We start from the raw sequence: 55,331 nt of genomic DNA on the forward strand, positions 1-55,331 counted from the left end.
GGCTTACCCGTGTCGATCTGACAGAAATCACACCGACGCGTGCACTGATCCCCACCGATCAAGAACGTCGCCTCACGATCCTCCCAACACTCGTAAATATTGGGACAACCCGCCTCCTCACAGACCGTGTGCAAACCTTCCCGCCGCACCAAGCCCTTCAGCTCAGTGAACTCCGGCCCCATCCGCACCCTCGTCCGGATCCACGACGGCTTCTTCTCGATCGGCGTCTCGCTGTTGCGGACCTCCAGCCGCAGCAACTTCCGCCCTTCAGGCGCAGCAGTCACGACCACCACACTACGCCCGCAGTACCGGGCGAATCGCCTACTGCGGGTCGGGCGTGACGTTCGTCAAGGTGGCCGTCAGCTCCCACAATGCGGACGCCGTGGCGAGGTCGCGGGCGGCCGCGAGCGGACGCACCTTCGTGGGGTATCCGCGGGAGCCGAAGAAACGATCGGGGCCGTAGTAGTCGCCACCCCGGACATCGGGGTGGGTGGCCGCGTAGAGCTGCGGCAGCGCGCCGTGCGCGATGTCCTGGCCCACCAGCAGGTTGCCGAGCCACATGGTCCCTTGGATGACGTTGCGGGCGAGGGCGTTGCTGTACGACTTCGCCATGGCGGACTGCAGCCCGGTCGAGGTGTAACCGGGGTGCGCGACCACGCTGATCACCGTCGAACCGGCCGCACGCAGGCGCCGGTCGAGCTCCAGGCCGAACATCTGGTCCGCGAGCTTCGACTGGCCGTAGGCGGCGCCCGTGTTGAACCGGCCGCGTTCGAAGTTCGGGTCCGCCAGGCGGATGCGCGCGCCGGTGGCGGCCATGCTCGACAGCGTGACCACGCGAGCCGCCGCAGCGCCGCGCAACGCGGGCATGAGGAGCCACGTGAGCGCGGCCGGCCCGAGGTAGTTGGTGCCGAACTGGAGCTCGAAGCCGTCGACGGTGCGACCCGGCGGCGTGCCCATCAGGCCGGCGTTGTTCACCAGCACGTCGAGCACGTCGCCGGTCAGCTCGCGCACGGTCGTGGCGGCCTTGCGCACCGACGCCAGGTCGGCGAGGTCCAGCGCCACCAGCTCGGGTGCGGGCCCGGAGGCCACCGCACGCACGCGTTCGAGCGCCGTGGCACCCCGCTCGGCCGACCGGCACGCGAGCAGCACCCGAGCGCCGTGCGCGGCGAGGACTTCCGCGGTGCGCAGGCCGAGACCCGAGTTGGCGCCGGTGATCAGCGCGGTCCGGCCGGTCTGGTCGGTCAGCTCGGCGTCGGTCCAGCGTGCGTTCATGGCTCCACCTAACTACAGGGCTGTAACTACGCGGTCACGCACTGGGCGCGAGCAGGCGCATCAGGTGCCCCATCGGGCTGCGGCGGCGCGCCGGGGCGGCCGCGCGGTCCTCGCCCTCGCGCACCAGCGAGTCGAACGCGTAGCCGACGCGCGTGAGCTCCCCGACGGGTTCACCCGGCTCGGCCAGCCCGGCCGTGAGCGCCAGCATCCGCAGCTCGCCCTCGTGCTGTGCCAACAGCGCCGGGTACCGCGGCAGCGCGCCGTCGAGCACCGCGCGCAGCGTCTCGTGCTCGGCCCGCGCCCGGCGCCACGCCCGGGCAACGGTGTCGACCTGGTCGCCCACGCCCTCGGCGGCGGCGTCCTCCGGGTCGGCCAGCTCGGCACGCAGGTACCCCCCGAGCACCTGCGTCCACTTGTACTGCAGCGCCAGCAGCAGATTCTCTTCGCAGCCGAAGGCATCTTCGGCCCCGGGGATCTCGGCGAGGGCCAGCGGTTCACCGAGGGTGCGCTTCGCGTGGCGCACGGCCGCTTCGAGGATCTCCCGGCGTCGGTAGAAGTCAGACCAGCTCATGGTGTGGGCTCCCCTTCCGTGGCCCGGGTCGTACCGCGGGTTTGCGGCATACTCCCGGTACGGACCTGACGAAAGCGAACATACCATGGGTATGGAGAACGCAGTCCGGCGTAAGGTTGTGAGGGTGCCGACAATGAGGTCCAGACGACTCGACTATTCGGAGTCCACGCGATCCGCCCTGGTCGACAGCGCCGTCGAGCTGTTCACGAAACGTGGTTACGCGGGTACCTCGCTCGATGAGGTCGCAAAACGCTCCCGCGTGACGAAGGGCGCGCTTTACCACCATTTCAGTGGCAAACAAGCGCTGTTCGAAGCCGCGTTCGACTCGGTCGAAAGCCTGGTCTACGACCGGCTCGAGAAGATCATGACGGGCCCCGGCACGCCGTGGGAGCGGGTTCTGGGTGCGCTCAACGCGTTCATCAAGAGCTGCCTCGACCCGGCGTACCAGCGCATCGCGATCCACGAGGCCCCGGTGGTGATGGGCTGGGAGCGCTGGCGCGAAGCCGAGGAGCAGTGCAGCTTCGGGCTCGTGCGTGCGGGCCTGCAGTCGCTCGTAGACGCCGGTGAGGTCGAACCCGTGCCGGTGGACATCACCGCGCGGCTGCTGTTCGGCGCGCTTTCGTCCGCGGCCACGGAGATCGCGAGCGCGGCCGATCCGAAGAAGATCGGGGAGCAGATCGAGGACGTGATCGTGCGGATGCTGCTGCGCCTGCGCACGCCCGGCGAAGCGACCGGAGAGCGACCTGCGGCGAGCTGAGCCGGGCGGTAATCGCCAATGGTCGGATCGGCAACGATTGGCGCAGCTAGGCTGGCGCCATGGACTTGAGGATCTTCACGGAGCCCCAGCAGGGCGCCACCTACGACGACCTCCTGCGGGTCGCGAAAGCGACCGAGGCCGCCGGTTTCGACGCGTTCTTCCGCAGTGACCACTACCTGAAGATGGGCGACGGCGACGGCCTGCCCGGGCCCACCGACGCGTGGGTCACGCTGGCCGGGCTCGCCCGCGAGACGCAGCGGATCCGGCTCGGCACGCTCGTCACCGCCGCGACGTTCCGCCACCCCGGCCCGCTCGCGATCTCCGTGGCGCAGGTCGACCAGATGTCGGGCGGGCGCGTGGAGTTCGGCCTCGGCGCGGGCTGGTTCGACACCGAGCACACCGCCTACGGCCTCACCCTGCCACCGCTGAAGGAGCGCTTCGACCGCTACGCGGAGCAGTTGGAGATCATCACCGGGTTGTGGAAGACGCCGGTCGGTGAGACGTACTCGTTCTCCGGTGAGCACTACACCGTCGCCGATTCACCGGCGCTGCCGAAGCCCGTGCAGTCGCCCGCGCCGCCGGTGATCATCGGTGGCGGCGGCAAGAAGCGCACGCCCGAGCTGGCCGCGCGCTTCGCCGACGAGTTCAACCTGCCGTTCGCGAGCCCGGAAGCCGCGCTGGCCCAGTTCGAGCGCGTGGCCGCCGCGGCCGAGGCCGTGGGCCGCGACCCGAAGGAGATCCTGCGGTCGGTGGCGCTCACGGTCGCGATCGGCCGGGACGACGCCGAGGTGGCGCGCCGGGCGGAGGCCATCGGCCGCGACCTGGGCGAGCTGCGTGAAAACGGCCTGGCCGGCACCGCGGCCCAGGTCGTGGAGCGCATCGGGCGGTGGCGCGAGAAGACGGGCATCACGCGGCTCTACCTGCAGGTGCTCGACCTGGCCGACCTCGACCACCTCGAGTTCATCGCCTCGGACGTGGCACCGCAGCTGTGACGCGCGCGGGTGGTGGACCGAACCGGTCCACCACCCGGCGGGCTCAGTTCTGCAGGGCGAAGGTGACGCCCGGCGCCGAGGGCGCTTCCGGGCGCGGCAGCCAGCGGTCGTCGCGCACGACCAGCTCGCCTTCGATGGCGGCCAGCACGGCGTCACGCACCAGCGGCAGCACCTCGGCCACGGTGACGTCGCGCTGCAGCTCGTACGACAGCGAGGTGACGCCGGCGTCGCGGATGCCGCAGGGCACGATCGTGTCGAACGCGCCGAGGTCGGCGTTGCAGTTCAGCTCCAGGCCGTGCATGGTCACGCCGCGCTGCACGCGGATGCCGATGGCGGCGATCTTGCGCTCGATCCCGCGGTCGTCGGCCGGGATCCACACGCCGCTGCGGCCTTCGACGCGTCCCGTGCGCACGCCGAGCTGCTCGCACACCACGATCAGCGCCTCTTCGAGCCGGCGCACGTAGTGCATCACGTCGATCGGGTCGGCGAGCTCGATGATCGGGTAGCCGACGAGCTGGCCCGGTCCGTGCCAGGTGATCTTGCCGCCGCGGTCCACGTCGATGACCGGGGTGCCGTCGGCCGGGCGGTCCTCGGGTTCGGTGCGCTTGCCCGCCGTGTACACCGACGGGTGTTCCAGCAGCAACAGGGTGTCCGGTCCGGTCCTGTCGGCGCGCGCGGTGAGGATCTCCCGCTGCAGGTCCCAGGCCTCGGTGTAGTCGATCGTGCCGAGCTCCCGCACTACGACGGGTTCGGTGGCGGCACGGCAGGAATCGGTCGAAGAACTCACTCGTCGAGGCTACGCCCGTCGCCGCGCGGAAAGGGCATGAGCCGCAGTGCCGTCGCCGACACCAGGCCCGCTCCCAGCACCGCGACCACGGCACCGACGGTGTCCGTGACCCAATGCACACCCAGCACGATCCGGCAGGCGGCCGCCAGCACGGTCGAGGCCACCGTGATCCCGGTGGCCCACCGCACGAACCGCGGCGCGACCCACCCGCACAGCAGCACCACGACCAGCCCGGTCGCGGCCACCGACACGACGTGCCCGCTCGGGTAGCTCAGGTCGGGGTACTCGCGGGGGCGCTGCCGTTCGAAGACCGGCTTGAACGCCACGCTCGTCAGCCGGCACACCACCAGCACCACCGCGAGCCGCACGCACAGCGACAGCTTCGAGCGATCCCGCAGGGCCAGCGCGAGCAGCGCCACGCCCAGCACCCACGGCAGCACCGGACCGAGCACGTTCGTCACGACCCCGGCGACCAGCCCGACCGCGTGGGTGTCCTGGCCGCGCAACGCGTCGGCGACCTCCGTGTCGAGCCCCAGCGGCTGCCGGTCGACGAGCAGGCCGAGCACCACGAACGCGGCGGACAGCACCACACCCGTGACCAGCCAGCGCACCCGCGGCACCGTCATGTCGCGGCGGCCAGCGCGCTTTCCAGCGTGCGGTGGCGGAACTCGTACCCGGTGTGCTCGAGGCGCCGGGGGAGCGCTCGCTGGCCGTACAGCGCCATTTCCTCGCCCGCTTCGCCGAGCGCGAGCTTGAGCGCGAAGCCCGGCACCCACCACGGCGCGGGCCGGTGCACGGCGTGGCCGAGCGCCTTCGTGAACTCGGCGTTGGTCACGGGTGCGGGCCCGCAGAGGTTGACCGGGCCGTGGAGCGTTTCGTGTTCGAGCGCGTGAACGATCCCGCCCACCTCGTCGTCCAGCGCGATCCACGGCATGAACTGCCGGCCGTCGCCGAGGCGCCCGCCGAGCGCGAACGTGAACAGCGGCCGCAGCACGTCGAGCAAGCCGCCTTGGCGGGCGAGCACCAGGCCGGTGCGCACCAGGACCACCCGTGCGCCTGCCTTTGCCGCCGGTGCGGTGGCGCCTTCCCATTCGGTGCAGAGCTCCGCGAGGAAGCCCTTGCCGGTGTCGGCGGTCTCGTCGACGACGGCGGAACCGGTGTTGCCGTAGTACCCGACGGCGGATCCGTTCACGAGGGTGGGGATGCCGTGCTCGGCTACGGCTTCGGCCAGGACTTCGGTGGGTTCGACGCGGCTGTCGAGGAGTTGTTGCTTGCGCATGGCGCTCCAGCGGCCGGGTAGTAGCGGCGCGCCGCAGAGGTTGACGACGGCGTCGATTCCGTCGAATGCGCCTTCGTCGATTTTTGCCGACGGGGGGTCCCAGGTGTGTTCGTCGGCTGCTTTTGCTTCGCGGCGGACCAGGCGGTGCACGTCGTGACCGGTGGTGCGCAGCCGAGTTGTCAGTGCGGTGCCGATGAGGCCGCCGGAGCCTGCGATGAGTACCCGCATGAAGGAGATCGTGTCCTATTGGTTGGAGGAGCGCACGTTCGGGCGGGTGGCGTGGGTGGTGGGCGCGAGTGGGGGCTGGGTTCGCAGGGCGAGGGGGCGGCATCCGAGGTGTGTTGGGGGTTTGGTCCTCGCGGGGCGGGTTGCGGGTTTCGGGGGTGTTGGCCTCGCAGGGCGGGTTGCTGTGGGCGTGCACCCCGAAGCTGGAGTGTGCTGACGGCCGCTGAGCCGTTGTCAAGGCGGGAAAGCGTGCCTTGACAACGGCTCGGCGGCCGCAGGGAGGCTTCGGATCGGGGTGCGGGGACGGGCCTGGGTGATACGGCCCTGCGTTGGTGAGGGGCCGTTGCGATGTCGGGGGGCAAAAGACAAAAGACAAAAGACAAAAGACAAAAGACAAAGGCAAAGACGAAAGCCCCGCACTCCGGGCGGGAGTGCGGGGCTTCGACAGACGGTTACGGCGTCAGAGGCCGAGTTCGTCTTCGAACTTGCCCTCTTCCAGGCGCTGCTTGATCGTCGTGAGGAAGCGGCCGGCGTCGGCGCCGTCGACCAGGCGGTGGTCGTAGGTGAGTGGCAGGAAGACCATCGAGCGGACGGCGATGGTGTCGTTGCCCTCGGCGTCGGAGACCACGACGGGGCGCTTCACCACGGCGCCGGTGCCGAGCATGCCCGACTGCGGCTGCACGATGATCGGCGTGTCGAACAGGGCGCCGTTGCTGCCGATGTTCGTGATGGTGAAGGTGCCGCCGGTGAGCTCGTCCGGCTTGATCTGGTTGGCGCGGGCCCGCGCGGCCAGGTCGGCGATGCGGTGCGCGAGGCCGGCCAGGCTCAGCTCGCCCGCGTCGTGGATCACGACCGAGAGCAGGCCGCGCTCGGTGTCCACCGCGATGCCCAGGTGCACGGCGCCGTGGTAGGTGATCTCCTTCGTGTCCTCGTTGTAGGACGCGTTGACGTTCGGGTGCTGCTTGAGCGCCTCGACCGTCGCCTTGGCGAAGAACGGCAGGAACGTGAGGTTCACGCCCTCGCGCTCCTTGAAGGCCGCCTTCGCGCGCTGGCGCAGCTTGGCGATCTTCGTCACGTCCACCTCGTGCACCTGCGTGAGCTGCGCGGAGATCTGCAGCGACTCGCGGGTCTTGGTGGCCGTGATCTGCCGGATCCGGCTGGCCTTCTGCACGGTGCCGCGCAGGGCGGCGACGTCCGGCGAGACGGCCGCGGCGCGCGGAGCCGGAGCAGCCGGAGCCGAGGCGGCCGGGGCCGGAGCGGCCGGAGCAGCTGCGGCGGGCGCCGGGGCGGCCGCCTTCTGCTTGGCCTCGGCCGCGGCGAGCACGTCCTGCTTGCGGATGCGGCCGCCGACACCACTGCCGGTCAGCGTGGTCAGGTCGATGTCGTGCTCGGAGGCGAGCTTGCGCACCAGCGGCGTGACGTACGGGCCGTCGGCGGAACCGTTCTCCTCGGCCTTGGCGGCCGGAGCCGGAGCCGGGGCCGGGGCGGCCTGCGGCGCCGGGGCGGCGGCGGGCGCCGGCTTGCTCTCCTGCGCCGGGGCGGGCGCGGGTGTCGGCTCGGGCTTGGGCTCGGGCTTCGGTTCCGGCTTGCTCTCCTGAGCGGGGGCAGGGGCCGGAGCCGCACTCGCGTCGCCGATCACCGCGAGGACACCGCCGACCTCGACGGTCTCGTCCTCACCGGCGCGGATCTCGAGCACCGTGCCGGCGACCGGCGACGGCACCTCGGTGTCGACCTTGTCGGTGGAGATCTCGAGCAGCGGTTCGTCGACGTCGACCGAGTCGCCGACCTGCTTCAGCCAGCGGGTCACGGTGCCCTCGGTGACGCTCTCGCCCAGCTCGGGCAGCTTCACCTCGGTGCCCTGGCCACCCGAGGCCGGCGCGGTGTCCGGACGCGAGGGGGCCTCGGCCTGAGCGGCGGGCGCCGGCTCGGGCTCGGGCGCCGCCTGCGGCTCCGGAGCGGCTTCCTGCGCGGGCGCGGCTTCCTGGGCCGGCGCGGCGGCGGGAACGCCACCGGTGCCGTCGTCGATCACGGCGAGCTCGCCGCCGACCTCGACGGTCTCGTCCTCACCGGCGCTGATCTTCACGAGCGTGCCGGCCACGGGGGACGGGACCTCGGTGTCGACCTTGTCGGTGGAGATCTCGAGCAACGGCTCGTCGACCGCGACGGTGTCGCCTTCCTGCTTCAACCACCGGGTGACGGTGCCTTCGGTGACGCTCTCCCCGAGCTCCGGCAACGTGACGGAGTAGGCCATCGTTCGCTGACTCCTCTTGATCTGTAAGTCGTGTCTTGGATTCTGCTGGTGAGACGTCAGCTGTGCACGTGCAGCGGCTTGCCCGCGAGGGCGAGGAACGCTTCACCGAGGGCCTCGGTCTGGGTGGGGTGCGCGTGGATGAGCGGGGCGACGTCCTCCGGGAACGCCTCCCAGTTGTAGACCAGCTGGGCTTCGCCGATCAGCTCGCCGACGCGGTCGCCCACCATGTGCACGCCGACGACGGGGCCGTCGGGTGCCTTGACCAGCTTCACGCCACCGGAGGTCTTGAGGATCTGGCTCTTGCCGTTGCCGCCGAGGTCGTAGGTGTAGGTGGTGACGTCGTTGCCGTACTTCTCCTTGGCCTGCGACTCGGTGAGCCCGACCGAGGCGACCTCGGGGTGCGAGTAGGTGACGCGCGGGATGCCCTTCTCGTCGATCACGCGCGGGGCGAGCCCGGCGATCTCCTCGGCGACGAAGATGCCCTGCTGGAAACCGCGGTGGGCCAGCTGCAGACCCGGCACGATGTCGCCGACGGCGTACACGTTCGGCAGGTTCGTGCGCAGGCGCTCGTCGGTGAGGACGAACCCGCGGTCGATCTTGACGCCGGCTTCCTCGTAGCCGTGGCCCGCGGAGTTGGGGCCGCGGCCGACGGCCACCAGCAGGAGGTCGGCGTCGATGGTCTCGCCGGACTCCAGCGACACGCTCACGCCGTTGTCGTCCTGCTTCGCGCCGGTGAACCGCACGCCGGTCTTGAAGGCGATCTTGCGGCGGCGGAACGCGCGCTCGAGCTGCTTGGACGCGAACTCGTCCTCGGCGGGCACCAGGCGCGGCAGGGCCTCGACCACGGTGACGTCGACGCCGAAGGAGGCCCAGACGCTGGCGAACTCCACGCCGATCACGCCGCCGCCGAGCACCACGACCTTCTTGGGCACCCAGTCGAGCGCGAGCGCCTGCTCGCTGGCGATGATGCGGCCGCCCAGCTCGAGGCCGGGCAGGGTGCGCGAGTACGAACCGGTGGCGAGGATGACGTTCTTGCCGGTGTAGCGCGTGCCCTCGACCTCGACGGTCGTGCCGCCCACGAACGTGCCGGTGCCCTCGACGAGGTTCACCTTGTGCGCCTTGGCCAGGCCCTGCAGGCCCTTGTACAGGCGGGAGATGATCCCGTCCTTGTACTTGTTGACCCCGGCGATGTCGATGCCTTCGAAGGTGGCCTTGACCCCGACCGAATCGGCCTCGCGAGTCTCGTCGGCGACTTCGGCTGCGTGCAGCAGGGCCTTGGTCGGGATGCACCCGCGGTGCAGGCAGGTCCCGCCCAGCTTGTCCTTCTCGATCAGCGTGACGGAAAGGCCCAGCTCGGCCGCGCGGAAAGCCGCGGCGTAGCCGCCCGATCCGCCTCCCAGGATCACAAGGTCGGCGGAGGTGTCGCTCACTTCAATAACTCCTCGGCAGCGGTAGGGGTGAAGCTCGGTTGCCGCGCCACCCCGGTATAACCGCGCGCGCGACACCAGCCATCTTGTCACTACGCCGATCCGGCCGACCAACCCGGCCGTGCGACACCGACCACACCTGATCGTGGGAATAATGGAGTTCGTACTCCTGCAGGAAGAGAGGTGGTCGGAGTGGGGATCTTCGACTCGTTGCGCCGGCGCGGCCGAGGCGGCGGACGACCGGGAACGACGCGCAAGGCCACCTCGGAAGACACCCGTCACCTGGAGGAATGGGCCTCGACGCGGCGCGGGGTCGAGGCGTACGTCGAACCCCGCACCACCGTGACGGAAACCACTGTGGTCCTCATCGCCCACGACGGCGAATGGACCCGTCGCCGCATCGGCAGCCTCCAGGCGGCGCTGCACTTCGGGGACAAGCGGTCCATACCCGTGTACGAGGTGTCGCGCGTCGGCTACCCGAAGCGCATGCGTGAGTACACCGAGCGCAAGAAGCGGGGGCAGGTCTAGCGGCTCGCTTCCAGCAGGCCGAGGTGGTGTTCCAGCAGCGCGCGGAACGACGGGTGCGCGGTGCTGCCGAACGCGAGGTCGACCTCCACCGCGTGGCCGGTCGCGGTCAGCAGCACGAACGCGGGGTCGGAGACGATGACGACGCCGCTGTCGGCGCGCAGCTCGTGAGCGGGCAGCAGGCGCGGGAAGGTGACGTCGTCGGGGAGGCCGTTCGCCGTGAGCAGGAACTTGCGGTAGTCCGCGGGCAGTGCGGTGCCGAGCCTTCGTTCGGCTGCTGCGACCTCCGCTTCGGACGCCGCCGGCGGCGCGGTCTGGTCGCGTTCGAGCATGATCGCCGCGATGAGCTCGGGCCAGCTGTCCGCGTGCGTCGGGTAGCGCTCGCGCAGCGCGGCGATCAGCGCGCCGGCGCACTGGTCGGGCCACTCCGGGCCGAGACCCAGCGGATCGGCGCCGGCGACGAGCCGCGGGGCCAGCGCACGCGTCGCGGCCAACGTGGCGACGTCCGGGGCCGGGTGGTTCTCGGTGAGCTCCGCCCACCGTTCGAGGTCGCCTTCGGTCAGCGCCGCGCGGACGCGGTCGGGCCGTCCGGGCGCCAGCGCGGCCACGACGTCCGCGACGGGTGAGCCGTCGAGGACACCGTCCAGATCGGACACCTTCCGGGTCAGGAACGCCTGGTGTGCCGTCTCTTCGGCATCGAGGTCGAGTGGGGCGAGGGCATCCGCCCACTGTGGACGGACGCCGCGGGCCTCGAACAGCATCGCCCACGCACGCGCCCGCACGGCGTCGTCGGCGAGCTGCGTGACCGGCCGGTCCGTGACCGCGCGCCAGTGGGCGACGAGCCGATCCGCGGCCGTTCCCGCCCCGGCCGTGGCGAGCAGCAGCGCGGCGTGCCCGACGCGCCGGTCGAGTGCCGGCTCGTCGGCGGTGAGGACGTCGCGGATCGCGGCTTCGAGGTAGGCGTCACGGTCCATGGCCGCGAGGGTGCCACAAAGGAAGGCCCCTCACCGCGAAAGGTGAGGGGCCCTCGACAGAAGGAAAGCGTCAGCCGCGCTCGGCGATGTCGGCCAGCACGGCGGCGATGGTGCGGACCGGGACACCCGTGCCGCCCTTGCCGGTGTAGCCCCACGGGCCGCCGGTGTTGAACGCCGGGCCCGCGACGTCGATGTGGGCCCACGGCAGGCCCTCGGCCACGAACTCCTTGAGGAACAGGCCGGCCGCGAGCATGCCGCCCCAGCGGTGGCCCGTGACGTTGGCCAGGTCGGCCAGGCGCGAGTCGAGGTCGGCGCGCAGCTCCTCGGGCAGCGGCATGGCCCAGCCGCCCTCGCCGGTGGCCTGCATGATGCCCGCGACGCGGTCGCGGAACTCGTCGGAGCCCATCACGCCGGCGGTGCGGTTGCCGAGCGCCACGACCTGGGCGCCGGTGAGCGTGGCCGTCTCGATGAGGTAGTCGGGGTTCTCCTCGGCGGCGCGCACCATCGCGTCGGCCAGCACCAGGCGGCCCTCGGCGTCGGTGTTGAGGACCTCGACGGTCTTGCCGCCGTACATGGTCAGCACGTCGCCGGGCCGGTACGAGCTGCCCGAGGGCAGGTTCTCCGCCAGCGGGATGTGCGCGGTGACCTCGAGCGGGTACTTCAGCTTCGCGGCCAGCACCACCGACGCGAGCACGGCGGCCGCGCCCGACATGTCCGAGGTCATGTGGTCCATGCCCGCGGCCGGCTTGATCGAGATGCCGCCCGAGTCGAACGTGATGCCCTTGCCGACCAGCGCCACGCGCTTGCTCGCCTTCGCCGGCTTCCAGCCCACGCGCAGCAGGCGCGGCGGCCGGGCCGAACCGCCGCCGACACCCAGGATGCCGCCGAAGCCCTTGCGCTTCAGCTGCTTCTCGTCGAGCACCTCGAAGTCGAGGCCGTTGTCCTCGGCGAGCTTCCTCGCGCGGTCGGCGAACGACGCCGGGAACAGGTCGTTGGGTGGGGTGTTGATCAGGTCGCGGGTGATGATCACCGACTCGGCGATCGCGGTGGCGGCCTTCAGCGTCGCCTTGTGCTCACGCGCGGTGCCGTCCTCCGGGCTGACGAAGTCGGCCTTGGCCAGCGGGGCGTCGCCCTTCGAAGAGCGGTACTCGGTGAAGGTGTACGCGCCGAGCGCGGTGCCCTCGACGGCGGCCTGCAGGTCGAGCGTCGAGAGCGTGACGAACGCACGCTCCGTGCCGGCGAGCGCGCGGGCCGCGGCACCGGCGGCGCGGCGGACCTGCTCGGCCGTGACGGCACCGTCGGTGGCCTTGCCCAGGCCCACGGCCAGCACGACACCGGCGGCGAGCTTGCCCAGTGTCGGCAGCTTCACGACCTGCTCGGCCTTGCCGGTGGCGCCGAGCGTGGCGAGCACCTCGGCGAGCTTGCCGTCGAACGCGGCGTCGGCGACCCCGGCTCCGGCGGCGAGCAGCGGGCCGTCCTCGCCCTGGAGGGTGCCGATCACGACCACGTCGGCGCGGGTTTTGGCGAGCGCCGCCTCGGTGTTCTCGGTGAGGGCAAGCTTCGGCACGGTCACTTCTGGCTCCTCGCGCTGTCGCGGTGGGTACCGGGCCACGTGCCCGGACGGATCGTGAGCCATGCTAATGACACGGGCGGGCGGACGTCGGAAGGGGACCATCGTGCGACTCGGGGGCGGGCTCCTCGTGGTGCTGGCGGTGGGGGCCGCCGGGGCCGGTTACTGGGTGCTGGCCGGGGTCGTGCTGGCCGCGATCGTCGCCGCGGTCACGGCGCGGCTGCCCGCGCTCGGCGGCACCCCGGTGGAGCGGTACTTCGGTGGTATCGCGCGGTTGGCACTGGTCGTGGTGCAGGCGATCGTCTTCGGGGCGTACGTGGTCCCGGCCCAGCCTGTGTACGCGGCGGGTGCGCTCGTGGTGGTGGTCGCCGTGGCCGACTTCGCGGGCCTGAAGCTGCCGGCCGTGGTGACCCGCTGGGTCACCGTGGTGCTGATCGCGGCCGCGGTGGTGCTGATCGTGCTGTGCGCCGCGATCGCCCCGGTCGTGACGGTGGCGCCGATCGGCGCGCCGAGTGTCCTCGGGATTTTCCTGGCGGCCGTGACGACGCTGCCGTTCCTGGTGCCGGTGGCGACCGACCGGGTAACGGTGCGCGCACTGACGCTCGGCGGCCTGGCTGTGCTGGTCGCGCTCGTCGCCCTCGTGCAACTCGGCCCGGTGCGGCTGGGGCTTTCGGCCACCTCGATCCGCGACCTGCTCTACGCCGCCGACGCGGGACAGCTGCAGCCGCTGCTCACCGTGGTCGCCGTGCTGGCGACGGTGCCCGCCGCGCTCACCACGTTCACCGAAGTTCGTGAGCGCTCCGCACCCGACAAGGGCTGGCGCGCCGCCGCGCTTGCAGGTGTCACGCTCGCCGCCGCGCTGTTCGCGAGAGTGGACGTCGTGCTGGCTGTTGCCGGGGCGGCCACGGTGCTGGAACTGGGGCTGCGGGCCCGCCGCTACCGTGAGGCGCGTGCCCGAGAGTGATCAGCGCTGGGCATGGGGGAGCAGACCTGCCCGCGGCCCTGCTTTGAGCTGCGGGGCTGGAAGCTCAGAGCACCATCAGCAGCAGGAGCCCGGTGAGCACGATGTTCACCACGAGCAGGATGACCACCGACCGGGTCGGCAGGTTCCGCGCGAACACCTGGCCGTGGAGGCTGCGCCACCAGTACACGCCGAAGCCGCCGGCAACGAGGCCGAGGAATCCGCCGAAGCCGCTGCTCAGCAGGGCCCAGCCCACCATGCCGAGCAGACCGACGCCGAACGTCAGCAGCACCGCGGTCGCGAAGATCTTCACGTCGAGGCCGACGCCCGGCTGAGCGGGTCGGCGTCCCTGGGAGGTCGCTGGGAAGCTCACCGGTCCATCGTAAGGGCATTCGCGTCTCACGCACCGAACGTGCGGGTGTGCGGCGGGTGAAACAGGAGGTCTTCCGACTAACGCGCTTCCGACCAAGCGCTAAAGTTGGGCCATGACGACAGCGACGCAGTTCTCCCGAGTCCCGCATCCGCACCCCGCGACTCCCGAGCGCGTCGCGGAGGTACTCGACAAGCCCGGGTTCGGTCTGTACTTCACCGACCACATGGTCACGATCCGCTGGAGCGAGGACCGCGGCTGGCACGACGCCAAGGTCGGGCCGTACGAGCCGTTCTCCCTCGACCCGGCCACGTCGGTGCTGCACTACGGCCAGGCCATCTTCGAAGGCCTCAAGGCCTACCGCCAGGCCGACGGCACCGTCGCCGCGTTCCGGCCCGACGCCAACGCCGAGCGGTTCCAGGCCTCGGCCGAGCGCCTGGCCATGCCGCAGCTGCCCGTGGAGACTTTCCTCGAGTCGCTGCGCGAGCTGATCGCGGTCGACGAGCGCTGGGTGCCCACCCGCAAGGGCGACTCGCTGTACCTGCGCCCGTTCATGATCTCGACCTCGACGGGGCTCGGCGTGAACAAGCCGGCCACCGAGTACCTGTACACACTCATCGCCTCGCCCGCCGGCTCGTACTTCGCCGGTGGCGTGAAGCCGGTCAGCGTGTGGCTGTCCACGGAGTACGTGCGCGCGGCCCCCGGTGGCACCGGTGCGGCGAAGTGCGCCGGCAACTACGCGGCGTCGTTCGTGGCGCAGGCGCAGGCCGTGGAGAAGGGCTGCGACCAGGTGGTGTGGCTCGACGCCGTCGAGCGCCGCTGGGTCGAGGAGATGGGCGGGATGAACCTGTTCTTCGTCTTCGGCACGGGTGAGAACGCCCGCGTGGTCACGCCCGAGCTCTCCGGCTCGCTGCTGCCGGGCATCACGCGCAAATCGCTGCTGAAGGTGGCCGAGGCCGCGGGGCACCGCGTGGAGGAGCGCCGGATCTCCACCGACGAGTGGGAGAAGGCCGCCGCCTCCGGTGAGCTGACCGAGGTGTTCGCCTGCGGCACCGCGGCCGTGATCACGCCCGTCGGGTTCGTGAAGCACGCCGGCGGCGAGTTCACGATCGGCGACGGGCAGCCGGGCCCGATCACGATGAAGCTGCGGGAAGAGCTGGTCGGCATGCAGGAAGGCGACCGCGCCTTCCCCGACGGCTGGATGCTCCCGCTCACCTGATCCCGTTGTCCGACCCAAGGCCGCCCGGGTTCGTCCCGGGCGGCCTTTTTCCTGTTCCGTTCACTTACCTTGCGTGACTATCGCGAGGTGGCGGTTGATGCTTGACGTGGGCTGGGTAACCCCAGGTCAGATGCCCGCGTCAGCGTTACCCGGCGAGGGGTTTTCACCCACAAGGGTGGGATGTTGAAGTTTCACGTAGCGTTCCGTGTCCGTCGGCGACGTACCTGCCGAGCGCGACCGCCGTGTGGGCCCGCGCGAACCCGCCGCACCGCGGCCGCGCACCGGAGGACCCACCTGCATGGCAGCACTCACCCTGGCCGAACCGCGCCCCGGTCGGCACCGGGCCGGCAGCGCGCGGGTCGTGGCCCTCATACCCGCGCACGACGAAGAAGCCCAGATCGCCACGACGATCGCCGCCCTGCGTGCGCAGGAACGGCCCGTGGACGAGATCGTCGTCGTCACCGACAACTGCACCGACGGCACCGCCGCCATCGCCCTCGGCGCCGGGGTGCGCGTGCGTGCGTCAGTCGGCAACCAGCACAAGAAGGCCGGTGCGCTCAACCAGGCGCTGGCCTGGTTGTTGCCGCGGCTCGACGAGGACGACGTGATCCTCGTGCAGGACGCCGACTCCACTTTGGACCCGCAGTTCGTGCGCGCGGCGCTGAGCCGCCTCGACCGCGGCTACGGCGGGGTCGGCGGCGTGTTCCGCGGCGGGCCCGGCGGCGGGTTCGTGGGCCACCTGCAGCGCAACGAATACGCGCGCTACGCCCGCGACGTGCGTCGCCTACGCGGCAAGTGCCTGGTGCTGACCGGCACCGCCGCGATGTTCCGCGTCGGTACGCTGCGCCAGGTTTCGGCCGCCCGTCTCGCCGGCACGCTCCCGGCGGGCGACGGCGCCGGCGGGATCTACGACACCACCGTGCTCACCGAGGACAACGAACTCACCTTCGCCCTGCTGCACCTGGGCCACCGCGTGATCTCGCCCGCGGCGTGCACGCTCGAGACCGAGGTCATGACGAGCTGGCGCGACCTGTGGCTGCAGCGCCTGCGCTGGAAGCGCGGCGCGGTCGAGAACTGTGTCCAATACGGACTCACGCGCGTCACTTGGCGCTACTGGGGCCGGCAGCTGCTGACCATGGCCGGCGTGCTCGTGTCCCTGGTCTACCTGGCGACGATCGTGGTCGGACTGTGCCAGGGCGGTCTGCACCTGCAGCCGCTGTGGCTCGCCATTTCGGGGATCTTCGTGGTGGAGCGGGTGGTGACCGTCCGCTACCGCGGCTGGCGCCGGATGCTGCTGGCCGCCTCGATGTACGAGCTGGTCCTCGACTACTTCCTGCAGGCCTGCCACGCCAAGGCCTGCATCGACGCCCTCTTGCGCACCCGCAAGAGCTGGTAACTCACGAGAAGAGAGAACAACATGTACCAGAAGATCGGCGCCGCGAGCGCGGCCGGAGTGACCGGCGGCCTCGCCTACACCGGCGTCAGCGTGCTGTGGCTCGTGCTGGCCGGGTTCGCCCTGCTGGCCGCGGGCGTCGCGCTCACGCGCATCGTCCCGGTCCTGCGGCGGCGGTCGACCGAGGACTGAGGGCCGACCGCCGACCCGGGATCAGGACGCGGGCACCTGCTCGGCGAGCGGGCCGGACACCCCGGACTGCTCGTGCGTGGTCATCTCCGCCAGCACGCGGGCGGCCATCATCAGCAGCGGCAGCGCCGTGACGGCGCCGGTGCCTTCACCGAGGCGCACGTCGAGGTCGAGCAGCCCGCCGAGGTCCAGGTGCTCCAGCGCGAGGGCGTGGGCGGGCTCGCCGGTGAGCTGGCCCGACATCCACCAGCGGCGGGCGCCGGGGGCGAGCTCCTCGGCCACCATCGCGGCCGCGCAGACGACGAGCCCGTCGAGCACTACGGGGGTGCGGCGCACGGCCGCCTGGGCGAGGAAGCCCGCCATGGCCGCGATGTCGGCGCCGCCGGAGGTGCGCAGGAGCGCGAGCGGGTCGGCCAGCACCACGCGGGCGCGGCGCAGCGCGTCGCGCACGGCCGCCGCCTTGCGCATCCACGCGTTGTCGTCGATGCCCGAGCCGCGCCCCACCACGGCCACGGGCTCGGTGCCGGTCAGCGCGGCGACCAGCACCGACGCCGGGGTGCTGTTGCCGATGCCCAGGTCACCCGCGATGAGCAGGTCGGCGCCGCCGTCCACCTCCGCGTCGGCGACCTTCATCCCGGCCTGCACGGCGGCGCGCACCTCGGCGTCGGTCAGAGCGTCTTCGACGTCGATCGAGCCGGAGCCGCGCCGGACCTTGTACTCGCCGATCGAGCGCATGGCCGACTCTTCGGTGTCCACGGCCATGTCGACCACGCGCACGCTCGCGCCGGCCGCCGCGGCGAGCACGTTGATGGCCGCGCCGCCGGTGAGCATGGTCCCCACGAGCTGCGCCGTGACCTCGGCCGGATAAGCGGACACGCCCTTCTTCGCGATGCCGTGGTCGCCGGCGAACACCACGACCCGCGGCCGTGTGAACGGCCGCGGCGGCGCCTGGCCCTGGCACGACGAGATCCACACGCCGAGCTCCTCGAGCCGGCCGAGTGACCCCGCGGGCTTCACGAGCTTGCCGTGCAGGGCGATGGCTGCCGACCGGGCCTGGTCGCTGGGGGGTTCGATCTCGCCGAACTCGATGCTGGTGTCCGCGTCCACGCCGGGCCTTCCTCTCGCGCGAGTCCTCGGTGGTCAACCTACCGGCCGCCCCGGGAAAAACTTCCGCGGCCGTGTCGAATCGCGCAGCCGCCGTACGACGCCGCCACGAGAGCCGCCCAGCGCGAGCGGAACCGGACGAGGGCGGCACCTGATGGGCAGGATCGTGAACTCGACGTACCTGACGCTCGACGGCGACATCACCAACATGGCCGCCTGGCACTGGGATTGCTGTGCCGGCTACTGCCAATCCGGCCACAGCCACGAGGGGGCGCGTGCCCGGCGAGGTGACCTCCGGTTGGGTCCGCGCCGACGCCCTCATCATGGGCCGCCGGACCTACCACGGCTTTTCGGCTTCGTGGCCGGGATCCGCGAGGTCAAGGCGCGCACCGACCGCGACCTCCTGCAGTACGGCTTCGGCGACGTCACGCGGCTGCTGCCGGCCCACGGTCTGCTCGACGAGCTGCGCGTGTGGCTGCACCCGGTGATCTTCGGCGCGGCCAAACCCGACGAGCTGCTCTACCGCGACGTGGCACGGGCGAACTTCGCCTTCAACGGCAAGTAATGTGCACAGCACCGGGCTGGTGATCCTCAGCTACCCGCCGGTGGCCGCGGCCCAGTAGGGTCGCCGACCGTGGAGACGACAGCGGCAGGGGTCGTGCTGGCCAGTGGCGCCGGCACGCGGGTCGGCGCGGCGCTGAACAAGGTGTACCTGCCGATGGCGGGCCGCCGGGTCGTGGCGTGGTCGCTGGCCGCGTTCGCCGCGGTGGCCGAGATCGGCGTGCTGGTGCTCGTGATCCGCGAGCAGGACGCGGCGCTGGCCGAAGAGGTGCTGGCTGCGCACCCGGGTGCGGTGGAGGTCGTGACCGGGGGCGCCACGCGGCAGGGGTCCGAGCTCAACGCCCTGCGCCACCTCGCGCCGCGCATCACCGCCGGGGGCATCGACGCCGTGCTGATCCACGACGCGGCCCGTCCGCTGGCCACCCCGGCCCTGATCGAAGACGTGCTGGCCCAGACCCGCCACCACGGTGGCGCCGTGCCGGGCCTGGCCGCCGACGACGTGGTGGCGATGGCGGCCGACGGTTCGATCGCCGCGCCGGTGCCGGGAGCCATCCGCGTGCAGACCCCGCAGGGTTTCCGCGCCGGGCCGCTGCTGGCCGCCTACGAACAGGCCGAGGCCGAGGGTTTCCTGGGCACGGACACGGCTTCGTGCATGGAACGGTTCTCCGCGCTGCCGGTGCGCTGGGTGCCCGGCAGCGCGGAGAACCTGAAGATCACCTACCCGCACGACCTCGCAGTCGCCGAGCGGTTGCTGTCCCGCTGAGCAGGCCGTCCGTTCGGGCGGCCCGTCCGGCGTCGGACCTCAGAGGGACGGGCTGCGGGTCAGCGAAGCGTCGCGTTCCACAACGGACTCGAGGGCCTCGTCGATCTTGGCCAGCAGGTCCGCGTCGAGTTTCACGCCGGCGGCCTTGACGTTCTCGTGCACCTGCTCCGGGCGCGAGGCGCCGATGATCGCGGAGGCGACGTTCGGGTTCTGCAGGACCCACGCCACGGCCAGCTGCGCCATGCTCAGCCCGGCTGCCTGAGCCAGCGGCTCCAGCTTGGCGACGGCGGTCAGCGTCTCGTCGTCGAGGAAGCGCTTGACCATGTTCGCGCCGCCGTTCTGGTCGGTCGCGCGCGAACCCTCGGGGTGGGGCTGACCCGCCTTGTACTTGCCGGTGAGCACACCCTGCGCGATCGGCGACCAGACGATCTGGCTCAACCCCTCGCGCTCGGACGCCGGCACGACCTGCGATTCGATCACGCGCCACAGCATCGAGTACTGCGGCTGGTTGGAGATGAACGGCACCTTCAGCTCACGGGCGAGCGCGGCGCCCTGCGTGATCTGGTCGGCCGACCACTCCGAGACGCCGATGTAGAGCACCTTGCCCTGGCGGACGAGGTCGGCGAACGCGACCATCGTCTCTTCGAGCGGGGTGTTGTGGTCGAACCGGTGGGCCTGGTAGAGGTCGAGGTAGTCGGTGCCGAGCCGCTGCAGTGACGCGGTGGCCGACTCCATGATGTGCTTGCGCGAGAGGCCCTTGTCGTTCTGGCCCTTGGGGCCGGTGGGCCAGAAGACCTTGGTGAAGATCTCGAGGCTCTCCCGGCGCTGGCCCTTCAGCCCGCGTCCGAGCACCGACTCCGCCGCCGTGTTGGCGTACACGTCGGCCGTGTCGAAGGTCGTGATGCCGGCGTCGAGCGCCGCCTTGATGCAGGCCTGGGCCTGCTCCTCTTCGACCTGGGACCCGTGGGTGAGCCAGTTGCCGTAGGAGATCTCACTGATGTTGAGGCCGCTGCGGCCGAGGCGTCGAAACTCCATGACCGCCAGCCTAGGCGGAGGTTGTTCGCGTTGCTAACGAACCTCCCCGGTCGGGCAGTGGTGGTGCTCACGGGCCGCCGTATCGCGCAGGAAGGGGCTGTCCCGACCACGGGCCGGCCCCTTCCCCGAACCGAGGTCAGGCGGGCAGCACCGGAGCGATCTCGTCCGCCGCCGCCGGGCCGAAGGCCTCGCCCAGGCGGGCCAGGGCGTCGGCGCGGTCGAAGGTCCACTCCTGCGTGCCCACGGTCTCCAGCACGAGCACCGCGATCAGCGAGCCGAGCTGCGCGGCGCGCTCCAGCTCGAGCCCGCCCTCGAGGGCGGCGAGGAAGCCGGCGCGGAAACCGTCGCCGACGCCGGTCGGGTCGGCCTTGCCGCGCTCCGGGACGGCGCCGATCTGCAGGGCGAGGCCGTCGCGGCCGACGATCTCCACGCCCTTCTCGCCGAGGGTGGTGATGCGCATGCCGACGCGCTCCAGCACGTCGGCCTCGGTCCAGCCCGACTTCTGCAGGAGCAGCTCCCACTCGTAGTCGTTGCTGAACAGGTACTTGGCGCCGGCGACGAACTCGCGCACCTGGGCGCCGTCCATGCGGGCCAGCTGCTGCGACGGGTCGACGGCGAAGGTGTAGCCGCGCTGGCGGCACTCCTGGGCGTGGCGGACCATGCCCTCGGGGTCGTCCGGGCTGATCAGCACGAGGCTGAGCGCACCGGCGCGGTCGGCGATGGGCTTGAGCTCGATGTTGCGCGACTCGGCCATGGCGCCGGCGTAGAACGTGGCGATCTGACACAGGTCCTCGTCGGTGGTGCACACGAACCGCGCGGTGTGCGCGACTTCGGACACGAGCACCCCGGTCGTGTCCACGCCGTGGCGCTCCAGCCACGACGCGTAGTCGGCCCAGTCGGAGCCCACGGCCCCCACCAGCACGGGGTTGACCCCCAGCACACCCAGCCCGAAGGCGATGTTGGCGCCGATGCCGCCGCGGCGGACGACGAGGTCGTCGGCCAGGAAGCTCAGGGACACCCGGTGGAGCTGTTCGGCCACCAGTTGCTCGGCGAACCTGCCGGGGAAGTGCATCAGGTGATCGGTTGCGATGCTGCCGGACACGGCGATCCTGGCCTTGTCTGCCACCGGTTCTCCTTTGGGTGTCGTTTCGTGTCGCTCTGGCGCGGTTACCCGCAGGTCATGACCCGTCCGGGTAGTTCCCGCACCGCGGCCGACACTACCGGCTGGTACCGCTTTCCCAGTCGCGAGCGGATCAATAGCGTTACGGAAGTGAACACGGCCACTGAACCGGAAGACCTCGGCGAGCTGATCGCCGACTGCGCCCACATCCCGTCCGCGCTGCGCAGCGAGGGACTCACCACCGACCGCATGCCGCACCCGCGAGCCGCGCGGCCGTGGACCGTCGACGACGCCTGCCACGCGCAGGTCGCCGACCTCGACGCCTACGTCTGATCCCCAGCTCAGGCCCTGGGCAGCCAGGCACGAAGAAGGGCCCCGGCCGCGCTGGCCGGGGCCCTTCTCCGTGCTCAGGGCTCAGTGGAAGCTGTCACCGCACGCGCACGAACCGGTCGCGTTCGGGTTGTCGATCGTGAAGCCCTGCTTCTCGATCGAGTCGACGAAGTCGATCACAGCCTCGGACACGTACGGAGCGCTCATCCGGTCGACCGCCACGCGCAGACCGTCGAAGTCGCGGAAGAGGTCACCGTCGAGCTCGCGCTCGTCGAAGAACAGCTGGTAGCGCAGGCCCGCGCAGCCACCGGGCTGGACGGCGATGCGCAGGTGCATGTCGTCGCGGCCCTCCTGCTCGAGCAGGGCCTTCGCCTTCACGGCCGCGGCGTCGGTCAAGGTCACGCCGTGGGTCTCCTCGGCGGTCTCGGCCTGCGCCGCACCGGTCTGCTCAGCGGTCGTCATGGCACTCCCTCTAGGTCGAACTCGCTGCGGGTACTTCTCGTGCGAAACGGTTCAACACCGCCAGTACCCGATCTGTTCCCCCTCCATGGTTGCACATCCCGCGACCTGCCGAACATCCTCGTGACGCCTGCAATACCCTGGTGAGGTGAGGTTCCTGCGCCGAAGCACCACCGAGACCCCCGCCGACGACGTCACCGCCGACGTCGTCGACACCGCGTCGACCACCGGGAAGGCGTACACGCCGGGCAAGGGCCGGGCGACGCCGACGCGGCGGGAAGCGGAAGGACGCAAGCGCGGCCCGGTCGCCCCGCCGCCCACCAGCATGCGCGAGGCGATGAAGCGCAACAAGCAGCTTCGCAAGGAAAACCCGGTCAGCAAGGAAGACCGCCGCGCGGCCGCCAAGGAGCGCCGCGAACGCATGATGTCGGGTGACGACAAGTACCTGCCGGTGCGCGACCGCGGCCCGGTCAAGGCGTACGTGCGCGACATCGTCGACTCCCGGCGCAACATCCTGGGCCTGTTCATGCCGCTGGCGATCCTCGTGTTCCTCGCGCTGCTGATCCCGGTGCCCGCGGCGCAGCAGTACATCACCCTCATCTGCATGGCGTTGCTGCTGGTCATGGCCATCGAGGGCGTGGTCAACGGCCGCAAGATCTCCCGCCTGGCGCGCGAGCGGTTCCCGAAGGAGCCCACGCGCGGCGTCGGCTGGTACGCCTTCGTGCGGGCGAGCCAGATCCGCAAGCTGCGGGTGCCGAAGCCGCGCCTGCGTCCGGGTGACCCGATCCCGGGCTGAGCTGGATTTTCGTGACGGCCGCCACGCCTGCGAAGGTGGGGCGGCCGTTTTCGTGCGCTCAGCCTGCTCCTGCGTCGTGGGCGGCCGGCTGCGCGCGGTGCGGGCAGTGCCGCCGGGAACTTCGTGAGCTTCGACACCCAGCCGGGCCCAGGCGGCGGGTGTCGAACCCCGGAAACGCGTCACCCGCCGCGGAGTCCGCGGCGGGTGACCGGATGAGACGAGGACCGGTTCAGAGCTTGACCGGGTACACCGGCTCCGGGATCTCCGGCTTGATGCGGTGCTCGACGAAGATCCCGTGCCACAGCATGAACACCAGCAGGGCCCAGATCTGGCGGCTGCGGTCGAGCTGGCCGGCCTTGTGCTCCTCCAACAGGCGCAGCACGGCGGGCTTGTCGAGCAGCTCGTCTGTCTTGGAGTCGTTGATGATGCCGCGCGCCCAGTCGTACATCTCGTTGCGCAGCCACAGGCGGATCGGCACGGGGAAGCCGAGCTTGCGGCGGTTGAGCACGTGGGCGGGGATGATCTTCGCCAGCGCCTGGCGCAGCGCGTACTTCGTGGTGCCGTGCGCGAGTTTCTGGTCCAGGGGAATGGACGCGGCGACCTTGAACACCTCGGCGTCGAGGAAGGGCACGCGCAGCTCGAGCGAGTTGGCCATGGTGACCTTGTCGGCCTTCACCAGGATGTCGCCGCGCAGCCAGGTGAACAGGTCCACGTGCTGCATGCGCGCGACCGGGTCCCAGCCGCGCGAGACGTCGTACCAGGGCGCGGTGACGTCCTTGAAGCCGACGCCTTCGGTGTAGGTCCGCAGCACGTTGCGCAGCTGGTCGTCGCGGAAGTTGCGGGCGTTGCCGTAGTAGCGGTCCTCCAGCGGCAGCGCGCCGCGGCGCAGCAAGTCCTTGCCGCGCGTGCCTTCGGGGATCTTGGTGGACACCTTGCCGATGAGCTTGCGCACACCGCCGGGCACTTTTTCGAACGGTGCCAAGGAAATCGGCTCGTTGTAGATCGTGTAGCCGCCGAACAGCTCGTCGGCGCCCTCGCCCGAGAGCACGGCCTTCACGTGCTTGCGCGCCTCGCGGGCGATGAACCACAGCGGCACGAGCGCCGGGTCGGCCACCGGGTCGTCGAGGTACCAGACGATGAGGGGCAGCGCCTCCATCATCTCGTCGGCGGAGACCGTGCGCACCACGTGCTTCACGCCGATGGCCGCGGCCGACTCGGCCGCGACGTCCACTTCGGAGTAACCCTCGCGTTCGAACCCGGTGGTGAACGCGATCAGGTTCGGGTTGTGCTCCTTGGCCAGCGTCGCCGTGGCCGTGGAGTCGATGCCGCCGCTCAGGAACGCGCCGACGGTCACGTCCGGGTCGGAGATCATGTGCTTGCCCACCGAGTCGCGCATCACATTCGCGATGCGCTCGTAGAGCTCCTCGGCCTCGCGCTCGCCGTTCACGGGCTTCGCGGCGAACTGCGGGTGGAAGTAGCGCGTGAACTCGACCTGTCCACCCGGGACGACGCGGAACGACGTGCCCGACTCGACGCGGCGCACCGCGGTGTGCAGCGACTCCGGCTCCGGCACGTACTGCAGCACCAGGTAGTGCTGCAGTGCCTTGCGGTCCAGCTCCTGCGCGACGCCGAGGGTGTCCGTGAGCTCCAGCAGGCTCTTCTTCTCGCTGGAGAACGCCACCCCGCCCGGGCCGGCGGCGTAGAACAGCGGCTTGATGCCGAACGGGTCCCGCGCGCCGAACACGACCTTCTCGGCGGAGTCCCAGATCATGAAGGCGAACATGCCGCGCAGCTTCTTGACCGCGTCGGCGCCGAGGTAGTGGTAGGCCGCGACGATGGCCTCCCCGTCGCCCTCCGTCTCGAACTTCGCGCCGAACTTTTCAGCCAGCTCGTCGCGCAGCTCGCGGTAGTTGTAGATCTCGCCGTTGAAGTTCATCGTGTAGCGGCCCGGCGCTTCCGGCGGACCCCAGTGCAGCGGCTGGTGGGCGTGGTCGACGTCGATGAACGCCAGCCGGTTGAACCCGTAGACGACCTCGCCGTCGGCCCAGGTGTCCTGCTCGTCGGGGCCGCGGTGGCGCTGGCAGCGCATCGCCGCGCCCACGGCTTCACGGGCGTTCGCCGCGTCGGTCTCGGTGCCGCAGATCAGTCCAAGCAGGCCGCACACGCGTACTCACACACCTCAGGGTCTTCGCCGGTCCGGGGAAGGGCCCAGTATGCCGCGAACCGTGCACCACGGACCGCATCGGGTGGACGCGCGCGCGTTGTGGTCACCCCTTGGACAGCGGGAACCGTGAACTCGGCTAGGCTCCGCCTGTCACGAAGATCGGTCGAGGAGGCTCTGGGTGAAAGGGCGAGGCGCAGTGGGAAAACCAGCGCGCACCCAAGGGGGTAAGCGTGTCGGCCGCGTCGCTGCGCTGGCCGCGCTGGTGGCGCTGACCGCGACGGGCTGCTCCGGGGACGAGATCCTCCGCTTCGGCTGGCCGGTGGGTGTCACCCCGCAGGCCGACGAGATGCGCAACCTGTGGACGTGGACGGTCATCGCGGCGCTCGCCGTCGGTGTCATCGTGTGGGCCCTGATCTTCTGGACCGCGACGTTCCACCGCAAGAAGAAGACTTCCGCGGTCGAGGGTCCCGAGGACCTCCCGCGCCAGTTCCAGTACAACATCCCGCTCGAGATCTTCACGGTCGTCGTCCCGACGATCATGGTCTGTGTCCTGTTCTTCTTCACGGCGACGACCGAGAGCGACGTCCTGGACAAGAAGCCCAACCCGGACGTGACCGTCGACGTGGTGGCCTTCCAGTGGAACTGGGAGTTCAAGTACGACGACGCCAACGCGAAGCGCCCGGACGGCAGCCAGGTCAGCACCGTCGGTTCCTCCGGCGAGATCCCGCTGCTCGTGCTCCCCACGAACAAGACGATCGAGTACCGCCTGCGGTCCACCGACGTCATCCACTCGTTCTGGGTGCCGGAGTTCCACTTCAAGCGCGACGTCTTCCCGGACCCCGAGAAGAACAACCAGGACAGCTCGTTCCAGAACTCGATCGACCGCGAAGGCTCCTTCGTCGGCCGGTGCGCGGAGCTGTGCGGCACGTACCACTCGGTGATGAACTTCGAGGTCCGCGCGCTGTCGCCGGACAAGTACGACCAGTACATCAAGCTGCGCACGGAAACCAACCCGAAGACGGGCCAGCCGAACACGGCTTCCGAGGCGCTGGCGGCGATGAACTGCGGCGTGCTGTGCACCCCGCACGCGGTGACCACGCAGCCGTTCAACACCGACCGCACCGCGCGCACCGCGTCCAACTGACCGGTTCCGGCGAACCAGAGGAGTAGGGGAGAAAGTCCCATGAAGGTCGAAGCCCGGATTTTCTACATGGTGGCGGCGTTCGCCGTTGTCATGGCCGTCATCTACTGGGTCATGACCGCCCTCTACGCGACCGACCAGAAGGCCGAGCCCGTCGGCATCGTCTCGCTCTTCCTGACCGGTGGCCTCGCGTTCCTCGCGGGCAGCTACATGCAGTTCGTGTCCCGCCGGATCGAACCGCGCCCCGAGGACCGCGAAGACGCCGAGATCAGTGACGGTGCGGGCGAGCTGGGCTTCTTCAGCCCGGGCAGCTACTGGCCGATCGCCATGGCGGCCTCGGCCGCCCTGGGTGGTCTCGCGCTCGCGTTCTTCCACATCTGGCTGCTGGTCATGGCGCTCGTCGCCCTGCTCATCGCGGTCGGTGGGCTGGTGTTCGAGTACCACACGGGCCCGAACCACGAGTGACGTCCGCCCGGGTCTTCGCCGGCCCGGGCCTGCCGCCGCGCTGGGGTGCCAGCGCGGCGGCGAGCACCGCCAGCATTCCCAGGCCTTCCGGCCACGACAGCCGGTGGCCGAACGCCAGCACGTCCACCACCACCGCGACCACCGGGTACAGGTAGGACAGCAGCGCCACCGTCGTGGTGGGCAGCTTGCCGATGCTCGCGTACATCAGCACGTACATCACTGCCGTGTGCACGCTGCCGAGCAGCACCAGCCACAGCAGCCCCGGAACCGATTCCGGTAGCGGCGTGAGCGCCAGCGCCGGGGCCAGCAGCACCGTTCCCACCACCAGTTGCACCGCCGCGAGCAGGTGCGGGCGCACGTGGGTCAGCTGTTTCGCCACGAACGAGGTGCCGGCGTAGAGCACGGCCGCACCCAGCGCGAGCGCGATCCCCGCCAACCGGACGGGCTGCCCGTCGTCGCCGTGGGCCGAGAGGGAAATCACCACCACACCGGCGAATGCCACCCCCGCCCGGGCGAGATGCGTTTTGGCGACTTTTTCACCGAGGAACGCCGCCGCGAGACCCACCAGGATGAGTGGCTGGGTGTGGTAGACGACCGTGCTCACGCCGATCGACGACAACGCGTACGAGGTGAACAGCAGCACCCAGTTGGCCACCAGCAGCACGCCGCCGAGCGCGGCCAGCAGCAGGTCGCGCCGCGTCGGGTGCCACCCGCGGAAGTAGCCGCGGGCCAGGCACCACACCACCAGCAGGACACCGCCCACGAGGCAGCGCGCGAACGCGACGGCGGGTGCGGCGGCGCCACTGGCCAGCACGACCGCACCGATCGTGCCCGACAGCGCCATGGCGGCCGACCACTGCAGGACCGGGCGGGTTTCGTCATTCGTCATGCGTCCCAGGTTCGGGCCAACGCGGATCACCGACCAGTGTCAGAGATGACAACGGCCGCAAAACTTGTGACACGATGAGCCGGATGGACGTGCAACGGGTCGCGGTGGTGCTGGCCGACCGGGTCTCGCCGTTCGAGCTGGGCGTCGCGTGCGAGGTGTTCGGCACCGATCGCAGCGCCGACGGCATCGAGGGCTGGGAGTTCGGCGTGTGCGCACCCGCCGGACAAGCCACAGTGGACACCTGGTCCGGCTTCGGGCTGACGGGACTGTCCGGATTGGACTTCGCCGCGTCGGCGGACCTGCTGATCGTGCCCACGTGTGAACCGCGCACGGCACCGCCGCCGGAACCGGTTCTGGCCGTGCTTCGCGAAGCCCGCGACCGCGGTGCCTGGGTCGCGGGGTTCTGCGCCGGCGTCTTCACGCTCGGCTACGCGGGCCTGCTCGACGGCCGGCGCTGCACCGTGCACTGGGTGTACGAGCAGGAGTTCCGCCGGCTCTTCCCGAAGGCCGTGGTGGATCCCCAGGCGCTGTACGCGGACGACGAGGGAGTGTCGACCAGCGCGGGCACCGTCGCGGCCGTGGACCTGTGCCTGCACCTCGTGCGGCGGCTGCGCGGGGTCGCCGCGGCCACCACGCTCGCCCGGCGGATGGTCGCGGCCCCGCACCGCGCGGGCGGGCAGGCCCAGTTCGTCGAGGCACCGCTGCCGGCCACGGCCGCGCCGGACGACGTCGTGGTCGCCGAGGCGCTGGAGTGGGTGGAACGGCGGCTGGATCGGCCGTTCACGGTCGCGGAGCTCGCGCGCCGCAGCGGGCTGGGGGAGCGGACGTTCCTGCGCCGGTTCTCCGCCGCCACCGGCACCACACCGCACCGCTGGCTCACCGAACGCCGCCTCGACCGGGCGCAGGCGCTGCTGGAAGAAGGCCGGCTGTCCGTGGAGGCCATCGCGACGGCGTGCGGCTACGCCTCAGCGGCGGCGCTGCGCCACCAGTTCACGCGCCTGCGGGCAACCACCCCCAGCGCTTACCGCGCGGCTTTCCAGGGCTCCTGAGCCCTCCGGGGGACATGAAACAGGCGGCACCGGGGTGTCCGGTGCCGCCTTCGCCGGGGGTGAGTCAGCGGGACGCCGACGAGAACGCGATCCAGCGGTCCAGCAGCGCGGCCGCCGCACCCGAGTCGATGGCTCGGTTGGCCTGCTGCAGCCCGGCGGCCAGGTCGTCCTCCAGGGAGCCGGAGAAGCCCCGGAACGCGGCGAGCGCCGCCGCCGCGTTGAGCACCACGGCGTCGCGTACCGGGCCGGTCTTGCCGGCCACGAGCTGGCGCACCACCTCGGCGTTGGCCGTCGAGTCGCCGCCGCGCAGGTCTTCGCTCGTGGCGCGCGGGATCCCGAGCACGCTCGGGTCGAAGCTGCGTTCGGTCACGGTGCCGTCCGACACCACCCAGACCGACGTGGTCGTGGTGGTGGTGATCTCGTCGAGGCCGTCGTCGCCGCGGGCCACGAGCACCGAGAACCCGCGCTGGGCGAACACCTCCGCCAGCACGCGGGTCTTGTCCGCGTACGCGCAGCCGATCAGCGCGCTGCGCGGCTGCGCCGGGTTCGTGAGCGGGCCGAGCAGGTTGAACGTGGTCGGCACACCCAGTTCACGCCGCGGTGGGCCGGTGTGGCGGAACGCGGGGTGGAACGCGGGCGCGAAGCAGAACCCGATGCCGATCTCCTCCAGCGACCGGTGCACGGCCTCCGGCGGCAGGTCGATCGCGACACCGAGGGTCTCGAGCACGTCGGCCGCACCCGATTTCGACGACGCGCTGCGGTTGCCGTGCTTGGCCACGGGCGCGCCGGCGGCCGCTGTGACGATCGTCGCCATCGTGGAGATGTTGACCGAGTTGGACCGGTCGCCGCCGGTGCCGACGATGTCGACGGCCGGCGAGGTCAGCTCGATGCGGCGCGCGTGCGCGAGCATCGCCTCGGCCATGCCGGAGATCTCCTCCGGCGTCTCGCCCTTGGCGCGCAACGCGATCGCGAACCCGCCGATCTGCGCCTGCGTGGCGGCCCCGGACATGATCTGGTCCATGGCCCAGGCCGTGTCGTCGGCGGACAGGTCGAAGCGCTCGATCAGCTGCGTGAGCAGGGCGGACCAGGTGTGGGGGACCGGGGTGGTGCCCATCCCGGGCTCAGCCGTTGACGGCGGGCACGCGCCCGGCGCGCAGCACGCCGGCGACGGTTTCCGCCGCGGTCAGCGGGTCGAGCGGGTGCACCAGCACGGCGTCGGCCTGCGACCAGGTGGCGAGCCAGCGGTCGTCCTTGCGCCGCACCGACACCACGATCGGCGGGCAGTCGGTGATCTCGTTCTTGAGCTGGCGGGTCAGGCCGATGCCGCCGGTGGGCTGGGCCTCGCCGTCGAGGATCGCGAGGTCGACGTTGCCGGCGTCCACCTCGGACAGCACGTCGGCGATCCCGGCCGCCTCCACGTACTCCACGCGGCCCAGGTCGGCGGCGGGCCGCCGGCCGACGGCGTTGATGATCGCGTCGCGGACCTCGGCCTTGTGACTGAACACCAGGATCCGCTTCGTCTGCTCGCCCATTGAGCACGCCTCCGTCTCGTCACGGGTGGAACTTCGCGATCGTATCGGCCGAGATGCATCTCACGCGGACGCGGTGGGCGACTCACCCGGTTGCCGCGCGTCCCAGCCGAGCGCGTCGCCGCCGAGGCGCTGCGCCAAACCCGCCATGCGCGAGCGTTCCTGGGCGCAGTGCAGGGCGTCGAGCACCTGCACCCGCAGGGCGTGGACCAGCACGCGGTCACCGTCGGGGCCCTGTTCACGCAGCTCCCACCCGTCCTGGGCGAGGATCGCCGCCGCCTCGTCGACGCGGTCGGGCGGCAGGCTCAGGTGGTGCACGAGCACCGCAGGCGCGGTCGCGACCCAGCCGGGTGAATTCGCGAGCACGGCCGAGTCCGCGACAACGGGGTCGAAGGCCTCCGCGACGATCACCAAACCGGGCGCATCAGGCGTCAGACCGGGAGTTTCCCGCTTTCTGGCCAGGTCACGGAGCCGACCGAGCAAACTCACGAGTAGCTCCTGCCTGTGCCGGGTTCGGGTGTGATGCGAAGCTCCCACGACCCGCCGTGGACCCGAAGGGCGGGGTGCCCGCGCGGGAGGACATAATGCGATCCGTGACAACGGCAGCTCCCACCATCAGCCAGCGAGTCCACTCGCTGAACCGGCCGAACATGGTCAGCGTCGGCACAGTCGTGTGGCTGTCCAGCGAACTGATGTTCTTCGCCGGATTGTTCGCGATGTTCTTCACCGTCAAGGCGCAGAACGCGGCCGGCGCGCCGTGGCCGCCGCCGCTGCACGGCGAGGAATTCCACCTCAACATCCCGTACGCGATCCCGTTCACGGTGATCCTGGTGCTGTCCTCGCTGACGTGCCAGTTCGGCGTGTTCGCCGCGGAGCGCGGGGATGTCTACGGGCTCCGGCGCTGGTACATCGTCACGTTGATCATGGGCGCGATCTTCGTGTTCGGCCAGGCCAACGAGTACCACAACCTGGTGGAGGAGGGGCTGACGATCCCGTCCGGCCCGTTCGGCACGGTGTTCTACCTCGCCACCGGTTTCCACGGCCTGCACGTGATCGGCGGGCTCATCGCGTTCGTGTACCTGCTGATCCGCACCAAGCTCAGCAAGTTCACGCCCGCACAGGCCACCTCGGCGATCGTCGTGTCGTACTACTGGCACTTCGTCGACATCGTGTGGGTGGGCCTCTTCGCGGTGATCTACATCCTCCCCTGATCCCGCCCCGCCACCACCATCGGCCTGAACTGACAGCAAGGGTTGCCGCAAGATGACCACCAGCAAGAAGTCCCCGGAGCGCCGGTTCCGCGCGCGCTCGAAGCTGCGCAGGCGTTTCGCCGGTCTGCTCGCACTCGGTGTCGCGTTGGTGGGAGCCGGCGCGCTGTACGCCGTGTTCGCGCCCGAGCCCCAGACCGCGCAGGCCCAGGGCGACCCGGCTCTGCTGCGGCAGGGTGAGCAGGTTTACAACAACACCTGCATCGAGTGCCACGGCAAGAACCTCGAGGGCGTGCAGGACCGCGGTCCGAGCCTCATCGGTGTCGGCGACGCGGCCGTGTACTTCCAGACTTCGTCCGGCCGCATGCCCGCCGCGCGCCAGGAAGCGCAGATCGCGCGCAAGCCGCCGAAGCTCACGCCGAGCGAGATCGACGCCGTCGGCGCCTTCGTGCAGGCCCACGGCGGCGGTGCTCAGCGCCCCGAGGAAACCGGTGCCGCACTGCGCGGCAGCGACCCGGCCCGCGGTGGCGAGCTGTTCCGGCTCAACTGCGCGTCGTGCCACAACTTCACCGGCCGTGGTGGCGCTCTCTCGGCGGGCAAGTACGCGCCGAACCTCGACCCGGCCACCGAGGAACAGATTTACGACGCGATGCTCACGGGCCCGCAGAACATGCCGAAATTCTCCGACCGGCAGCTGAACCCGGAGGAGAAAAAGGACATCATCGCCTATGTAAAGTCGGTGTCGGACGGCAACAACAACCCGGGTGGCAACGGGCTCGGCGGGTTCGGTCCCGCTTCCGAAGGCCTCATCGCGTTCGTCGTCGGAATTGCCGCGCTCGTGGGCATCACCCTGTGGATTGGATCGAAGGCATGAGTGCCGAAGGGCCCCAGCCGCCCTCGGAGGCGGAACTGGCCGAGATGGACCGGGACCAGCTGCTCAAGCTGGGCGGCCAGCTCGACGGCGTCGAGATCGTCGACTACCCGGAACCGTGGCCGGTCAAGGACACCCGCGCGGAGCGCCGCGCGCAGCGGGTCGTGGCGTTCTGGTTCGCGTTGTCGGCGCTCGCCGGTCTGGCGTTCGTCGTGGTCATCGCGTGGCCGCACTGGTGGGAGTACAAGGCCCCCAGCGACGAGAGCGCGCACGCGACCTACAGCCTCTACACCCCGGCGCTGGGCGTCACGCTCGGCGTCGCGGTGCTGGCGCTCGGCATCGGCGTGATCCTGTACACGAAGAAGTTCGTGCCGCAGGAGAACGCGGTGCAGCAGCGCAGCGACGGCCCGTCGGCCGAGGTCGACCGCGCCACGATCCTCGCGCACCTGGCCGACGCCGGGAACCGCAGCACCATCGCCCGCCGGTCGCTGATCAAGCGCACCGCCGGTGCGAGCGCCGGCGTCCTGGGACTCGCGGTCGCGGCCCTGCCGCTGGCGTCCTTCATCAAGGACCCGTGGAAGGACACCGAGAACGAGAACTCGCTGTGGCACACCGGCTGGCAGCCGCAGCACCCGGGTGAGGTCGTGTACCTGCGCGCCAACACCGGCAGCCTCGACGACGACGTCAAGAACGGCGTCACGCTCCTGAAGGCCGAGGACCTCGACGCCGGCGCGATGGAGACGGTGTTCCCGTACCGCAAGTCGGAGGCGGGCAACCGCGAGGCGCTGGCCGCCGCGCTGACCCGCGTCGACAACCCGGTGATGCTCATCCGGCTGCGCCCCACCGACGCCGCGAAGGTGGTGAAGCGGAAGGGCCAGGAGGACTTCAACTTCGGCGACTACTACGCGTACACGAAGATCTGCAGCCACGTCGGCTGCCCGACCTCCCTGTACGAGCAGCGCACGAACCGCATCCTCTGCCCGTGCCACCAGTCGCAGTTCGACGCCCTGCACTACGCCAAGCCCATCTTCGGTCCGGCGACCCGGCCGCTCGCGCAGCTGCCGATCACGGTTGACTCCGAGGGATACTTGATCGCACGGGGCGACTTCATCGAGGCCATCGGTCCGGCCTTTTGGGAGCGTAAGTCATGAGTTCACTCACCACGCCCACGAAGGGCACGAGCGCGCTCGAGAAGCAACTGGGAGACGCGGCGGACAACGCCGACCAGCGCTACAAGCTGGCCAAGGGCCTGCGGCACCAGATGAACAAGGTCTTCCCCACGCACTGGTCGTTCCTGCTGGGCGAGATCGCGCTGTACAGCTTCATCGTCATCCTGCTCTCGGGCGTGTACCTGACGCTGTTCTTCGACCCCTCCATGCAGGAAGTGACCTACCACGGGAGCTTCCAGAACCTGCAGGGCGTCGAGATGTCGCAGGCGTTCCGCACCACGCTGGACATCTCGTTCGACGTGCGCGGCGGTCTGTTCGTGCGGCAGCTGCACCACTGGGCCGCGCTGATCTTCGTCGCCTCGATGATGATCCACATGTTCCGGATCTTCTTCACCGGCGCGTTCCGCAAGCCGCGTGAAGCCAACTGGGTCATCGGTGGCCTGCTGCTGATCCTGGGCATGTTCGAAGGCTTCTTCGGCTACTCGCTGCCGGACGACCTGCTGTCCGGTACCGGCATCCGCGCGACGCTGTCGGGCATCGTGCTCTCGGTGCCGGTCATCGGCACCTGGATCCACTGGGCGCTGTTCGGCGGCGAGTTCCCGGGCGACCAGATCATCCCGCGCCTCTACACGCTGCACATCCTGCTGATCCCCGGCATCATGCTCGCGCTCGTCGGTGTGCACCTGGCGCTGGTCTGGTACCAGAAGCACACGCAGTTCCCTGGTGTGCGGCGCAAGGAGACCAACGTCGTCGGCGTGCGGATCATGCCGTACTTCGCCCTCAAGGGCGGCGCGTTCTTCACCCTGGTCATCGGTGTCATCGCCCTGATGTCCGGCCTGTTCCAGATCAACCCGGTGTGGAACTTCGGGCCGTACAACCCGTCGATGGTGTCGGCCGGTTCGCAGCCCGACTTCTACATGGCCTGGGCCGACGGCATGCTGCGCATCTGGCCCGCGTGGGAGGTCTACCTCGGGAACTACACGATCCCGGCGGTGTTCTTCCCGGGCGCGGTCGGCATGCCGGTGCTCATCGGGTTGCTGCTGTCGTACCCGTTCCTGGAACGCAAGCTGTCCAAGGACACCGCGGCCCACAATCTGCTGCAGCGGCCGCGCGACGCACCGGTCCGCACCGCACTGGGCATGATGGCGCTCGGGTTCTTCCTGGTCATCGAGCTGTCGGGCTTCAACGACATCATCGCCGACCAGTTCGACATCTCCCTCAACGCCACCACGTGGGCCGGCCGCATCGGCGTGCTGATCGTGCCGCCCATCGCCTACTACCTCACCTACCGGATCTGCCTGGGGCTGCAGCGGGCCGACCGCGAGGTGCTGGAGCACGGCGTGGAGACGGGCATCATCAAGCGCCTGCCGCACGGTGAGTTCATCGAGGTCCACCAGCCGCTGGGCGGGGTGGACGGCCACGGCCACGCGGTCGCGCTGGACTACCAGGGCGCGCCGGTGCCGAAGAAGATGAACAAGCTCGGCACCGCCGGGCACGCCGTCCCGGGCTCGCTCTGGACCGCGGACCCGCCGGAGGAGTCGGCCGCTCTGGAGCGCGCCGCCCACCACGCCAACGGCAACGGACACACCCAGGCGTCCGAAGGCGACACCGCGAAGCTGGGCAGCGCCGAGCTGACCGGCGCGCAGCCGTCGGAGTCACGCGGCTCCGGGCGCTGAGTTCCCTGCAACGGCGAAGGCCCCTCCACCCGGTTCGAGGTGGAGGGGCCTTCACCGTTCCCGGGTCTCAGGCGCCTTCGACGCCGATCTCGAACGCGGAATCCGTGTCGGCGCGCGAGTACGAGCGGAACGCGATGTGCGTGACGGTGTCCAGCACCCCGCTCACCTTCCCGATGCGGCCGGGGATGAGGTCGGCCAGGTCCTCGTGGGCCTTCACGCGCACGGTGGCGATCAGGTCGACGTCACCGGCGCACGAGTAGACCTCGCTGACCCCTTCGAGGTCCGCGATCGCCTGTGCGGCCTGCGGGATCTCCTCGGCCTCTACGTTGATCAGCACGATCGCCGTGATCACAGCGTTCCTCCACTCCCTGGCGGTACTCGACGAGCGCTGATCGTAGCCCGCATCACCCCGCCACCCGCTCCAGACTCCGCGCGCCCGCCGCGAGATCGAGCCAGCCGCGCCACCCGGCGACGGCGGTCGGTTCGGCCCACGGGCGGGTGGTGCGCACGAGCCGCACGCCCGGGCGGGCGAGCCAGCGCAACAGCACGGTCACCTCTTCTCCGGAGGCACCGCGCAACGGTCCTTCGCCGGGCAGCACGGTTTCGGCGGCGGCGACGAGATGTTCCACGATCGGCATCGGCGGCACGCCCCGCCGCGCGACTCCGGCGGACGCCAGCCGGCCGTGGCGGATCACCGACAGTTCCCAGCCGCCGTTGCCGTCGGGCGAAGCGGCGATGAGCTCGGCGATCTCGGCGAGTGCGGCTTGGCGGTGGGAGCGGCCGACGGCACGCACGAGGTCCGCGAGCTCGTCGCGGTGCCGGGCGGCCTGCTCGTAGTGCCGGCCCTCCGAGAGCCGGTCGAGCTGGGCCGCGGCGATCTTCAGCGGACGGCCGTCGTGCCCGGAGATTAGGTCGCGAGCCGCCGTGACGCCGGGGGAGTAGTCCTCGACGCTCTGGCGGCCGGCACACGGCGCGCCGCAGCGGCCCAGCTCGGCGAGCACGCAGGGGGTCGCCGAGCCGCCGCGGGCCGAGATGCGCATCGTGCACGTGCGCAGCCCGGCGGCGCCCGCGAGCGTGTCGGCGGCGGTGCGGGCGTCGGCCTGGCTGCGGAAGGGGCCGAGGGTGCCTTCGCGCGGCAGCCGGACCACGGACAGGCGGGGAAAGGCTTCGTCGGTCAGCCCGACCCACCACGCGTGGTGCGGGTTCTTCGACCGCCGGTTGTACATCGGCCGGTGGGCCGCGATGAGCCGCAGCTCGCGGATCTCGGCCTCCAGCGAGTGGGCGCATTCGACGGCCTCCACGCGTTCGGCCAGAGCCACCATCTCGCGGATGCGCCCACGGCTTTCCGAACCGGTGAAGTACTGCCGCACGCGCCGCTTGAGGTCGCGCGCGGTGCCGACGTAGAGGACCTCCTCGCGCGGGCCGCGGAAGAGGTACACACCGGGCCGCGACGGCAGGTCGGCGGCCAGGTGGCGTTTGCGCCGCTGGGCGGTGGTGACCTCGGGCAGGTAGTCCACGAGCTCTTCGACCGTGTGCACACCGACGTTGCCGACCCGCTCCAGCAGCGCGTGGAGCACGTCCGTGGTGGCGCGGGCGTCGTCGAGCGCGCGGTGCGTGGGCCGAGTGCGCGAGCCGAGCAGCATCGAGAGGTTCGACAGGCGGTAGCTGCGGGCTTCTTCGCGCGGGATCACGCGCCGGGCGAGTTTCACCGTGCAGATCACCGTGGCGCGCGGCCAGACGTAGCCGTGGCCTTCGCAGGCGGCCCGCATGAACCCCGTGTCGAACCCCGAGTTGTGGGCCACCAGCACGGCGCCGGCGATGAATTCGAGGAACGCGGGCAGCACCCGTTCGATCCGCGGCGCGTCGTAGACCATGGCCTGCGTGATGCCCGTGAGCTCGACCACTTGCGGCGGGATCGGCGAGCCCGGGTTCACCAGGGTGGCGAACTCGGCCAGCACCTCGCCGCCGCGCACCTTCACGGCGCCGATCTCGGTGATCGCGTCGGGTCCCGGCTTCGTGCCCGTGGTTTCGAGGTCGAACACGACGAAGGTGGTGTCTCTCAAGGGAGTGCCGAGCTCGTCGAAGGCCAGCTGTGCCTGGCCGGGCCGCGGTCCGGTGTCCATGATCGCGCACTCTAGGGCGGCCCACCGACAATCCCGCGCGACCCGATCCGTGTGACACGTGGTGCGGGCGCGGCTGGTGGGGTGGTTCCCACGTCGGGCGACCAACGGCGCGCGATCCGGCCCCGGGGCCTACCCTGGACCAATGCACCCCCAGCCCGTGGATCCGGTCGCACCCGAGGAGGCCGTCGGCCCCTCGGCCGTACCGGCGCGGGCGGACTCGGTCGAGGCCGGCTCGTCCGCGGCCTCGACCACCGACACCGACACCGACACCGACACCGACACTGCCGACGCCCTTGCGCCCGAGCCCGCTTCGTGGACGGGCCTGCCCGACGCCGTGCGCGAGCGCATCGCCGAGCTCGCGGCCACCGCCGTCGCGAAGCTGCCGCCGACCGACGTGCCGCGGCAGCTGCGTCCCGTCGCGAAGTTCGCGCCCGCGAAGCGCGCGAAGCTCGGCGGCACGGCGCTGCTGGCCGCGCTGGGTGATTCCGCGCAGTTCCGCACCGCCGTGATCGAGTGGCTGCGCGAGCACCGCACCGACGCCCTCGACCCCAACGCCGCCGATTCCGTCGCCGGCGCGGCCGCCGCGGTGCTGCTGGGGGAGTCGGGTGCGGCCGGGCGCGTGCGGCTCGTCGCGAAGAACGCGGAGGAGACGGCGCTGCGCGCCGAACGCGACGCCGCGCTGGCCCGCAACCAGAAACTCGAGGTCGAGCTGGCCGAGCTGCGCGGTGAGCTCGAGCAGGCGCGCGGCGCCGTCGAAGCGGCCCGCGGCGAACGCGAGGCCGAGGTCGAGAAGCTGCTGCGCCGGCTGCGGGAGCAGGGCGTGCAGCTGCGCCAGGCCCGCGACGCCGCCGAAGCGGCCCACGCCGAGCTCGCGCGCGGCGGCACGGCCAAGGCCGAGGAGATCGACGCGCTGACCGCCCAGCTGGACCGTGAGCGCCGTCGCGTGGCAGCCGAGCGCACGCGGGCGGAGCGGGCCGTCGCCGACGCCGAGATCGCCCGTCAGTCGGCACGTGAGGCCCGGGAAGCCGACGAGGTGCGCCTGGCGCTGCTCGTGGACACGATCGACGGTGCCGTCACGGGCCTGCGCCGCGAGCTGATGCTGAGCGACCGCGGCGCGCGGCCCGCCGACATGGTGCGCGGTGCCACGGCGGGCTTCGGCTCGGGTGGGCGCGTGCAGGACGTCGGTGCGCTCGACCGCTACCTCGCGCTGCCGAACGTGCACCTGATCGTCGACGGTTACAACGTCACCAAGACCGGCTACCCCGAGCTGGCGCTGGCCGACCAGCGCGACCGGCTCATCCACCAGCTCTCCGCGCTGGCTGCACGCACGAGTGCCGAGGTCACGGTGGTGTTCGACGGGGCGGGTGTGCTGTCGGTACCGGCTTCGGTGCCGCGGGGCGTGCGCGTGCTGTTCTCCGACCGCGGCGTGCTGGCCGACGACGTGATCCGCTCGATCGTGGCGGCCGAGCCGAAGGGCCGGCCGATGGTCGTGGCGACGTCCGACCGGGCGGTCGCCGATTCCGTGCGGGCGAGCGGCGCGCACTCGGCGCCGTCGGCGGTGCTGGTCAGCCGCCTGGGCCGCGTCTGACCCACATCCGGCCCACGTCCGGGTGAGAGGTCGCGGGCGGCGGCCGGAAACTGTCGGTGGTGGCTCCTACCGTGCGTCCCAGGAAGCACGACGACGTGAGGAGCCTCTCGTGACCGAGTCCACGAACCACCACCCGCCCGAGAGCGCCGGTGCGGAACCGGCCGACACCGGGCCGGCCGGAACCGCCGGCGTCGAACTCGACGTCGAGATCGACCTCGACACGCTGGTGGTCGACTGCGATCGATGCGCCGTTCGAGGTGACGCGTGTCACGACTGCGTGGTCAGCGTGCTGCTCGGCCCGCCGGTCGCCCTGGCGTGGGACGCGGACGAACGGCGAGCCGTCGATGCGCTCGCCGAGGCGGGGATGGTGCCGCGGCTGCGCTTGGTTTCGGAGCCTGAACGTAAGCCAGCGTGACTCTTGTGGGTGACACGTGAGGAAGAGGTGCGCGACGAGTGGTCGATCGGATCAGGTGAACGGTCGGTAGTGATTTCACGCAATTCTGACACCACAGAGTATGACCGCCGTCACACTCTGCCTCCCTCGCTGGTCCGATGGTGTTTCCGCGGACTACGCAGAGTTTTTGCGTGGGGCCCGGTGGACGCGGTCTCGGTCTTTTCGTAACCTGTCCGAGACCTCGTGGACAGCAGCCGTCGGCAAGACGGCGACACGAGGTCGCCGCCGGAAAAGGCTTTGTCGGGGAGCCAGGACCGGAACCACACCCTGTGCGTGAGGCCGTTGCGGTGAAACGCGGCCGGAATGCGCGGGGGAGACGTGCGGAAGAGGGCCCCCGACCTCTTCGGCGTCACGAGGTTCCGACGGCGGCCCGACAGCAAAGGAGACACGCGCGACCGTGCAGTCGCATCCAGTCAAGCGCGTGGTGTCAGGTGCCCTAGCGGCAGCCTCGGTGATCGCCATGGTCACCGTCGCGCAGCCCTCGGCCACGGCCCTCGCAGCTCCCATCCCCGCCCTCCAGACCCCGCCCGACTCCGGTTCGGACGCCCTCGCGAAGTACCGCGACCTCGCCTCACAGGCCGAAAAGGCCAACGAGGACCTCCTCAAGGCCCAGGACGACCTCACGGCCCGCGGGAAGGACCTCGACAAGGCGAACGCCGACGTCGACAACGCGAAGAAGTCCGCGCAGCAGGCCGAGGACAACGAGGAGCGCTACCGCGTCGACGTCGACAAGTTCGCCGGCGCGTCGTTCCTCAGCGGCGTGCAGATGAACAAGCTCTCGGCGCTGCTCGCGGGCACGTCGACGCAGGAGTTCCTCGAGCGTTCGTCGGCGCTGGACCAGATCGCGGCCCAGAAGGACGCCGCGCTCGACGCGTTGTCCGGTGCCGTGAAGCAGGCCCAGGACGCCACGGCCAAGGCCGCCGACGCCGCCAAGCGCGCGACCGACGCCCGTGACGCCGCGGCGAAGCTGACGAACGACATCAAGACCAAGCAGAAGACGCTCCAGGACCAGATCGACCAGCTCGAGAAGACCGAGCCCTCGCTGTCGACGCTGGACCAGGCCCTGCGTGGCGACAAGGGCGGCGCGGCGCCGAACATCAAGGCTCCGGGGCCCGCGGCCCAGCAGGCCGTCGACGCGGCGCTCAGCCGTCGCGGCGACGCTTACGTGTGGGGCGCCACCGGGCCGAGCACGTTCGACTGCTCGGGCCTGATGCAGTGGGCGTACGCGCAGGCGGGCATCCACCTGCCTCGGTCGAGCCGGGAGCAGTCGACCTTCGGCACGCCGATCCCGCGCGACCAGCTGCAGCCGGGTGACCTGGTGTTCTACTACAGCCCGGTCTCCCACGTCGGCATGTACATCGGCGCGGGCAAGATGGTCCACGCGCCGACCACCGGTGACGTCGTGAAGATCTCACCGCTGCAGAGCCAGTACGTGGGCGCTCGCCGACCCACCTCCTGACAGCAGACGTTCCCTGACCACGGGGCGGTACCGCACATGCGGTGCCGCCCCGTGGTCGTTGGTGGGGCCGGTCGTCGGTGGGGCTGGTCGTCGGCGGGGCCGGTAGCCTGCCGGGGTGCCCAGGACGCTGCTCGTGACCAACGACTTCCCGCCGCGGCCAGGGGGGATCCAGAACTACCTCAACTCGCTGGCCACGCGGCTGCCGGCCGACGATCTGGTGGTCTACGCGCCGTCGTGGGAAGGCAAGGCCGGCTCGCACGTCGACTTCGACGCCGAGGCCGCGTTCGAGGTCGTGCGGCACCCGACGTCGCTGATGCTGCCGACACCCGACGTGCTGCGGCGCGCGAAGCAGATCATGCGGGCCCGCGACTGCGAGGCGGTGTGGTTCGGCGCGGCCGCGCCGCTGGCGCTGCTCGGTCACCCGCTGCGCCAGGCCGGCGCGCGCCGGGTCGTGGCGTCCACGCACGGGCACGAGGTCGGCTGGTCGATGCTGCCGGGTTCGCGCCAGGCGCTGCGGCGCATCGGCGACACGGCCGACGTGCTCACCTACGTCAGCAAGTACACGCGCCGCCGCTTCGGCGCCGCGTTCGGGCCGATGGCGGGCCTCGAGATGCTGCCCTCGGGGGTCGACACCACGCTGTTCGCCCCCGACGCCGGCGCGCGCGAGGAGATCCGCGCCCGCCACGGCCTCGGCGACCGGCCGACGGTGGTGTGCGTGTCGCGGCTCGTGCCGCGCAAGGGTCAGGACATGCTCATCCGCACATTGCCGGAGCTGCGCAAACGCGTGCCCGACGTGGTGCTGCTGCTCGTCGGCGGTGGTCCGTACCGCAAGCGGCTCACCGAGCTCGTCGCCGAGCACGACGTGGCCGCCAACGTGGTCATCACGGGCTCGGTGCCGTGGGCCGAGCTGCCGGCGCACTACAACGCGGGCGACGTCTTCGCGATGCCCGCGCGCACCCGCGGCAAGGGCCTCGACGTCGAGGCGCTGGGGATCGTCTACCTGGAGGCGTCGGCGACCGGGCTGCCCGTGGTGGCCGGCACGTCGGGCGGCGCGCCCGAGGCCGTGCTCGACGAGGTGACCGGCCACGTCGTGGACGGCCGCGACGTGGCTCAGCTGCGCGACACCCTCGAAGCACTGCTGACCGACCCCGTGCGGGCCCGCCGGATGGGTGCGGCGGGGCGCGCGTGGGTCACGGACCACTGGCGCTGGGACGTGATGGCGCGGCGCCTGTCGGGGCTGCTGGACGGCGATCCCGTCGCCGCCGTGCGCTAAGGCTCGTACACCGCCGGGTGGCGTGGGTCGTCCACGCGCACCGTGACGTCGGCGAGCGCGCCGGGGTCCACTTCCGACTCGTAGCGTTCGTAGGCGGGCAGGGCCCACGCGTCGTCGGCCGGCAGGCGGCGGCGCAGCGCGGCGGGCGAGAGCCAAAGGTGCACCACGAGGTCGAACGCGAGCCCGGCGCCGAGCAGGAACTCGCCGTTCACGAGCACCACGCCGCCCTCGGGCACGGGCACGCGGGCCAGGCGCGTGGCCCGGTCGCGTTCGGTGTCCCACAACGCCGGCAGGACCTCGCCACTGCCGTCGCCGCCGAGCGGGTCGAGGACTTCGCGGCGCAGGGCGCCTAGGTCGAGCCAGTCGGTGTAGCGCGCGTCGGGGTTGCGCTTGCCGTGCTCGAAGCGCAGCGACGCCGGGCGCAGGAACCCGCTCGCGGGCACGCGCACGGCGGCGTGGCCCAGCAGCCGCAACGGATCCACGAGCGCGTCGGCGAGGCCGGCGGTGTCCGTCGCGCCGTCGGCGCCGTCCACGGCGACCACGAGCCGCCGGTGCGGCAGCGCGACCACGCGTTCGGTCAGCTCGGCGGCCAGGACTTCGGGGGAGATGGGTCGGTAGCGCATCGGAACCCATCCTCCCCCGCGGTCCACGCCGAGCACACCGGGCCGTGGGCATACTGGGGGTTCGGGGACCACCAGACCTTGGGGGCGCTGTGTCAGCCGAAGAAGTGCCAGCCGAAGAAGTGCCAGCCGAAGAAGTGCCAGCCGAAGAAGTGCCAGCCGAAGAAGTGCCAGCCGAAGAACTGCCCGTCATCGACGACGGGTTCATGCAGCACACGCACGAAACCTTGCAGGCCCTGCGCGGCCACGGAGCCGTGTGCCCGGTCCGCATGCCACGCGGCACGCCGTCCTACCTCGTCACCGGGTACGAGCACGCGCGGGCGCTGCTCGCGGACCCGCGGCTGAGCAAGGACAACCTCGGCGCGTACGAGCTGATGGCGAAGAAGGTCGGGCCGGAGAACATCAACGTCAGCTTCGGCCAGCTGCTCGGCGCGCACATGCTCAACACCGACCCGCCTGACCACACGCGGCTGCGCAAGCTCGTGAACAAGGCGTTCACCCCGGGCGCAATCGCCGGCCTGCGCCCGCGCATCGAGCAGATCACCACCGAACTGCTCGACGCGATGGCGGAGCACGAGCAGGTGGACCTGATGACCGCGTTCGCGGGGCCGGTACCGATCACGGTGATCTGTGAGCTGCTCGGCGTGCACGAGCAGGACCGCGGCGAGTTCTCCGGGTGGTCCGCCACGATGCTCAGCGCGGGTGCCGTGGACGACGTGCAGGCCGCGGTGCTCGCGATGCACCAGTACCTCGTGGCGCTGGTCGCGCAGAAGCGGGCCGAGCCTGGCGAGGACCTGCTCTCGGGGCTGGTGCACGCCACCGATCAGGGTGACTCGCTGAGCGAGGAAGAGCTCGTCTCGATGGCGTTCCTGCTGCTCGTCGCGGGGCACGAGACCACCGTGAACCTGATCGGCAACGCGACGCTCGCGTTGCTCCGGGCGCCCGAGCAGCGCGCGAAGCTGGTGGCGGACCAGTCGCTGATGCCCGGTGCGGTGGAGGAGTTCCTGCGGTTCGACGGGCCCATCAACATCGCGACCTTGCGCTACACCATCGACGACGTCGAGGTCGGTGACCGGACGATTCCCGCGGGGGAGTTCGTGCAGGTGTCCCTGCTCGCCGCCAACCGCGACGAGGAGCGGTTCCCCGATCCGGCGGAGCTCGACGTGACCCGCGCGGCCGGCGGCCACGTCGCCTTCGGTCACGGCATCCACTACTGCGTCGGCGCCCCGCTGGCGCGGATGGAGGCGGAGATCGCGCTCGGCGGGCTGCTGGCGCGGTTCCCGAAGCTGAGCCTGGCCGTGCCGGAGGAGGACCTGGTCTACCGCACGAGCCCACTGATCCACGGCCTCATCACGCTGCCCGTGCGGCTGCGCTGAACTGGGCGGCACGTAGGGTCGGCGCGTGGACAACAGCGCCGACCACCTGCTCGCCCTCGACGCCGCGCACGTCTGGCACCCGTACGCGCCGATGCCCGGCCGCGTCGCACCCCTGCTCGTCACCGAGGCGAGCGGGGTGCGGCTGAAGCTCGCGGACGGCCGTGAGCTCGTCGACGGCATGTCGTCGTGGTGGGCGGCCGTGCACGGCTACCGCCACCCGGTGCTCGACGCCGCGCTGGCCGAGCAGGCCGGGCGGATGAGCCACGTGATGTTCGGCGGCCTCACCCACGCACCGGCGATCACGCTCGCCGAGTCCCTTGTGGACCTCACCCCCGAGGGGCTCGAGCACGTGTTCCTGTGCGACTCGGGTTCGGTGTCGGTCGAGGTCGCGGTGAAGATGTGCCTGCAGTACCAGCGTTCGCGCGGGCTGCCGGAGAAGCGGCGGCTGCTCACGTGGCGCGGCGGCTACCACGGCGACACCTTCACGCCCATGAGCGTGTGCGACCCCGACGGCGGCATGCACTCGCTGTGGCGCGGGGTCCTGCCGGAGCAGGTGTTCGTGCCCGAGCCGCCGGCCGGCTTCGACGCGCCCGTCGACCAGTCCTATGTGGACACCCTGGCCGCGGCGCTGGAGAAGCACGCGCACGAATTGGCCGCGGTGATCGTGGAGCCCGTGGTGCAGGGCGCCGGCGGCATGCGCTTCCACCACCCCGGGTACCTGCGGGCGCTGCGCGAGCTCACCCGCGAGCACGACGTGCTGCTGGTGTTCGACGAGATCGCCACCGGATTCGGGCGCACGGGCCGGATGTTCGCGGCCGAGCACGCCGGCGTGACGCCCGACGTGCTGTGCCTGGGCAAGGCGCTCACCGGCGGCTACCTCACGATGGCCGCGGCCTTGTGCACGCCCGAGATCGCCGAGGGCATCGCGCGCGGCGACCTGCCGGTGCTGGCCCACGGCCCCACGTTCATGGGCAACCCGCTCGCCTCGGCCGTGGCCAACGCGTCGCTCGGCCTGCTTGCGCAAGGCGGGTGGCAGGCGGACGTCGCGCGGCTGGAAGCCGGGCTGCGGCGCGGGCTGGCGCCCGCGTGGGACCTGCCGCACGTGCGCGACGTGCGGGTGCTCGGCGCGATCGGCGTGCTGCAGCTCGACCACGAGGTCGACCTCGGCGTGGCCACGGACGTGGTGACGGCCGAGGGCGCGTGGCTGCGGCCCTTCCGCGATCTCGTGTACGCGATGCCGCCGTACGTGACGGACGACGCCGCTCTGGTCGTGATCACCACCGCAATGCTCGCGGCGGCCGAAAAAGCGTGAATTCACCCGACTGAGTGTGACCGTGGCCATAAGGCACGCTCGGTATACTGTGCGTTACGCAAAGTGGCCGAAACGCCGGGGTTTCCACGCGATCAGGTCTGGGCCACTCCGTCAACCTTTGACCGATTGGTGCTCTTTGTCGTAAACGTCCTAGTTCTCCGGTTCGCAAGCGAACCCGAAGACGGCTCACCTAGCGGACTTTTCGCGAGTTTTCCGCTTTCCTGTCGCCATGATCGAGATCGTTCGCGGAGAACACGACACCGGACCGCCGTCGCGCCGCACCTCAGCCCACCAGACCCTCCGGACCATCCTGCGCCACGACGTGCCGGCCTCACTGGTCGTGTTCCTCGTCGCGGTGCCGCTTTCCCTCGGCGTCGCCCTCGCGGTGGGCGCGCCCCTGCTCGCGGGCCTCGTCTCCGCCGTCGTCGGCGGCCTGGTCGCGAGCCTGCTCGGCGGCTCGGCCCTGCAGGTAAGCGGGCCGTCCGCGGCGCTGACCGTGGTGCTCGCCGACACCATCACCACCTACGGCTGGGGCGTCACCTGCGCCGTGACCGTCGGCGCCGGGCTGCTGCAGATCCTCTTCGGCCTGCTGCGGGTCGCGCGCGCCGCGCTGGCCATCTCACCCGCGATCGTCCACGGCCTGCTGGCCGGCATCGGCGTGACGATCGTGCTGGGGCAGCTGCACGTGGTGCTCGGCGGCCGCGCTCAGGGCTCGGCGTTCGCGAACCTCTCGGCGCTGCCCGGGCAGGTCGTCGGCCACCACGACGAGGCCGTGCTGATCGGCGTGCTCACCGTCGCGATCCTGGTGCTGTGGCCGAAACTGCCCGCGGCCGTGCGGAAGGTCCCGGGGCCGCTGGCCGCTGTCACGGTCGCGACCGGGCTGTCGGTCGTGACCGGGATGACGTTGCCGCGCGTGGACCTGCCGGCCGCGCTGCCGTCGTTCGGGTTTGTGCCGCAGTTGCCGTCCGGCGGCTGGGGCGGGGCGGCGTTCGCGGCCCTCACCGTCGCGCTCATCGCAAGTCTGGAAAGCCTGCTGTCGGCGGTGTCGATCGACAAGCGGCGTGGTGGCCGGCTCACGGACCTCAACCGCGAGCTGATCGGCCAGGGCGCGGGCAACATCGCGTCCGGCGCGCTCGGCGGGCTGCCCGTGACCGGCGTGATCGTGCGGACCATGACCAACTTCGAAGCCGGCGCGAAGACGCGGGCCTCGGCGCTGCTGCACTCGTGCTGGATCCTCGGGTTCTGCCTGCTGCTCACCGGCGTGCTGCGCTACATCCCGCTCGCCGCGCTGGCCGGGCTGCTCGTGTACGTGGGCGCGAAGCTCGTGAACCTGCCGGCGCTCAAGGAAGTGCTGCGCCACGGCGACATCGCGGTGTACGCGGTGACGCTCGTCGGTGCGGTGTTCGTGAACCTGCTGACCGGTTTCGCGGCGGGGGTGCTGCTGGCGCTCGCGTTCATGCTGCGCCGCATGGTCCACTCCGGCGTGCACGTGGAGACCGGCGAAGCCCGCACGCGGGTGGTGATCGAGGGGGCGCTCACGTTCCTTTCCGTGCCCCGCTTGACGAACGTGCTCGCCGACGTGCCCGAGCGCGCCGATGTGACGCTCGAGCTGCTCGTGGACTACCTCGACCACGCGGCGTTCGACTGCTTGCGCGGCTGGCAGCAGGCCCACGTGAAGGCGGGTGGCGCGGTGACCGTCGACGAGATCGGGCACCCCTGGTACGGCCGCGGCAGCACCGGTTCGCCGACCGTGCGCCGAAGCCTTGCCGCGCGGGTGCTGCCGCGCTGGCTCGCGCCGTGGTCGCAGTGGCAGGCCGAACACGTCTCGGTGCCCGGTCCGCGCTCGCCGCTCTCCGTCGGCGCGGCGGAGTTCCAGCGCCGCACCGCGCCGCTGCTGCGTGAGACCCTCAGCGGCCTCGCGCACGGCCAGCACCCGCACACCCTGTTCATCACCTGCGGCGACGCGCGGATCGTGCCCAACCTCATCACCACGTCCGGCCCGGGTGACCTGTTCGCCGTGCGCAACATCGGCAACCTCGTGCCCCCGGCCGGCGCCGCCGGCGACTCCTCGGTGGCGGCAGCCGTCGAGTACGCCGTGGGCGTGCTGAAGGTGCCCGAGGTCGTGGTGTGCGGCCACTCCTCCTGCGGCGCGATGAAGGCACTGCTCGGGTCCGCCCCCGAAGGGCTGGCGGGCCTCGGCACCTGGTTGCGCCACGGCGAACCCACCCTGCGCCGCCGCGCTTCGGAGCCGGCCCTGCTCCTGGCGGGGAGCCGGCCTGCCGCCGAGGCTGACCAGCTGGCGCTGCACAACGTCGTGCAGCAGCTGGAGCACCTGCGCACCCACCCCGTCGTGGCCGCCGCACTGGACCGCGGAGAGCTCACGTTGACCGGGATGTACTTCGACGTCGGGGCCGCCCAGGTGTCCCTTCTCGACGACCAGCGGCGCGGGTTCGTGCCGGCGGGGTCGATGGCGCACTGACCGGTGGGCCGGTGCGCTCACCCCGCACCGGCCTGCCAGCCGCAACCCAAGAGCGCAAGCCAAGAGTGGGGTGTCCGATAAAAATTCATGCCATCGAGTGAGACATAGCGGACATTTCACCCACATTCGGGTTACCTGGTGATCATGAGTCGACTTGCCGTGTTGCGCCACGACGTGCCCGCCTCGCTCGTGGTGTTCCTGGTGGCCGTGCCGTTGTCGTTGGGGATCGCGCTCGCGTCCGGGGCGCCGATCGTCGCCGGGTTGATCGCCGCCGTGGTGGGGGGTGTGGTCGCCGGGGCGCTCGGCGGCTCGCCGTTGCAGGTCAGCGGGCCCGCGGCGGGGCTGACGGTGATCATGGCCGAGACGATCGCGACCTTCGGGTGGGCGGTCACGTGCCTGATCACCGTGCTGGCCGGGGCGTTGCAGGTGCTGCTGGGGCTCAGCCGCATCGCGCGCGCCGCGCTGGCCATCTCGCCGGCGATCGTGCACGGGATGCTCGCGGGCATCGGCGTGACGATCGTGCTGGGGCAGCTGCACGTCGTGCTCGGCGGGAGGGCCCAGAGCTCGGCGCTGGACAACATCGCCGAGCTGCCGGCGCAGATCGTGGCGCACCACGACGCCGCGGCGGTGATCGGGCTGCTCACCATCGTGATCCTCGTGGGCTGGCCGCGGTTGCCCGCCGCCGTGCGCAAGGTGCCGGGGCCGCTGGCGGCGATCGCGGTGGCGACGGTCGTGTCGCTGGTGGCGGGGATGACGTTGCCGCGCGTGGAGCTGCCCGGTGACCTGCTGCAGGTCCGCTTCGCGCCGCAGCTGCCCGGCGACGGCTGGACCGACGTGGTGCTGGCGGCGGCGACCATCGCGTTGATCGCGAGCGTGGAGAGCCTGCTCTCGGCCGTCGCCGTGGACAAGCTGCACACCGGGCCGCGGGCGAACCTCGACCGCGAGCTCGTGGGCCAGGGCGCGGCCAACCTGGTGTCCGGCGCGCTCGGTGGCCTGCCGGTGACCGGCGTCATCGTGCGCAGCTCCACCAACGTCGCCGCCGGGGCGAAGTCGCGCGCGTCGGCCGTGCTGCACGGGGTGTGGGTGCTGGTGTTCGTGGTCGCGCTCGCGGGCCTGATCGAGAACATCCCGCTGGCCGCGCTCGCCGGCCTGCTCGTGCACGTCGGCGTGAAGCTCGTGAACCCCGGTCACCTCAAGCAGGTCCTCCGCCACGGTGACCTCGCGCTCTACCTCGTGACGCTCGCCGGCGTGGTCGTGTTCGACCTGCTCACGGGGGTGCTCGCCGGCATTGCGCTGGCGATCCTGCTCGTGCTGCGCCGCACCGTGTGGACGGGCGTCCACGCCGAGCGCGACGGCGACGAGTGGCGGGTGGTCGTGGAGGGCGTGCTCACGTTCCTGTCGGTGCCGCGGCTGTCGAAGGTGCTCGCCGCGGTGCCGGCGGGCACGGTCGTCACGCTGGAGCTCGTGGCCGACTACCTCGACCACGCCGCTTTCGAGAGCCTCACGAGCTGGCAGCAGGCCCACGAACGCGCCGGCGGCACGGTGATCGTCGACGAGGTCGGCCACCCGTGGTTCGGCAAGGGCAAACAGGGCACGCCCACGCTGCGGCGCACGGCGGCCGCGCGCGGGGTGCCGCGCTGGCTCGCGCCGTGGTCGGACTGGCAGGCCGTGGACGTGCGGCTGCCGGGCCAGCGCACCCACCGCGGCGCCACGGAGTTCCAGCGCCGGGCCGCGCCGCTGCTGCGCGACACCCTCAGCGGCCTCGCCGACGGCCAGCGTCCGCACACGCTGTTCATCACCTGCGGCGACTCGCGGATCGTGCCCAACCTGATCACCACGTCGGGGCCGGGGGACCTGTTCACGGTGCGCAACATCGGCAACCTCGTGCCGCCGGCGCAGGCCGACCCGTCGATGAACGCCGCGGTCGAGTACGCGGTGGGGGTGCTGCACGTGCGCGAGATCGTGGTGTGCGGGCATTCCTCGTGCGGTGCGATGGGCGCGCTCGCCGACGGGCCGTCCGCGGGCACGGCGCTGGCCGGCTGGCTGCACCACGCCGAGCCGAGCCTGCGCCGCCGGGGCCCGGTCACCCTCGGGGGCGAGCCGCCGGCCCGTGAGCCCGACCGGCTGGCGCTGCACAACGTGCTGCAGCAGCTCGACCACCTGCGTGCGTACCCGCTGGTCGCCGAAGCCGAGGCGCGCGGCGAACTGCTGCTCACCGGCCTGTACTTCGACGTCGGCGCGGCGCAGGTCTACCTGTCCGACCCGGCGGCGGGTGCGTTCACCCCGGCGGGCACGCCCGTCACACCACATCGTGGGTGATCCCACCCGGACGTGGTGCGCACGTGGTCCGGGTGACTAAGTTGATGGCCCGTGACCATGCTGGTGATGACGGGGACCGGGACCGAGGTCGGCAAGACGATCACCACGGCGGCGATCGCCGCGCTGGCGCTCGCGCGCGGACAACGCGTGGCCGTGCTCAAGCCGGCCCAGACCGGGGTGCTGCCGGGCGAGGCCGGTGACCTCGACGAGGTCGTGCGGCTCGCGGGTAAAGACGTGACCACCCGTGAGCTGCGGCGCTACCCCGACCCGCTCTCTCCCGAGGCGGCGGCGCGGCGCAGCGGCCTGCCGACGCTGGGCCCGGGCGAGATCGCGGCCGCCGCGACCGCGCTCGACGCCGAGCACGACCTCACGCTCGTGGAGGGCGCCGGCGGCCTGCTGGTGCGCTTCGCGCCCGACGGCACCGGGCTCGCCGACGTGGCGTGGGCCCTGGGCGCGCCGATCGTGATCGTCGCCCAGCCGGGCCTCGGCACGCTCAACGCGACGGCGCTGACGGCGGAGGTCGCCACACGGCGCGGCCTCAACGTCGCGGGTGTGGTGGTCGGCGCGTGGCCGGCCGAGCCGGACCTCGCGTCGGTGGAGAACCTCCAGGACCTGCCCACCGCGGCCGGCGCACCCCTGCTGGGGGTGCTGCCCGGGGGGCTGGGCACGGCCGATCACGATACGTTCGTGGGACGGGCGCGCGCCGGGCTCTCGCCGTGGTTCGGCGGGGAGTTCGACCCCGAGGCTTTCACCCGGGGCGCTTCCCTGAACAAGTGACGGGTGTCGCAGCCCGGGTGGCGGGCTGTCGGGCACCATGACGGTGACCACGCCCGGATGGAGTCGACAGACAGGAGACGTCGTGACCGCAGTGGCGGGAAAGCCGGCCCAGGACATTTCGGACGTGCTGGCCGTGGCGCGCGAGCAGGTGCTCGAGCGCGGTGTCGGACTGTCCGAGGAGCAGGTGCTGGCCGTGCTCCGGCTCCCCGACGAGCGGCTCACCGAGGCGCTGCAGCTAGCGCACGAGGTGCGCATGCGCTGGTGCGGCCCGGAGGTCGAGGTCGAGGGCATCGTGAGCCTCAAGACCGGCGGCTGCCCCGAGGACTGCCACTTCTGCTCGCAGTCCGGGCGGTTCCCCTCGCCCGTGCGCTCGGCGTGGCTCGACATCCCCGGCCTGGTCAAGGCCGCGCGGCAGACCGCCGAGACCGGCGCGACCGAGTTCTGCATCGTCGCCGCCGTGCGCGGCCCTGACAAGCGGCTGCTGTCGCAGGTCCGTGAAGGCGTACAGGCGATCCGGGCCGACGGCAACGACATCCAGATCGCGTGCTCGCTCGGCATGCTCACCCAGGACCAGGTAGACGAGCTCGTCGAGATGGGCGTGCATCGCTACAACCACAACCTCGAGACGGCGCGCTCGCACTTCCCCGACGTGGTCACCACGCACTCGTGGGAAGAGCGCTGGGACACCCTGCGGATGGTCGCCGAGGCCGGCATGGAGGTCTGCTGCGGCGGCATCATCGGCATGGGGGAGACGGTCGAGCAGCGCGCGGAGTTCGCCGCGCAGCTCGCCGAGCTGAGCCCGCACGAGGTGCCGATGAACTTCCTCATCCCGCAGCCGGGCACGCCGTACGAGAACTTCGAGATCGTCGAGGGCAAGGACGCGCTGCGCACGGTCGCGGCGTTCCGGCTCGCGATGCCGCGCACGATGCTGCGCTTCGCCGGCGGCCGTGAGCTGACCCTGGGCGACCTGGGCGCGGAGCAGGGCATGCTGGGCGGGATCAACGCGATCATCGTCGGCAACTACCTGACGAACCTCGGCCGGCCCGCGAGCGCGGACCTGAAGATGCTCGACGAGCTGAAGATGCCGGTCAAGGCCCTCAGTGACAGCCTCTGACGCACTCACCGATCCACCCGCCTACTGCGTCCACTGTGGACACGCCTCGCCCGGCGGTGCCGATCACGACGCCTGCCACAACCCGCGCACGGCGCTCGAACCACCGCGGTTCTGCGTGTTCTGCGCCCGCCGGATGGTCGTCCAGGTGACGCCCGTCGGCTGGACGGCGCGCTGCAGCCGCCACGGCGAGACCGCCAGTGGTTGACCGCGGGTGCTGACCGGTTACGCTCGGTCCGCACAAACGCAGGGGAGGGAGTCCCGGGTGGTCGATTCCGCGGGCAAGGCAGCACACCGCTCGTCCGCCGTGGGCGACGCCTGGTCGGTGCCGAACCTCTTCCCCCCGCACCGGGCGCGGCCCAAGGTCGTGGTGAAGGCCGACCTGCTGCCGGCGGTGAGCGTGCTCTCGACCGCGGGCCTGCTCGGCATCCCGCTGGGCTGGCTGTGGTCGCTGATGGCCCCGCCGCAGCGCATGCGCGTGGTCAGCACCCAGGACCCGCCCGTGCCGCTCGAACTGGAGAGCTGGCACCGCTTCGACGACCTGGCGATCTACGGTTTCCTGGCGCTGGCCACGGGCCTGGTGATCGGCGTGGTCGTGTGGCTGATGCGCGAACGCCGGGGCCCGGTCGTGCTCGTGGCCGCCGCCGCGGGTGCCGCGCTGGCGGGCTGGCTCGGCACGCAGGTCGGGTCGGCGTTCGTGAATTCGAAGTACGCCATCGACACCCCGCCGGCCCTGGGCGCGGTGATCACGCAGGCACCGCAGCTCGAGTCCGGCTGGATCTGGCTGGCCGCGCCGCTGGTGACCACGCTGGTGTACGCGCTGCTGGCGGCGTGGAACGGCCGTGAGGACCTGGGCCGGCGCCTCGGGTGAGGGCGCTCAGTTGAGGTTGGCCGGCTGGGAGTAGTCGGCGATCTCCGTCGGCGGCAGCGGCACGGCGCTGAGCGTGTCCAGGAACCACGTCTCGCGCGTGAGCAGCCGGCAGACGATGCGCAGGCGCCGCAACGGGTGCGTCTCCTCGAGCAGCAGCTGGCGGTCTTCCAGGGGCAACAGGCAGTCGGCGGCGAGCTGGTAGGCGAGCGCCGTGACGTCGGCGTCGTCGTCCGGGGTGCTCCAGTCGTCGTCGTGCCAGGCGGCTTCGCAGTAGCGGCGGTGGGCCGTGCGCGCGACCTCGCCGAGGCGCTGCGCGGGCTCGGCCGCGCTGGCGGGCACGGCGTCGTCGGGCAGCCAGTCGACGGTGCCGATCAGGTAGGGAGCCGAGGTGGTGTCGAGCTCCCGGAGGCGGAAGCGGCGGGCGGCCTTGGTGACCACGTCGTAGCGGCCGTCCGGGAGCCGCTTGGCCTCGCGCAGCACGGTGCTGCAGCCCACGTCGTGCACGTGGTTCAGACCTTTGACCTCACGCACGAGCGGGGCGCGCAGCGCGATCACGCCGAACTCGCGCCCCGGCACCGAACCACCCACGAGGTCGGCGGTCAGCTGCCGGTAGCGCGGCTCGAAGATGTGCAACGGCAGGTGTGTTCCGGGAAGCAGCACGGTCTGCAGCGGGAACAACGGCAGCGTCGTTGTCCCGCTGGGGTTGCGCTCCTGATCCGGCTCGGTCACGCGTCCACCGTACGGGTACCGGGGCGCGCTCGCAGTCCGTCACCTCTTCGGCGGCGGCTTCAGGACCGCGAAGGGGTCCGTGATCTGCATCCCTTTGCCCGCGAAGGAGAACAGCGCCGCCGGGCGGCCGCCCGCGCGACCGGGTGAAGCCGTGTCACCCGTGGGCGCGAGGAGCCCCCGGCGGGCGAGCACGCGCTGCAGGTTGGTCGCGGACACCCGGTAGCCGAGTGCGGCCGAGTAGAGCCCGCGCAGCGCGGAAATCGTGAACTGCTCGGGCGCGAGCGCGAACCCGAGGTTGGTGTAGCTGAGCTTCGAGCGCAGCCGGTCGCGGGCACGCAGCACGATCGCCTCGTGGTCGAACGCGGTGCGCGGCAGTGCCGTCACGTCGTGCCACTGCGTGTCCTCCGGCACCTCGGGGTCGACGTCCGAGGGCACGAGCCCGAGGAACGCCGTGGCCACCACCCGCGGCCCGGGCACGCGGTCGGGCGCGCTGAACACCGAGAGCTGCTCCACGTGCTTGAGCTGGCGCACGTCGACCTTCTCCGCGAGCTGCCGGCGGATCGACGTCTCCACGTCCTCGTCGGGCCGCAACCGCCCGCCCGGCAGCGACCACCGGCCCAGGTGCGGGTCGAGCGCGCGCTGCCAGAGGAGCACGCGCAGTGTGTCCGAGCGCACTTGCAGGACGGCGCACAGAACCTCGTGGGCCAGGGGGGCCTGGGTGTTAAGATGACTCCGCACGGTTTTCGATTATAAGGCGAAAACCCGTCGACGGTCCAGGAGGGCCAGACATGACCACCACGCTTGAATCGGACGCCGCCGAGCAGGATCTGACGCCGTACGGCGGGGTCGAGGCGAACGCGGACTGGGCGGCAGAGGTGCGCGCGCTCGCTCGCCAACGCGACGCGGTGCTGCTGGCGCACAACTACCAGGTGCCCGAGATCCAGGACATCGCCGACTTCACCGGTGACTCCCTTGCGCTGAGCCGCATCGCGGCGAGCAGTGACGCGTCCACGATCGTCTTCTGCGGCGTGCACTTCATGGCGGAGACCGCGAAGATCCTGGCGCCGCAGAAGACGGTGCTGATCCCCGACGCGCGGGCCGGCTGCTCACTCGCCGACTCCATCACCGGTGCCGAGCTGCGGGAGTGGAAGGCCGAGCACCCGGGTGCGGTGGTGGTGTCGTACGTGAACACCACGGCCGAGGTGAAGGCCGAGACGGACATCTGCTGCACGTCGTCGAATGCGGTCGACGTGGTGGCCTCAATCCCCGCTGACCGAGAAGTCCTGTTCCTGCCCGACCAGTTCCTCGGCGCGCACGTGAAGCGCACGCTGGGCCGGGAGAACATGCGGGTGTGGGCCGGGGAGTGCCATGTGCACGCCGGCATCAACGGCGCCGAGCTGGCCGAGCGTGCGGCCGAGAACCCCGACGCCGACCTGTTCATCCACCCCGAGTGCGGCTGCGCCACGTCGGCGCTCTACCTCGCGGGCGAAGGCACCGTGGCGCCGGAGCGCGTGAAGATCCTGTCCACGGGCGACATGGTGACCGCCGCGCGCGACACGAAGGCGCGCTCGGTGCTGGTCGCGACCGAGATCGGCATGATCCACCAGCTGCGCAAGGCCGCGCCGGAGATCGACTTCCGCGCGGTGAACGACCGGGCCTCGTGCCGGTACATGAAGATGATCACGCCGGCCGCGCTGCTGCGGAGCCTGCGCGAGGGTGCCGACGAGGTCCACGTGGACCTCGACACGG

At 71.2% G+C, this 55,331-nt stretch carries 56 protein-coding genes and 1 pseudogene (1 of these 57 running past the window's edge); 31 read left to right on the forward strand and 26 right to left on the reverse strand.

The window, feature by feature from the left end:
- From ACWEOE_RS11610 to ACWEOE_RS11620, 3 genes and pseudogenes are all read right to left on the reverse strand, one after another.
- Positions 1-284, reverse strand: a pseudogene (locus ACWEOE_RS11610) (lipoyl synthase); the annotation flags it as partial.
- Positions 285-321: 37 nt separating this feature from the next.
- Positions 322-1,272 (reverse strand): oxidoreductase, encoded by a 951-nt coding sequence (locus ACWEOE_RS11615; protein WP_452007257.1) that lies wholly within the window; start codon positions 1,270-1,272, stop codon positions 322-324.
- Between the two features lie 34 nt (positions 1,273-1,306).
- On the reverse strand, positions 1,307-1,843 hold the full coding sequence (locus ACWEOE_RS11620) for a hypothetical protein (RefSeq protein WP_452007259.1): 537 nt from the start codon (positions 1,841-1,843) through the stop codon (positions 1,307-1,309).
- A gap of 133 nt (positions 1,844-1,976) precedes the next feature.
- Between ACWEOE_RS11620 and ACWEOE_RS11625 the strand changes: the two genes are divergently transcribed.
- Together ACWEOE_RS11625 and ACWEOE_RS11630 are read left to right on the forward strand one after the other, a co-directional pair.
- Positions 1,977-2,600 carry a TetR/AcrR family transcriptional regulator gene (locus tag ACWEOE_RS11625; protein ID WP_452007261.1) on the forward strand — a complete coding sequence of 208 codons (624 nt, stop codon included), beginning with the start codon at positions 1,977-1,979 and terminating at the stop codon, positions 2,598-2,600.
- A gap of 59 nt (positions 2,601-2,659) precedes the next feature.
- Positions 2,660-3,592 carry an LLM class F420-dependent oxidoreductase gene (locus ACWEOE_RS11630; RefSeq protein WP_452007263.1) on the forward strand — a complete coding sequence of 311 codons (933 nt, stop codon included), beginning with the start codon at positions 2,660-2,662 and terminating at the stop codon, positions 3,590-3,592.
- Between the two features lie 43 nt (positions 3,593-3,635).
- Here the strand turns inward: ACWEOE_RS11630 and lipB are convergent, their stop codons facing one another.
- From lipB to lpdA, 5 genes are all read right to left on the reverse strand, one after another.
- The gene (gene lipB, locus ACWEOE_RS11635; RefSeq protein WP_452007265.1) at positions 3,636-4,379 is read right to left on the reverse strand and encodes a lipoyl(octanoyl) transferase LipB; all 744 of its coding nucleotides are present in this window, start codon (positions 4,377-4,379) and stop codon (positions 3,636-3,638) included.
- Positions 4,376-5,005 carry a phosphatase PAP2 family protein gene (locus ACWEOE_RS11640; RefSeq protein ID WP_452007267.1) on the reverse strand — a complete coding sequence of 210 codons (630 nt, stop codon included), beginning with the start codon at positions 5,003-5,005 and terminating at the stop codon, positions 4,376-4,378. Before ACWEOE_RS11640 ends, lipB begins: the two co-directional genes overlap by 4 nt.
- Positions 5,002-5,886: a TIGR01777 family oxidoreductase gene (locus ACWEOE_RS11645; RefSeq protein WP_452007269.1), complete on the reverse strand. Its 885-nt coding sequence runs from the start codon at positions 5,884-5,886 to the stop codon at positions 5,002-5,004. The genes ACWEOE_RS11640 and ACWEOE_RS11645 overlap by 4 nt, the downstream gene beginning before the upstream one ends.
- 457 nt (positions 5,887-6,343) lie before the next feature.
- A complete protein-coding gene (gene sucB, locus ACWEOE_RS11650; protein WP_452007270.1) occupies positions 6,344-8,134 on the reverse strand; it encodes a 2-oxoglutarate dehydrogenase, E2 component, dihydrolipoamide succinyltransferase in 1,791 nt (596 codons plus the stop codon).
- A gap of 56 nt (positions 8,135-8,190) precedes the next feature.
- The gene (gene lpdA / locus ACWEOE_RS11655) at positions 8,191-9,564 is read right to left on the reverse strand and encodes a dihydrolipoyl dehydrogenase (RefSeq protein ID WP_452007272.1); all 1,374 of its coding nucleotides are present in this window, start codon (positions 9,562-9,564) and stop codon (positions 8,191-8,193) included.
- A gap of 180 nt (positions 9,565-9,744) precedes the next feature.
- Between lpdA and ACWEOE_RS11660 the strand changes: the two genes are divergently transcribed.
- Positions 9,745-10,089: an oxidoreductase gene (locus tag ACWEOE_RS11660; protein ID WP_452007274.1), complete on the forward strand. Its 345-nt coding sequence runs from the start codon at positions 9,745-9,747 to the stop codon at positions 10,087-10,089.
- Here the strand turns inward: ACWEOE_RS11660 and ACWEOE_RS11665 are convergent.
- Positions 10,086-11,060, reverse strand: a complete 975-nt coding sequence (locus ACWEOE_RS11665) for an SMI1/KNR4 family protein (protein WP_452007276.1) — start codon at positions 11,058-11,060, stop codon at positions 10,086-10,088. The two genes, ACWEOE_RS11660 and ACWEOE_RS11665, sit on opposite strands and share 4 nt — an antisense overlap.
- 70 nt (positions 11,061-11,130) lie before the next feature.
- Positions 11,131-12,633: a leucyl aminopeptidase gene (locus ACWEOE_RS11670; RefSeq protein WP_452007278.1), complete on the reverse strand. Its 1,503-nt coding sequence runs from the start codon at positions 12,631-12,633 to the stop codon at positions 11,131-11,133.
- Positions 12,634-12,736: 103 nt separating this feature from the next.
- On the opposite strand from ACWEOE_RS11670, the gene ACWEOE_RS11675 reads away from it, so the two are divergent.
- Positions 12,737-13,594: a sulfatase gene (locus ACWEOE_RS11675; protein ID WP_452007280.1), complete on the forward strand. Its 858-nt coding sequence runs from the start codon at positions 12,737-12,739 to the stop codon at positions 13,592-13,594.
- A 64-nt stretch (positions 13,595-13,658) separates the two neighbouring features.
- Here ACWEOE_RS11675 and ACWEOE_RS11680 read toward each other — a convergent pair whose 3' ends face one another.
- Complete coding sequence (locus ACWEOE_RS11680) at positions 13,659-13,964, reverse strand: hypothetical protein (RefSeq protein ID WP_452007281.1); 306 nt, start codon at positions 13,962-13,964, stop codon at positions 13,659-13,661.
- 112 nt (positions 13,965-14,076) lie between these two features.
- On the opposite strand from ACWEOE_RS11680, the gene ACWEOE_RS11685 reads away from it, so the two are divergent.
- The 3 genes from ACWEOE_RS11685 to ACWEOE_RS11695 all read left to right on the forward strand — a co-directional run bounded on the left by ACWEOE_RS11685 (position 14,077) and on the right by ACWEOE_RS11695 (position 16,765).
- Positions 14,077-15,180 carry a branched-chain amino acid aminotransferase gene (locus ACWEOE_RS11685; RefSeq protein WP_452007283.1) on the forward strand — a complete coding sequence of 368 codons (1,104 nt, stop codon included), beginning with the start codon at positions 14,077-14,079 and terminating at the stop codon, positions 15,178-15,180.
- A 298-nt stretch (positions 15,181-15,478) separates the two neighbouring features.
- Positions 15,479-16,576, forward strand: coding sequence for a glycosyltransferase (locus ACWEOE_RS11690; protein WP_452007285.1), 1,098 nt, complete (start codon positions 15,479-15,481; stop codon positions 16,574-16,576).
- 21 nt (positions 16,577-16,597) lie between these two features.
- Positions 16,598-16,765: a hypothetical protein gene (locus ACWEOE_RS11695; RefSeq protein WP_452007287.1), complete on the forward strand. Its 168-nt coding sequence runs from the start codon at positions 16,598-16,600 to the stop codon at positions 16,763-16,765.
- A gap of 21 nt (positions 16,766-16,786) precedes the next feature.
- On the opposite strand, the gene cobT is transcribed toward ACWEOE_RS11695, so the two are convergent.
- On the reverse strand, positions 16,787-17,869 hold the full coding sequence (cobT, locus tag ACWEOE_RS11700) for a nicotinate-nucleotide--dimethylbenzimidazole phosphoribosyltransferase (protein ID WP_452007288.1): 1,083 nt from the start codon (positions 17,867-17,869) through the stop codon (positions 16,787-16,789).
- Positions 17,870-18,020: 151 nt separating this feature from the next.
- Between cobT and ACWEOE_RS11705 the strand changes: the two genes are divergently transcribed.
- Together ACWEOE_RS11705 and ACWEOE_RS11710 are read left to right on the forward strand one after the other, a co-directional pair.
- Positions 18,021-18,431, forward strand: coding sequence for a hypothetical protein (locus tag ACWEOE_RS11705; RefSeq protein WP_452007290.1), 411 nt, complete (start codon positions 18,021-18,023; stop codon positions 18,429-18,431).
- 69 nt (positions 18,432-18,500) lie between these two features.
- Complete coding sequence (locus ACWEOE_RS11710) at positions 18,501-19,190, forward strand: IspD/TarI family cytidylyltransferase (RefSeq protein WP_452007292.1); 690 nt, start codon at positions 18,501-18,503, stop codon at positions 19,188-19,190.
- Positions 19,191-19,229: 39 nt separating this feature from the next.
- On the opposite strand, the gene ACWEOE_RS11715 is transcribed toward ACWEOE_RS11710, so the two are convergent.
- Positions 19,230-20,225 (reverse strand): aldo/keto reductase family protein, encoded by a 996-nt coding sequence (locus ACWEOE_RS11715; protein WP_452007294.1) that lies wholly within the window; start codon positions 20,223-20,225, stop codon positions 19,230-19,232.
- Between the two features lie 136 nt (positions 20,226-20,361).
- Positions 20,362-21,351: a carbohydrate kinase family protein gene (locus ACWEOE_RS11720; protein WP_452007296.1), complete on the reverse strand. Its 990-nt coding sequence runs from the start codon at positions 21,349-21,351 to the stop codon at positions 20,362-20,364.
- Positions 21,352-21,495: 144 nt separating this feature from the next.
- On the opposite strand from ACWEOE_RS11720, the gene ACWEOE_RS11725 reads away from it, so the two are divergent.
- The gene (locus tag ACWEOE_RS11725; protein WP_452007298.1) at positions 21,496-21,678 is read left to right on the forward strand and encodes a hypothetical protein; all 183 of its coding nucleotides are present in this window, start codon (positions 21,496-21,498) and stop codon (positions 21,676-21,678) included.
- Positions 21,679-21,759: 81 nt separating this feature from the next.
- Here ACWEOE_RS11725 and ACWEOE_RS11730 read toward each other — a convergent pair whose 3' ends face one another.
- Positions 21,760-22,137 (reverse strand): HesB/IscA family protein, encoded by a 378-nt coding sequence (locus ACWEOE_RS11730; protein WP_220237940.1) that lies wholly within the window; start codon positions 22,135-22,137, stop codon positions 21,760-21,762.
- A gap of 145 nt (positions 22,138-22,282) precedes the next feature.
- On the opposite strand from ACWEOE_RS11730, the gene ACWEOE_RS11735 reads away from it, so the two are divergent.
- The gene (locus ACWEOE_RS11735; RefSeq protein WP_452007300.1) at positions 22,283-22,930 is read left to right on the forward strand and encodes a DUF3043 domain-containing protein; all 648 of its coding nucleotides are present in this window, start codon (positions 22,283-22,285) and stop codon (positions 22,928-22,930) included.
- Between the two features lie 229 nt (positions 22,931-23,159).
- Here the strand turns inward: ACWEOE_RS11735 and asnB are convergent, their stop codons facing one another.
- Positions 23,160-25,094 carry an asparagine synthase (glutamine-hydrolyzing) gene (gene asnB, locus ACWEOE_RS11740; RefSeq protein ID WP_452007302.1) on the reverse strand — a complete coding sequence of 645 codons (1,935 nt, stop codon included), beginning with the start codon at positions 25,092-25,094 and terminating at the stop codon, positions 23,160-23,162.
- Between the two features lie 196 nt (positions 25,095-25,290).
- On the opposite strand from asnB, the gene ctaC reads away from it, so the two are divergent.
- Positions 25,291-26,238, forward strand: a complete 948-nt coding sequence (gene ctaC / locus ACWEOE_RS11745) for an aa3-type cytochrome oxidase subunit II (protein WP_452007304.1) — start codon at positions 25,291-25,293, stop codon at positions 26,236-26,238.
- Positions 26,239-26,277: 39 nt separating this feature from the next.
- Complete coding sequence (locus ACWEOE_RS11750) at positions 26,278-26,700, forward strand: cytochrome c oxidase subunit 4 (protein WP_220237945.1); 423 nt, start codon at positions 26,278-26,280, stop codon at positions 26,698-26,700.
- Here ACWEOE_RS11750 and ACWEOE_RS11755 read toward each other — a convergent pair.
- Positions 26,645-27,589, reverse strand: coding sequence for a DMT family transporter (locus tag ACWEOE_RS11755; RefSeq protein WP_452007306.1), 945 nt, complete (start codon positions 27,587-27,589; stop codon positions 26,645-26,647). The genes ACWEOE_RS11750 and ACWEOE_RS11755 overlap by 56 nt on opposite strands.
- A gap of 83 nt (positions 27,590-27,672) precedes the next feature.
- Here ACWEOE_RS11755 and ACWEOE_RS11760 point away from each other — a divergent pair, with 83 nt between their 5' ends.
- A complete protein-coding gene (locus ACWEOE_RS11760; protein ID WP_452007308.1) occupies positions 27,673-28,638 on the forward strand; it encodes a GlxA family transcriptional regulator in 966 nt (321 codons plus the stop codon).
- Positions 28,639-28,702: 64 nt separating this feature from the next.
- On the opposite strand, the gene trpD is transcribed toward ACWEOE_RS11760, so the two are convergent.
- Genes trpD through ACWEOE_RS11775 form a run of 3 tightly spaced genes read right to left on the reverse strand, consistent with a single transcriptional unit; the run spans position 28,703 to position 30,656 of the window.
- Entirely contained in the window at positions 28,703-29,752 is a 1,050-nt protein-coding gene (gene trpD, locus ACWEOE_RS11765) for an anthranilate phosphoribosyltransferase (RefSeq protein ID WP_452007310.1), read from the reverse strand.
- 7 nt (positions 29,753-29,759) lie between these two features.
- Entirely contained in the window at positions 29,760-30,170 is a 411-nt protein-coding gene (locus ACWEOE_RS11770) for a hypothetical protein (protein ID WP_452007312.1), read from the reverse strand.
- 60 nt (positions 30,171-30,230) lie between these two features.
- A complete protein-coding gene (locus tag ACWEOE_RS11775) occupies positions 30,231-30,656 on the reverse strand; it encodes a hypothetical protein (protein WP_452007314.1) in 426 nt (141 codons plus the stop codon).
- A 95-nt stretch (positions 30,657-30,751) separates the two neighbouring features.
- On the opposite strand from ACWEOE_RS11775, the gene ctaE reads away from it, so the two are divergent.
- The 4 genes from ctaE to qcrB are packed head-to-tail and all read left to right on the forward strand — an operon-like array spanning position 30,752 to position 35,091.
- Positions 30,752-31,378, forward strand: a complete 627-nt coding sequence (gene ctaE / locus ACWEOE_RS11780) for an aa3-type cytochrome oxidase subunit III (RefSeq protein WP_452007315.1) — start codon at positions 30,752-30,754, stop codon at positions 31,376-31,378.
- Between the two features lie 52 nt (positions 31,379-31,430).
- Positions 31,431-32,249 carry a cytochrome bc1 complex diheme cytochrome c subunit gene (gene qcrC, locus ACWEOE_RS11785; RefSeq protein ID WP_432851433.1) on the forward strand — a complete coding sequence of 273 codons (819 nt, stop codon included), beginning with the start codon at positions 31,431-31,433 and terminating at the stop codon, positions 32,247-32,249.
- Positions 32,246-33,397 carry a cytochrome bc1 complex Rieske iron-sulfur subunit gene (gene qcrA / locus ACWEOE_RS11790; RefSeq protein ID WP_452007317.1) on the forward strand — a complete coding sequence of 384 codons (1,152 nt, stop codon included), beginning with the start codon at positions 32,246-32,248 and terminating at the stop codon, positions 33,395-33,397. The genes qcrC and qcrA overlap by 4 nt, the downstream gene beginning before the upstream one ends.
- Positions 33,394-35,091, forward strand: a complete 1,698-nt coding sequence (qcrB, locus tag ACWEOE_RS11795; RefSeq protein ID WP_452007319.1) for a cytochrome bc1 complex cytochrome b subunit — start codon at positions 33,394-33,396, stop codon at positions 35,089-35,091. The genes qcrA and qcrB overlap by 4 nt, the downstream gene beginning before the upstream one ends.
- A 67-nt stretch (positions 35,092-35,158) precedes the next feature.
- On the opposite strand, the gene ACWEOE_RS11800 is transcribed toward qcrB, so the two are convergent.
- Together ACWEOE_RS11800 and ACWEOE_RS11805 are read right to left on the reverse strand one after the other, a co-directional pair.
- Positions 35,159-35,443, reverse strand: a complete 285-nt coding sequence (locus ACWEOE_RS11800; protein WP_285969324.1) for an Lrp/AsnC family transcriptional regulator — start codon at positions 35,441-35,443, stop codon at positions 35,159-35,161.
- Positions 35,444-35,495: 52 nt separating this feature from the next.
- Positions 35,496-37,214: a DEDD exonuclease domain-containing protein gene (locus tag ACWEOE_RS11805; protein WP_452007321.1), complete on the reverse strand. Its 1,719-nt coding sequence runs from the start codon at positions 37,212-37,214 to the stop codon at positions 35,496-35,498.
- 142 nt (positions 37,215-37,356) lie between these two features.
- On the opposite strand from ACWEOE_RS11805, the gene ACWEOE_RS11810 reads away from it, so the two are divergent.
- The 4 genes from ACWEOE_RS11810 (at position 37,357) to ACWEOE_RS11825 (ending at position 41,988) form a co-directional block, all read left to right on the forward strand.
- The gene (locus ACWEOE_RS11810) at positions 37,357-38,802 is read left to right on the forward strand and encodes an NYN domain-containing protein (RefSeq protein ID WP_452007323.1); all 1,446 of its coding nucleotides are present in this window, start codon (positions 37,357-37,359) and stop codon (positions 38,800-38,802) included.
- A 208-nt stretch (positions 38,803-39,010) separates the two neighbouring features.
- Positions 39,011-39,217, forward strand: a complete 207-nt coding sequence (locus ACWEOE_RS11815; RefSeq protein WP_326837857.1) for a hypothetical protein — start codon at positions 39,011-39,013, stop codon at positions 39,215-39,217.
- A 436-nt stretch (positions 39,218-39,653) separates the two neighbouring features.
- The gene (locus tag ACWEOE_RS11820; protein WP_452007325.1) at positions 39,654-40,715 is read left to right on the forward strand and encodes an NlpC/P60 family protein; all 1,062 of its coding nucleotides are present in this window, start codon (positions 39,654-39,656) and stop codon (positions 40,713-40,715) included.
- A 115-nt stretch (positions 40,716-40,830) separates the two neighbouring features.
- Positions 40,831-41,988: a glycosyltransferase family 4 protein gene (locus ACWEOE_RS11825; RefSeq protein WP_452007327.1), complete on the forward strand. Its 1,158-nt coding sequence runs from the start codon at positions 40,831-40,833 to the stop codon at positions 41,986-41,988.
- On the opposite strand, the gene ACWEOE_RS11830 is transcribed toward ACWEOE_RS11825, so the two are convergent.
- Both ACWEOE_RS11830 and ACWEOE_RS11835 read right to left on the reverse strand, forming a co-directional pair.
- Positions 41,985-42,611 carry a uridine kinase gene (locus ACWEOE_RS11830; RefSeq protein ID WP_452007329.1) on the reverse strand — a complete coding sequence of 209 codons (627 nt, stop codon included), beginning with the start codon at positions 42,609-42,611 and terminating at the stop codon, positions 41,985-41,987. The two genes, ACWEOE_RS11825 and ACWEOE_RS11830, sit on opposite strands and share 4 nt — an antisense overlap.
- A gap of 92 nt (positions 42,612-42,703) precedes the next feature.
- On the reverse strand, positions 42,704-42,829 hold the full coding sequence (locus tag ACWEOE_RS11835) for a hypothetical protein (protein WP_452007331.1): 126 nt from the start codon (positions 42,827-42,829) through the stop codon (positions 42,704-42,706).
- On the opposite strand from ACWEOE_RS11835, the gene ACWEOE_RS11840 reads away from it, so the two are divergent.
- From ACWEOE_RS11840 to ACWEOE_RS11875, 8 genes are all read left to right on the forward strand, one after another.
- Positions 42,815-43,984, forward strand: coding sequence for a cytochrome P450 family protein (locus ACWEOE_RS11840; RefSeq protein WP_452007333.1), 1,170 nt, complete (start codon positions 42,815-42,817; stop codon positions 43,982-43,984). The two genes, ACWEOE_RS11835 and ACWEOE_RS11840, sit on opposite strands and share 15 nt — an antisense overlap.
- 25 nt (positions 43,985-44,009) lie before the next feature.
- Positions 44,010-45,296 (forward strand): adenosylmethionine--8-amino-7-oxononanoate transaminase, encoded by a 1,287-nt coding sequence (locus tag ACWEOE_RS11845; RefSeq protein ID WP_452007335.1) that lies wholly within the window; start codon positions 44,010-44,012, stop codon positions 45,294-45,296.
- Positions 45,297-45,525: 229 nt separating this feature from the next.
- Entirely contained in the window at positions 45,526-47,775 is a 2,250-nt protein-coding gene (locus ACWEOE_RS11850; protein ID WP_452007337.1) for a SulP family inorganic anion transporter, read from the forward strand.
- Positions 47,776-47,919: 144 nt separating this feature from the next.
- Complete coding sequence (locus ACWEOE_RS11855; RefSeq protein ID WP_452007339.1) at positions 47,920-50,094, forward strand: SulP family inorganic anion transporter; 2,175 nt, start codon at positions 47,920-47,922, stop codon at positions 50,092-50,094.
- 57 nt (positions 50,095-50,151) lie between these two features.
- Positions 50,152-50,871, forward strand: coding sequence for a dethiobiotin synthase (bioD, locus tag ACWEOE_RS11860; protein WP_452007678.1), 720 nt, complete (start codon positions 50,152-50,154; stop codon positions 50,869-50,871).
- An 82-nt stretch (positions 50,872-50,953) separates the two neighbouring features.
- A complete protein-coding gene (gene bioB, locus ACWEOE_RS11865; protein ID WP_452007341.1) occupies positions 50,954-51,985 on the forward strand; it encodes a biotin synthase BioB in 1,032 nt (343 codons plus the stop codon).
- A complete protein-coding gene (gene bsaP / locus ACWEOE_RS11870) occupies positions 51,972-52,190 on the forward strand; it encodes a biotin synthase auxiliary protein BsaP (protein WP_452007343.1) in 219 nt (72 codons plus the stop codon). Before bioB ends, bsaP begins: the two co-directional genes overlap by 14 nt.
- A gap of 57 nt (positions 52,191-52,247) precedes the next feature.
- Positions 52,248-52,853: a DUF2567 domain-containing protein gene (locus tag ACWEOE_RS11875; protein WP_452007345.1), complete on the forward strand. Its 606-nt coding sequence runs from the start codon at positions 52,248-52,250 to the stop codon at positions 52,851-52,853.
- Between the two features lie 6 nt (positions 52,854-52,859).
- Here ACWEOE_RS11875 and ACWEOE_RS11880 read toward each other — a convergent pair whose 3' ends face one another.
- Together ACWEOE_RS11880 and ACWEOE_RS11885 are read right to left on the reverse strand one after the other, a co-directional pair.
- Positions 52,860-53,582 (reverse strand): LON peptidase substrate-binding domain-containing protein, encoded by a 723-nt coding sequence (locus ACWEOE_RS11880; RefSeq protein WP_452007347.1) that lies wholly within the window; start codon positions 53,580-53,582, stop codon positions 52,860-52,862.
- Positions 53,583-53,621: 39 nt separating this feature from the next.
- Positions 53,622-54,257 carry an NUDIX hydrolase gene (locus ACWEOE_RS11885; RefSeq protein ID WP_452007680.1) on the reverse strand — a complete coding sequence of 212 codons (636 nt, stop codon included), beginning with the start codon at positions 54,255-54,257 and terminating at the stop codon, positions 53,622-53,624.
- Positions 54,258-54,370: 113 nt separating this feature from the next.
- Here ACWEOE_RS11885 and nadA point away from each other — a divergent pair, with 113 nt between their 5' ends.
- Positions 54,371-55,331, forward strand: partial view of a quinolinate synthase NadA gene (gene nadA / locus ACWEOE_RS11890; RefSeq protein ID WP_452007349.1) — the 5' portion only. The gene runs 65 nt beyond the window's last position; the window shows 961 of its 1,026 coding nt (coding positions 1-961); the start codon lies at positions 54,371-54,373; the stop codon falls past the right edge of the window.

The sequence above is a fragment of the Amycolatopsis sp. NPDC004368 genome (assembly GCF_053602515.1).

Bases quoted from the DNA above. Each gene is read 5' to 3' on its own strand.
- ACWEOE_RS11615 (WP_452007257.1), bottom strand. From the start codon at position 1,272: ATGAACGCACGCTGGACCGACGCCGAGCTGACCGACCAGACCGGCCGG.
- ACWEOE_RS11620 (WP_452007259.1), bottom strand. From the start codon at position 1,843: ATGAGCTGGTCTGACTTCTACCGACGCCGGGAGATCCTCGAAGCGGCC.
- ACWEOE_RS11625 (WP_452007261.1), top strand. From the start codon at position 1,977: ATGAGGTCCAGACGACTCGACTATTCGGAGTCCACGCGATCCGCCCTG.
- ACWEOE_RS11630 (WP_452007263.1), top strand. From the start codon at position 2,660: ATGGACTTGAGGATCTTCACGGAGCCCCAGCAGGGCGCCACCTACGAC.
- ACWEOE_RS11640 (WP_452007267.1), bottom strand. From the start codon at position 5,005: ATGACGGTGCCGCGGGTGCGCTGGCTGGTCACGGGTGTGGTGCTGTCC.
- ACWEOE_RS11645 (WP_452007269.1), bottom strand. From the start codon at position 5,886: ATGCGGGTACTCATCGCAGGCTCCGGCGGCCTCATCGGCACCGCACTG.
- sucB (WP_452007270.1), bottom strand. From the start codon at position 8,134: ATGGCCTACTCCGTCACGTTGCCGGAGCTCGGGGAGAGCGTCACCGAA.
- ACWEOE_RS11665 (WP_452007276.1), bottom strand. From the start codon at position 11,060: ATGGACCGTGACGCCTACCTCGAAGCCGCGATCCGCGACGTCCTCACC.
- ACWEOE_RS11685 (WP_452007283.1), top strand. From the start codon at position 14,077: ATGACGACAGCGACGCAGTTCTCCCGAGTCCCGCATCCGCACCCCGCG.
- ACWEOE_RS11690 (WP_452007285.1), top strand. From the start codon at position 15,479: ATGGCAGCACTCACCCTGGCCGAACCGCGCCCCGGTCGGCACCGGGCC.
- ACWEOE_RS11695 (WP_452007287.1), top strand. From the start codon at position 16,598: ATGTACCAGAAGATCGGCGCCGCGAGCGCGGCCGGAGTGACCGGCGGC.
- ACWEOE_RS11705 (WP_452007290.1), top strand. From the start codon at position 18,021: ATGGGCAGGATCGTGAACTCGACGTACCTGACGCTCGACGGCGACATC.
- ACWEOE_RS11715 (WP_452007294.1), bottom strand. From the start codon at position 20,225: ATGGAGTTTCGACGCCTCGGCCGCAGCGGCCTCAACATCAGTGAGATC.
- ACWEOE_RS11730 (WP_220237940.1), bottom strand. From the start codon at position 22,137: ATGACGACCGCTGAGCAGACCGGTGCGGCGCAGGCCGAGACCGCCGAG.
- ACWEOE_RS11750 (WP_220237945.1), top strand. From the start codon at position 26,278: ATGAAGGTCGAAGCCCGGATTTTCTACATGGTGGCGGCGTTCGCCGTT.
- ACWEOE_RS11755 (WP_452007306.1), bottom strand. From the start codon at position 27,589: ATGACGAATGACGAAACCCGCCCGGTCCTGCAGTGGTCGGCCGCCATG.
- ACWEOE_RS11760 (WP_452007308.1), top strand. From the start codon at position 27,673: ATGGACGTGCAACGGGTCGCGGTGGTGCTGGCCGACCGGGTCTCGCCG.
- trpD (WP_452007310.1), bottom strand. From the start codon at position 29,752: ATGGGCACCACCCCGGTCCCCCACACCTGGTCCGCCCTGCTCACGCAG.
- ACWEOE_RS11770 (WP_452007312.1), bottom strand. From the start codon at position 30,170: ATGGGCGAGCAGACGAAGCGGATCCTGGTGTTCAGTCACAAGGCCGAG.
- ctaE (WP_452007315.1), top strand. From the start codon at position 30,752: ATGCGATCCGTGACAACGGCAGCTCCCACCATCAGCCAGCGAGTCCAC.
- qcrC (WP_432851433.1), top strand. From the start codon at position 31,431: ATGACCACCAGCAAGAAGTCCCCGGAGCGCCGGTTCCGCGCGCGCTCG.
- qcrA (WP_452007317.1), top strand. From the start codon at position 32,246: ATGAGTGCCGAAGGGCCCCAGCCGCCCTCGGAGGCGGAACTGGCCGAG.
- qcrB (WP_452007319.1), top strand. From the start codon at position 33,394: ATGAGTTCACTCACCACGCCCACGAAGGGCACGAGCGCGCTCGAGAAG.
- ACWEOE_RS11805 (WP_452007321.1), bottom strand. From the start codon at position 37,214: ATGGACACCGGACCGCGGCCCGGCCAGGCACAGCTGGCCTTCGACGAG.
- ACWEOE_RS11810 (WP_452007323.1), top strand. From the start codon at position 37,357: ATGCACCCCCAGCCCGTGGATCCGGTCGCACCCGAGGAGGCCGTCGGC.
- ACWEOE_RS11830 (WP_452007329.1), bottom strand. From the start codon at position 42,611: ATGCGCTACCGACCCATCTCCCCCGAAGTCCTGGCCGCCGAGCTGACC.
- ACWEOE_RS11840 (WP_452007333.1), top strand. From the start codon at position 42,815: ATGCAGCACACGCACGAAACCTTGCAGGCCCTGCGCGGCCACGGAGCC.
- ACWEOE_RS11850 (WP_452007337.1), top strand. From the start codon at position 45,526: ATGATCGAGATCGTTCGCGGAGAACACGACACCGGACCGCCGTCGCGC.
- ACWEOE_RS11855 (WP_452007339.1), top strand. From the start codon at position 47,920: ATGAGTCGACTTGCCGTGTTGCGCCACGACGTGCCCGCCTCGCTCGTG.
- bioD (WP_452007678.1), top strand. From the start codon at position 50,152: ATGCTGGTGATGACGGGGACCGGGACCGAGGTCGGCAAGACGATCACC.